Annotated in this window: 38 protein-coding genes; 15 read left to right on the top strand and 23 right to left on the bottom strand. The window is 40.8% G+C overall.

What is annotated here, in order from left to right:
- Positions 1-267: 267 nt before the first annotated feature.
- Genes hisIE through hisG form a run of 8 tightly spaced genes read right to left on the bottom strand, consistent with a single transcriptional unit; the run spans position 268 to position 7,332 of the window.
- Positions 268-882: a bifunctional phosphoribosyl-AMP cyclohydrolase/phosphoribosyl-ATP diphosphatase HisIE gene (gene hisIE / locus H5182_RS18010; RefSeq protein ID WP_182734175.1), complete on the bottom strand. Its 615-nt coding sequence runs from the start codon at positions 880-882 to the stop codon at positions 268-270.
- The gene (gene hisF, locus H5182_RS18005) at positions 873-1,652 is read right to left on the bottom strand and encodes an imidazole glycerol phosphate synthase subunit HisF (protein ID WP_182732287.1); all 780 of its coding nucleotides are present in this window, start codon (positions 1,650-1,652) and stop codon (positions 873-875) included. The genes hisIE and hisF overlap by 10 nt, the downstream gene beginning before the upstream one ends.
- On the bottom strand, positions 1,634-2,368 hold the full coding sequence (locus H5182_RS18000; RefSeq protein ID WP_182734177.1) for a 1-(5-phosphoribosyl)-5-[(5-phosphoribosylamino)methylideneamino] imidazole-4-carboxamide isomerase: 735 nt from the start codon (positions 2,366-2,368) through the stop codon (positions 1,634-1,636). Before H5182_RS18000 ends, hisF begins: the two co-directional genes overlap by 19 nt.
- A gap of 38 nt (positions 2,369-2,406) precedes the next feature.
- Positions 2,407-2,997, bottom strand: coding sequence for an imidazole glycerol phosphate synthase subunit HisH (gene hisH, locus H5182_RS17995; RefSeq protein ID WP_182760407.1), 591 nt, complete (start codon positions 2,995-2,997; stop codon positions 2,407-2,409).
- A complete protein-coding gene (gene hisB, locus H5182_RS17990) occupies positions 2,994-4,055 on the bottom strand; it encodes a bifunctional histidinol-phosphatase/imidazoleglycerol-phosphate dehydratase HisB (protein WP_145235732.1) in 1,062 nt (353 codons plus the stop codon). Before hisB ends, hisH begins: the two co-directional genes overlap by 4 nt.
- Positions 4,052-5,137, bottom strand: coding sequence for a histidinol-phosphate transaminase (hisC, locus tag H5182_RS17985; protein WP_182734178.1), 1,086 nt, complete (start codon positions 5,135-5,137; stop codon positions 4,052-4,054). The genes hisB and hisC overlap by 4 nt, the downstream gene beginning before the upstream one ends.
- Complete coding sequence (gene hisD, locus H5182_RS17980; RefSeq protein WP_145235726.1) at positions 5,127-6,428, bottom strand: histidinol dehydrogenase; 1,302 nt, start codon at positions 6,426-6,428, stop codon at positions 5,127-5,129. The genes hisC and hisD overlap by 11 nt, the downstream gene beginning before the upstream one ends.
- A 4-nt stretch (positions 6,429-6,432) precedes the next feature.
- The gene (hisG, locus tag H5182_RS17975) at positions 6,433-7,332 is read right to left on the bottom strand and encodes an ATP phosphoribosyltransferase (RefSeq protein ID WP_145235723.1); all 900 of its coding nucleotides are present in this window, start codon (positions 7,330-7,332) and stop codon (positions 6,433-6,435) included.
- A 361-nt stretch (positions 7,333-7,693) separates the two neighbouring features.
- Here hisG and H5182_RS17970 point away from each other — a divergent pair, with 361 nt between their 5' ends.
- Complete coding sequence (locus tag H5182_RS17970) at positions 7,694-7,927, top strand: hypothetical protein (protein ID WP_149980207.1); 234 nt, start codon at positions 7,694-7,696, stop codon at positions 7,925-7,927.
- Between the two features lie 87 nt (positions 7,928-8,014).
- Here the strand turns inward: H5182_RS17970 and H5182_RS17965 are convergent, their stop codons facing one another.
- On the bottom strand, positions 8,015-9,295 hold the full coding sequence (locus tag H5182_RS17965; protein WP_145235717.1) for a sodium:proton antiporter: 1,281 nt from the start codon (positions 9,293-9,295) through the stop codon (positions 8,015-8,017).
- Between the two features lie 585 nt (positions 9,296-9,880).
- Here H5182_RS17965 and H5182_RS17960 point away from each other — a divergent pair.
- The 5 genes from H5182_RS17960 to H5182_RS17940 all read left to right on the top strand — a co-directional run bounded on the left by H5182_RS17960 (position 9,881) and on the right by H5182_RS17940 (position 17,170).
- The gene (locus H5182_RS17960; RefSeq protein ID WP_182760406.1) at positions 9,881-12,067 is read left to right on the top strand and encodes a M4 family metallopeptidase; all 2,187 of its coding nucleotides are present in this window, start codon (positions 9,881-9,883) and stop codon (positions 12,065-12,067) included.
- A gap of 90 nt (positions 12,068-12,157) precedes the next feature.
- A complete protein-coding gene (locus H5182_RS17955) occupies positions 12,158-14,023 on the top strand; it encodes a M28 family metallopeptidase (RefSeq protein WP_182734182.1) in 1,866 nt (621 codons plus the stop codon).
- Between the two features lie 191 nt (positions 14,024-14,214).
- Positions 14,215-16,041 (top strand): ATP-dependent DNA helicase, encoded by a 1,827-nt coding sequence (locus tag H5182_RS17950; RefSeq protein ID WP_220491309.1) that lies wholly within the window; start codon positions 14,215-14,217, stop codon positions 16,039-16,041.
- A 13-nt stretch (positions 16,042-16,054) separates the two neighbouring features.
- The gene (gene tsaB, locus H5182_RS17945) at positions 16,055-16,765 is read left to right on the top strand and encodes a tRNA (adenosine(37)-N6)-threonylcarbamoyltransferase complex dimerization subunit type 1 TsaB (protein ID WP_182718779.1); all 711 of its coding nucleotides are present in this window, start codon (positions 16,055-16,057) and stop codon (positions 16,763-16,765) included.
- Between the two features lie 75 nt (positions 16,766-16,840).
- Complete coding sequence (locus H5182_RS17940) at positions 16,841-17,170, top strand: hypothetical protein (protein WP_149980212.1); 330 nt, start codon at positions 16,841-16,843, stop codon at positions 17,168-17,170.
- 168 nt (positions 17,171-17,338) lie between these two features.
- Here H5182_RS17940 and H5182_RS17935 read toward each other — a convergent pair whose 3' ends face one another.
- Complete coding sequence (locus H5182_RS17935) at positions 17,339-18,628, bottom strand: alkaline phosphatase (RefSeq protein WP_182734183.1); 1,290 nt, start codon at positions 18,626-18,628, stop codon at positions 17,339-17,341.
- Between the two features lie 100 nt (positions 18,629-18,728).
- Here H5182_RS17935 and H5182_RS17930 point away from each other — a divergent pair, with 100 nt between their 5' ends.
- The 3 genes from H5182_RS17930 (at position 18,729) to rnd (ending at position 22,533) form a co-directional block, all read left to right on the top strand.
- The gene (locus H5182_RS17930; protein ID WP_182732280.1) at positions 18,729-19,580 is read left to right on the top strand and encodes an alpha/beta fold hydrolase; all 852 of its coding nucleotides are present in this window, start codon (positions 18,729-18,731) and stop codon (positions 19,578-19,580) included.
- 120 nt (positions 19,581-19,700) lie between these two features.
- Positions 19,701-21,353 (top strand): long-chain-fatty-acid--CoA ligase FadD, encoded by a 1,653-nt coding sequence (fadD, locus tag H5182_RS17925; RefSeq protein ID WP_145235691.1) that lies wholly within the window; start codon positions 19,701-19,703, stop codon positions 21,351-21,353.
- 49 nt (positions 21,354-21,402) lie between these two features.
- The gene (gene rnd / locus H5182_RS17920; protein WP_182760405.1) at positions 21,403-22,533 is read left to right on the top strand and encodes a ribonuclease D; all 1,131 of its coding nucleotides are present in this window, start codon (positions 21,403-21,405) and stop codon (positions 22,531-22,533) included.
- A gap of 268 nt (positions 22,534-22,801) precedes the next feature.
- On the opposite strand, the gene H5182_RS17915 is transcribed toward rnd, so the two are convergent.
- The 7 genes from H5182_RS17915 to H5182_RS17885 all read right to left on the bottom strand — a co-directional run bounded on the left by H5182_RS17915 (position 22,802) and on the right by H5182_RS17885 (position 30,373).
- Positions 22,802-23,674, bottom strand: a complete 873-nt coding sequence (locus H5182_RS17915; protein WP_182760404.1) for a sugar phosphate isomerase/epimerase — start codon at positions 23,672-23,674, stop codon at positions 22,802-22,804.
- 74 nt (positions 23,675-23,748) lie between these two features.
- On the bottom strand, positions 23,749-24,510 hold the full coding sequence (locus H5182_RS17910; protein WP_145235681.1) for a gluconate 2-dehydrogenase subunit 3 family protein: 762 nt from the start codon (positions 24,508-24,510) through the stop codon (positions 23,749-23,751).
- 1 nt (position 24,511) lies between these two features.
- Complete coding sequence (locus tag H5182_RS17905) at positions 24,512-26,191, bottom strand: GMC family oxidoreductase (RefSeq protein WP_145235678.1); 1,680 nt, start codon at positions 26,189-26,191, stop codon at positions 24,512-24,514.
- 2 nt (positions 26,192-26,193) lie between these two features.
- A complete protein-coding gene (locus tag H5182_RS17900; protein ID WP_145235673.1) occupies positions 26,194-26,886 on the bottom strand; it encodes a DUF1080 domain-containing protein in 693 nt (230 codons plus the stop codon).
- A 37-nt stretch (positions 26,887-26,923) separates the two neighbouring features.
- Positions 26,924-28,138 carry a sugar MFS transporter gene (locus tag H5182_RS17895; protein WP_145235670.1) on the bottom strand — a complete coding sequence of 405 codons (1,215 nt, stop codon included), beginning with the start codon at positions 28,136-28,138 and terminating at the stop codon, positions 26,924-26,926.
- A gap of 18 nt (positions 28,139-28,156) precedes the next feature.
- Positions 28,157-29,209 carry a sugar phosphate isomerase/epimerase gene (locus H5182_RS17890; protein WP_182732278.1) on the bottom strand — a complete coding sequence of 351 codons (1,053 nt, stop codon included), beginning with the start codon at positions 29,207-29,209 and terminating at the stop codon, positions 28,157-28,159.
- Positions 29,210-29,212: 3 nt separating this feature from the next.
- Positions 29,213-30,373: a Gfo/Idh/MocA family protein gene (locus H5182_RS17885; RefSeq protein ID WP_182760403.1), complete on the bottom strand. Its 1,161-nt coding sequence runs from the start codon at positions 30,371-30,373 to the stop codon at positions 29,213-29,215.
- Positions 30,374-30,535: 162 nt separating this feature from the next.
- On the opposite strand from H5182_RS17885, the gene H5182_RS17880 reads away from it, so the two are divergent.
- Complete coding sequence (locus tag H5182_RS17880) at positions 30,536-31,261, top strand: AraC family transcriptional regulator (protein WP_145236298.1); 726 nt, start codon at positions 30,536-30,538, stop codon at positions 31,259-31,261.
- Here the strand turns inward: H5182_RS17880 and H5182_RS17875 are convergent.
- Both H5182_RS17875 and H5182_RS17870 read right to left on the bottom strand, forming a co-directional pair.
- A complete protein-coding gene (locus H5182_RS17875; protein WP_182734191.1) occupies positions 31,258-32,133 on the bottom strand; it encodes a BadF/BadG/BcrA/BcrD ATPase family protein in 876 nt (291 codons plus the stop codon). The genes H5182_RS17880 and H5182_RS17875 overlap by 4 nt on opposite strands.
- Complete coding sequence (locus H5182_RS17870) at positions 32,126-32,866, bottom strand: copper homeostasis protein CutC (protein ID WP_182760402.1); 741 nt, start codon at positions 32,864-32,866, stop codon at positions 32,126-32,128. Before H5182_RS17870 ends, H5182_RS17875 begins: the two co-directional genes overlap by 8 nt.
- A 399-nt stretch (positions 32,867-33,265) precedes the next feature.
- Here H5182_RS17870 and H5182_RS17865 point away from each other — a divergent pair, with 399 nt between their 5' ends.
- From H5182_RS17865 to H5182_RS17855, 3 genes are all read left to right on the top strand, one after another.
- Positions 33,266-36,250, top strand: a complete 2,985-nt coding sequence (locus tag H5182_RS17865) for a TonB-dependent receptor (protein WP_182758287.1) — start codon at positions 33,266-33,268, stop codon at positions 36,248-36,250.
- Between the two features lie 158 nt (positions 36,251-36,408).
- Positions 36,409-39,258 carry a discoidin domain-containing protein gene (locus tag H5182_RS17860; RefSeq protein WP_182760401.1) on the top strand — a complete coding sequence of 950 codons (2,850 nt, stop codon included), beginning with the start codon at positions 36,409-36,411 and terminating at the stop codon, positions 39,256-39,258.
- 116 nt (positions 39,259-39,374) lie between these two features.
- Positions 39,375-40,373 (top strand): isoaspartyl peptidase/L-asparaginase family protein, encoded by a 999-nt coding sequence (locus H5182_RS17855; protein ID WP_145235649.1) that lies wholly within the window; start codon positions 39,375-39,377, stop codon positions 40,371-40,373.
- Positions 40,374-40,595: 222 nt separating this feature from the next.
- Here H5182_RS17855 and minE read toward each other — a convergent pair whose 3' ends face one another.
- Genes minE through minC form a run of 3 tightly spaced genes read right to left on the bottom strand, consistent with a single transcriptional unit; the run spans position 40,596 to position 42,386 of the window.
- Positions 40,596-40,865 carry a cell division topological specificity factor MinE gene (gene minE, locus H5182_RS17850; protein ID WP_145235646.1) on the bottom strand — a complete coding sequence of 90 codons (270 nt, stop codon included), beginning with the start codon at positions 40,863-40,865 and terminating at the stop codon, positions 40,596-40,598.
- Between the two features lies 1 nt (position 40,866).
- A complete protein-coding gene (gene minD, locus H5182_RS17845; RefSeq protein WP_149980230.1) occupies positions 40,867-41,676 on the bottom strand; it encodes a septum site-determining protein MinD in 810 nt (269 codons plus the stop codon).
- Positions 41,677-41,681: 5 nt separating this feature from the next.
- Complete coding sequence (gene minC / locus H5182_RS17840) at positions 41,682-42,386, bottom strand: septum site-determining protein MinC (protein WP_145235640.1); 705 nt, start codon at positions 42,384-42,386, stop codon at positions 41,682-41,684.
- Between the two features lie 169 nt (positions 42,387-42,555).
- Here minC and H5182_RS17835 point away from each other — a divergent pair, with 169 nt between their 5' ends.
- Positions 42,556-42,837 (top strand): YcgL domain-containing protein, encoded by a 282-nt coding sequence (locus H5182_RS17835; RefSeq protein ID WP_145235637.1) that lies wholly within the window; start codon positions 42,556-42,558, stop codon positions 42,835-42,837.
- Between the two features lie 4 nt (positions 42,838-42,841).
- Entirely contained in the window at positions 42,842-43,858 is a 1,017-nt protein-coding gene (locus H5182_RS17830) for a lytic transglycosylase domain-containing protein (protein ID WP_149980391.1), read from the top strand.
- Between the two features lie 270 nt (positions 43,859-44,128).
- On the opposite strand, the gene H5182_RS17825 is transcribed toward H5182_RS17830, so the two are convergent.
- On the bottom strand, positions 44,129-44,590 hold the full coding sequence (locus H5182_RS17825; RefSeq protein ID WP_259398329.1) for a hypothetical protein: 462 nt from the start codon (positions 44,588-44,590) through the stop codon (positions 44,129-44,131).
- Positions 44,591-45,193: the final 603 nt, after the last annotated feature.

Below are 45,193 nucleotides of genomic sequence, written 5' to 3'. Positions count from 1 at the left end.
TAACTTATTAATAAAAATGTTAGCATTCATTTGAAGCTCTTTTCTTGATTCTGTGGTTTGTGTGGTAACAACCATTTGATCATGAATTGAGCTTCAACTCAATTTCTTAAGATCTTACCTATGACTTGAATGTAAGTAACGGGCGTGAGGCGGATGATCCTCTGCACTAAAACTGGACATGGCACTAAGCAATGTTTTTGAATTCATTCCTTAAGTATATTTAAAAAGCGCTAAGTATAACTCAGCGCTTAATTAGTATTTTAATAGTTACTTATGTCTTCCTTGCAAACACGCTACTACGTCTTGTAGCTCTAGACCTTGGCGCTGTAGCAATACGATTAAGTGATATATCAAATCAGCGGATTCATTGGTTAGCTCTTCGTTATCATGTTTCATTGCAGCTAAAGCGACCTCAACGCCTTCTTCACCCACTTTTTGACAACTGCGGCTTAAATCTTTAGCAAACAAAGAGGCGGTGTAGCTTTTTTCAGGGTCGTCGTTTTTACGCGATACAATCACTTGCTCAAGCTGCGCTAAGAAGCTTAGGCTTGGTTTTGCAGCATCACCAAAACAACTTTGTGTGCCTAAATGACAAGTTGGCCCAAGTGGGTTAGCCAGCACTAAAATAGAGTCATAGTCGCAATCAGTATGAACAGACACCACTTCTAAGTAATTCTCAGAGGTTTCGCCTTTGGTCCATAAACGGTTTTTTGAACGCGAGTAAAACGTCACTTTTTGCTTTTCAAAGGTGACTTCCAGCGATTCTTGATTCATAAAGCCTTGCATTAAAATAACCCCAGTACGGGCATCTTGCACGATGGCAGGGATCAATTCGCTTTTAGTAAAATCAACTTGGGTAAGGTTTTGTTTGGTTAGTTGCATAGTCGCGCCGCCACTTGGTTATCTATTAAATATTGTTTTAATTCGCCGATATTGATCACATTTTTGTGAAATACGCTGGCTGCCAGTGCGCCATCAACGTGGCTTTGTTTAAATACATCGACAAAATCTTGCATGGTGCCAGCACCGCCTGAGGCGATAAGTGGAATATCACACAAAGCACGCATTTTAGACAGCTGCTGGTTATCGTAGCCATTACGTACGCCATCTTGGTTCATGCAGTTGAGTACGATTTCGCCTGCGCCTAAGTCTTGCACGCGTTTTACCCACTCTTCGGTTTTATAACGGGTGCGACTTGACGCATTAGGATCGCCAGTAAGCTGATACACTAAATATTCGCCAGTTACTTCATCGTAAAAGCTATCAATGCCGACAACGACACATTGTTTGCCAAACTCATCATGTAGTTCTTTGATAAGCTCAGGACGGGCAATAGCAGGGCTGTTTATACTGATTTTATCAGCGCCGCGTTCTAATACGCGCGCTGCATCAGCCACTGATTTAATACCACCTGCAACACAAAATGGAATATCAATATGACGTGCTATGCTCTCTACCCAGTTTACATCGAGAAGGCGTTTTTCAACACTGGCGCTAATTTCATAAAATACCAGTTCGTCAGCACCGGCTTCGCTATACGCTTTAGCCATTGTTAATATGTCGCCAACCACTTCGTGGCCTTTAAATTTAACGCCTTTGACTACTTGGCCGTCTTTAACGTCTAAACACGGGATTATGCGCTTTGATAACATGCCAACGCCTCCTCTACATTAAATGCGCCATCAAGCAGTGACTTACCTAAAATAACACCGCCTACGCCAAGCTCTTTGAGCTTTTTAATGTCATCAAGCGAGCTTACACCCCCAGACGCTTGTACTTTAATATTGCTGTTGTGTTTTATTAAGTCTTCATACAATGCAAACGAAGGACCAGTCATGGTGCCGTCTTTACTGATGTCCGTGCATAGAAAGTCAATTACACCCAGTGCTACATAAAAATCTACTAATTCAAATAAGCCGAATTCTGATTCACTTAACCAACCGTGAGTGGCAGGGGCCCAGCCATTATCGGCTTTATTAACGTCGAGGGCGATAACAAAGTGCTTGGCACCGAATTTTTCAATCCAGTTTTTTACTTCATCGCGTTTTTCAACCGCCATAGAGCCAATTACTACTTGGTTAGCACCGGCTTTAAGCCAGTCGCTTACGTCTTGTTCTGTCCGAATACCGCCACCAACTTGATACGGTACGTTTAGTGCTTTGGTGGCTGCTTGAATGTGTTGCCATTGTTTTTTATTAGGATCGCGTGCGCCTTCTAAATCAACAAGGTGTAATTTACCTGCGCCGCTTTGTGCGTACTCTTGTAAGCGCGCACCAAGCTCAAACGGGTAAAACTGTGCGGTATCGTATTTACCTTGATATAAGCGCACAATTTGATTTTGTAATACATCTAATGCTGGAATAATCACTTGAATTCTCTTTATTAATTTGTGTTGATACGCTTTATTTATAGCTGCCAGTCTAAAAAGTTCTGCAATAACTGAGTGCCGACTTTAGCGCTACGTTCAGGGTGAAATTGCATACCCGCGTAGTTATCGTTGGCAACAATCGCTGAGAAGGTTTGCCCGTATTCGCCACTAACCAATGTTGCATCATTCACGGTATGAGCAAAACTATGCACAAAATATACTTGCTTGTTTGCATTAAGGCCTTTGGTTAAAGCATGTTCACGATTAACGGTGAGGTTATTCCAACCCATGTGCGGAGACGTTAAACTACCCACATCAAGTGCTTTAACGTGCCCAGGTATTTTGCCAAGGCATTGCACATTACCTTCTTCAGTGCTTTCGCACAGTAACTGCATGCCTAAACAAATTCCCATCAGAGGGCGTTGGTATTCATTGATTGCCTGTTGCCAACCGCCTTCTACCAAGCGCTTCATAGCAACAGATGCATGGCCAACACCTGGTAAAATGGCGCGTTCAAAGTTTTTAAGTTGCTCTGGCGAGGTGATCACTTCTGGCGTTTGCCCTAAGCGCTCAAAAGCAAAGCGTACAGAGTTTATGTTGGCACAACCGGTGTTAATTATGGCAATCATAAACACCCCTTAGAGCTTGCTGTTTGTTGGCTGGCGTCAGCGGCAATGGCCATACGTAAAGCGCGAGAAAACGCTTTAAATAAACCTTCAACTTGGTGATGACAGTTACCGTCGCTAACCGACAATATTAAGCTGATCGCTGCATTGTCGCTTAAGCTTTTGAAAAAGTGTTCAACCATTTGTACGTCTAAATCACCGGCTTTTTCACGGCTAAAGTTAGCGTTTAATACAAACGAAGCACGACCTGACAAGTCAATTTGTGCCTCTGCTTTGCATTCATCCATCGGTAGGGCAAAACCATAGCGAGCAATTTGTGATTTAGTACCAAGGGCTTGTTTAAGCGCTAAACCAAGGGCAATGCCGATATCTTCAACAAGGTGGTGCTCGTCAATGTGCAAGTCGCCGCTGGCTTGAATATCAAGGCCAATATTGGCATGGGTGCGAATTTGATCAAGCATGTGATCAAAAAAGCCTAGGCCAGTGCTGATCTCGCCATTTTTACTTTGATCTAAATTGAGTTTTACATCAATTTGCGTTTCTTTAGTGTTGCGAGTCACGCGGCCTTGTCGATCAGCGGTGGTAAGTTTAGTGACAATTGCATTCCAATCACCGTCATACAAAATACCTTCACAACACAAGTTTTGTGCAAGGCCAATATCTGTTTGGCGATCGCCAATCACAAATGAGCGTGCTAAATCGACTTTACCTGAGCGCATTAACTCGGTAAGCAACCCTGTTTTTGGCTTACGACAATCACAATTTTGCTCATTAAAGTGTGGGCAAATTAATACGTCGTCAAATTTAATGCCTTGGCTTGATAAAATAGCCATCATCTTATCTTGGGCAATATCAAAATCAGCCGTTGGAAAGCTGTCAGTGCCTAAGCCATCTTGGTTTGACACCATCACTAAACGATAGCCTGCGCCTTGTAATTGCAAAAGAGCAGGGATCACGTTTGGTAAAAACGCTAACTTTTCAAGACTGTCTACTTGCTTGTCGGTGATTGGCTCTTCAATAATAGTGCCATCACGGTCGATAAATAAATACGGGTTGCTCATGATACTTCCTGCTCTTTAAAAGTGGCTGATTGGCTTAGGCCATCTAACCATATTTTTACTTGTTCTAGTTCTTGCTCACTGCCGATTGAAATACGTAGCCAATCGTTTTCGCCGTATAAAGTAAAAGCACGCATAACTAAGCCTTGCTCAAGTGCGATATTAAAGCTGTTTTTATCGGCGAGCTTTAGAGTGACAAAGTTTCCTTCGCCACTGAGCACTTGTAATACGGCAGGGGAGGCTTCGAGCCACAGCTTTAGCTTTGCCCTTAGTGCATTTAAAATACTTACTTGGCGACGCATTGAAGTAATGGCATCTGGGCTGAGTGCATTTGCAGCAATGCTTGCCACTACCGTTGATACCGGATACGGTGCAATCACTTTACGGATTGGTGCTAGTACTGACGATTGGGCAAGAGTAAAGCCTGTACGCAGGCCTGCTAACGCAAATGCTTTAGAGAGCGTTCTCAGTACTACTATGTTGGCAAATTCGTTGATGAGTTTGCTTGCACTTTGCTCTGGGCAAAATTCAATATAAGCTTCATCCACAACGACCAGTGCTTTATCGGCAAGTGCTGTTGCAATAGCCTTTATTTTTTCAAGCGGTGTTAAGCTGCCTGTTGGGTTATTTGGATTACAAATAAACACTAATTTGCTATTACCAACAGCGTTGATTATTTGATCAACAGTACCATCGAATAATAATGCTTGGCTTAAGCCATTTATTGCTACGTTGTGAGTGTCGGCGGTGACTTTGTACATGCCGTACGTAGGTAAAAATAAAGCAACCGAATCTTGCTCTGGTTGGCAATAGGTGCGTACCAGTAGCTCAATACCTTCATCCGCACCACGGGTCATAAGTACTTGTTCAGCAGTGAGTCCTGCGTAATCAGCATAGCGGTTAATAACATTCATAGGCTGCGGATCAGGGTAGCGATTTAAATCATTAATGCTGATATCGATACTTTTAACATACGGGCTTTCATTTGCATTAAGCCACGTTGTGCCGGTTAGTTTCTCACTTTTTGCCGAGCTATATGCTGCTAATGCATCAATATTGGCCGGTAATAAAGGGTTATTGCTCATTGTTCATCGCCTCTAAACGCACCTTAACGGCATTTGCGTGGGCATCAAGTCCTTCTGCATCAGCCAATGGTAAAATTGCTTTTGATAAGTTTTTTAAACCATTTTGAGTAATGGTTTGTACGGTATAAGTGCGAAAAAAATCAAGTAAGTTTAAGCTTGAATAAGTGGCACTGTAGCCATAGGTTGGTAATACGTGATTAGTACCAGAGGCATAATCACCAGCAGATTCTGGCGTGTAGTCACCCACAAACACAGATCCTGCATTTTTAACTTTGTTTAAATATGGGTTGGCATCAGCCAGTTGCAGTATTAAGTGTTCAGGGCCGTATTGTGCTGATACAGCAAATGCTTGCTCGATTGAATCAACCAAAATAAGCGATGAATTAGCCAATGCTTTTGCGGCAATATCTTGACGCGATAGTTTGGCTAATTGGCGTTCAATAGCTTGCTCGGTGCGGGCAATCATACGTTCACTGTTACACAGTAAAATTACTTGCGAATCAGCGCCGTGCTCAGCTTGAGATAATAAATCAGCGGCAATAAATTCAGGGTTTGCGCGCTCATCGGCAATCACTAACACCTCAGACGGGCCCGCAGGCATATCGATCGCCATGCCTGGTATGGTCTGAGCTACTAGTTGTTTAGCCATAGTCACAAAGCTGTTACCCGGGCCAAAAATTTTATTCACCTTGGGCACTGAGTCTGTACCATAAGCCATTGCGGCGATTGCACCTGCGCCGCCACTTTCTACGATTGTTTTGATACCGCATAGTTTAGCCGCATATAAAATTGCTGGGTTTATCGGTAAATCACCTTGCACCGGTGTTGCTAACACTACGGTTGTCGCTCCACTTAGCTGCGCCAGTACACCTTGCATGATCACTGATGAAGGCAATGGCGCACTGCCACCTGGCACATATATTCCAACGGCTTCAATGGCTTGGTATTTTAGTTCACATAACACACCGGGCTGAGTCGACAATTTAATATCTTTGGGTAGCTGTGCTTGGTGAAAACGTTTTACATTAGCGTAGGCTGTGTCTATCGCGTATTTAAGCTCAGCGCTTAACTGCTGCTCAGCGACATTGATCTCACTTTGCGGCACTAATAAGCGCGGATTTTCGCGGTTATCATATTGCTTAGCCATGTCGAGTAAGGCTGTGTCGCCTTGCTCTTTTACGCTTGCCATAATAGCTTGGCAAATAGCTTCTACTTCCACACTTGCACTAACAGCAGGGCGCATTAGCGCCGCTGCTTGTGCATCTTTGGAAACCTCATTCCAGCGCAACATTGACTTACTCCATCATTTTTTCAATTGGCATAACGAGGATAGAGTTGGCGCCTAGCGCTTTTAATTGCTCCATTGTTTCCCAAAATAATGTTTCACTGCTCACCATGTGCAGGGCTACGTACTCATCAGAGCCAGCAAGAGCTAATACCGTTGGTTGGCCAGAGCCTGGTAAAATATCGCAAATTTCATCCAGTTTATCTTTTGGCGCGTGCAGCATGATGTATTTGCTTTCTTTGGCTTGTCTCACGCCGCGTAAGCGTGGCATAAGTTTGTTGATAAGTGCTAGTTTGTCAGCATCTTGTAAGTCTTTATTTTGGATAAGGCAGGCGTTTGATTCTAAAATAGTATCGCCTTGCATAAGGCCGTTGGCTTCAAGTGTGGCACCGGTAGATACTAAATCACAAATTGCATCAGCAAGTCCTGCACGTGGTGCGACTTCTACAGAGCCAGTCAGCATTACTGTGCTGGCGTTTATGCCTTCACGCTTTAAGTATTGAGTTAAGATTTCAGGGTAGGTGGTAGCAATGCGTTTGCCTTCAAACCAGCTTTTATCTTGCTTGCCAAGTTCTGACGGCCATGCAAGTGCAAGGCGACAGTAGCCAAAATCAAGTTTAGACAATTTAGTTACTTCACTTGGTACGCCTTGGCGCTGGCGCTCAGCTTGTACTTCAACGAGTACGTTTTCGCCTACTATGCCTAAATCACACACGCCGTCCATTACCAGACCGGGTATATCGTCATCGCGCACACGTAGTACGTCAATCGGCATATTGGTTGAGTGGGCAATCAAACGTTGCTCACGCAAGTTAAGTTTAACACCTAGCTGTTTTAGTAAGTCTTGGCAATCTTTAGAAAGGCGGCCACCTTTTTGGATGGCGATACGTAGACGGTTGCTATTACTCATTATTCATTTTTCCTTTAATTTAAAAACTAAAAACCCCGAGGGAACCTCAGGGCGAAAAATGAATCATTGTATGTTGACTCGCCAGAGGTTCCTTTTAGGAATAACCTCTCAGCGAAAGACCTGACAGGTTATTCCGGTGAATGGTGGTGATGATGTACTGTTGTCAGGTTTAAGCGCATTATAATATATCCTAAATAACTTTCGTTTTATCATTGCTTCATGTAAACAAAAGTGTTTAATCTGTTTAAGTAAATTTCACATATAGAAAAACACATTTGTGGGGAAGCTGGCAAGTTTTTTTTGCATAAATTAAAGAATAAGCTATAACGGCCGATGATAAGAGTAACCAAAGGAGGAACGTATGGATATTATGATCCCTTATTTAGGGCAGATCACTCGTTTGCAACTTGAGTCGAAAGGCGCTTTTCATATTGCGGGGCTAAAAGATTCGAACGCGCAGCGAATTGAACGTGAAAAGCGGCAAAAACGTCAGTTGGAGCGCAAAGAACTACTGCCTAAAGAAAAGCTTGAAACAGCTAAGAAAGAGCGCAAAACAGACGAGGAAGACGAAACCCATTTAGACACATGGGCGTAATATTTATAGGATCTTATGCATAGGAAATGCATAACTAATTCTAGCACCGTAAGCATTAGCTCGCGGCGCCAGAAGTAAGTTTAAATGTTAGTTTTGTTGTTTGGCACTAATGCTACTGTGAATTAACGGCGAAATAGTGAGCCCTTGCACAATAATCGAAAATATCACCACAACGTAGGTAACAATAACAAGCAGGTTATGTAAATCAGAGCCGCCCACAAATACTTGATCACGAGGAATTGCCGCAGCCATTGCTAAAGCAAGGCCACCGCGCAGGCCGCCCCAGGTTAAAATTTTAACTGAGTGTTTGTCGTATTTTCTAAATTTCTTAAATACCACAAACGGTGCGCCAACACTGATAAAGCGAGCAAGTAATACTACAGGCACCATTAGTAGTCCTAAACCAATTTCAGCTAGGCTGATGGGCATAGTGACAATTAGCATACCGATAATCAAAAACAACAACGCATTTAAAAAGCTATCGGTGGCGTGCCAAAAGTCTTTTACGTAGCGAGTGTCTTCAGGCCCGGTGCGCTCTGTCGCTTTAGTACGGGTTATATTACCTAACAATATACCGCTAGTTACCATCGCCAGTGCGCCAGATATTTCCCATATATTGGCAGCGGCGAATCCTGCTGTCGGTATAGTTAAGGTTAGTAACAAGCGAATATTTACATCACGACTGTTGATGATCAGATAATGACCCACTAACGCAATCACTAAACCAAATGCAATCCCTCCCAGTGCGTCGACAAAGAATAGCTCTGCAATGCCTGCTGCACTGGCTTCAGTGTCGAGAAAAGCCACGGCAAAAATAGTGGTAAAAATAACTAAACCAATACCGTCATTAAATAATGATTCACCTTCAACTTGCACAGAAATGCCTTCAGGGGCACGCATTTGTTTAATAATTGCAAGCACTGCAATTGGATCGGTTGGACTTATTAATGCACCAAACAATAAACAATAGATAAAAGGCACCGCAAAGCCTAACGCGGCAAATAAGTAAAAGCTTAAAAAGCCAATGATAAAGGTGGAGGCTAAGGTCGAAAATAACACCAGTACGGTAATTTCAAAACGTTGTTTTTTGAGTGCCGCAAGGTTAATTTCCAGTGCGCCTGCAAACAGTAAAAAGCCGAGCATGCCTTTGAGTAATAATTGATTAAAATCGATACTTGAGACTATTTGTGTAATCTCCAGTGCGGTTGAATCGCCCAATAATTTTACCGCGAGTATTAATAACAATGAAATCACTACTGAGCCAGTTGTTATGGCAATAGTGGTTTGCATTTTGAGGATATACTGGTTAGCAAATGCGATAAAAATCGCTAATGCAGATAAAAAACAAATGAGGTACCAAGCATTCATTGTTTGACCTTAAATAATATATTGGAATGAGCAAAAGGGAATGTACTTTCGCGCGGGTATGTTACTCCTGAGACTTTGAAATGTCACCGCGACAATGCTGATAATTACACTTTTAAGAGGCGTTTTTGCTACTCACGTAGCAACAACGAAATTAATTGATGGTTTTGTTTGAGACTTTATCGACATTACTGCTTTTAAACCGCAATAGCTTCTTTGCTAATCGTCAATATTTGCAGTTTGCTATCTACATATATAGCTCTGTTGTCAATCAACATAATCACTGCAGTTATAGGTCTGAGCAGAAATGACATTTAATACATTACCAATAATAAAGACAAATGAAATGCAAGTAAATGTTAATTTTATGTATCCATATATTTACATTTGCTGGGTTTCTTTTGTTTTTTAATTAACAATTTAAGGTTAAGTCATTGTTTTAGAGTGTTTCAGCTTTCGCATTTGTTAATTTTTTGTTTAATTTTCAATTTCAGTAAAAACAGTCTAGGCTGAATCTGAATCGGGAACGGGTAGTGCCGGTTTAATACAAAAATATTAAATAAATAACAATTTAAATGGAGCGTAAACGTGAATTTATCTAAAATCACATTAGCAACTCTTGCTGCTTTTGCGGTAACGCAAGTATCAAGTGCAGTAGCTGCAAATAAACAATATCTGAATGAGCAAGCAGCCCTAACTACAGCTTTGCAAAATAGTGCGTCATCGGTACTTATGGCAAGCCCAATCCAGTTAGTTGGTTTGGATGCAGGTAATGAGTTAGTCGTATTAAAAGAAGTAAAAAGTAATAATGGTGATACGACTCGGCGTTATCAACAACAGTATCAAGGATTACCAGTCATTGGTGATACTGTGAGTTTAACGTTTGATAATAATGGCCAATTAAAACGCGCTCATGGTGCTGCTGTATATGATATTAGTAGCGATATAAGCTCAGTGATGCCAAAACTCAGTAAAAAAATGGCTATTACACAGGGGTTAAAAAACTCCCCCGCAGCGGCTAAATCAGTAAGCCTTAAAAAACACAATGAACAATCGCGTTTAGCGATTTGGCTTGATGCGCAACATGTCGCACATTTAGTGTATGAAGTATCGTATGTTACTTATGGTGCTAATCCTTCTCGACCTTATCAGATCATTGATGCGAATTCTGGTGAGGTTTTGCATAGCTTTGATAACCTTCAACATGCCAATGCTACAGGCCCTGGTGGAAATTTAAAAACAGGAAAGTACATTTACGGAACTGATTTTAGTAGTTTAGATGTGTCGCAATCAGGCAACACTTGCACCATGAATAACGCAAATGTTAAAACCATTAATTTAAATGGTGGCACCAGTGGCTCTTCAGCGTATTCCTTTACTTGCCCCGAAAACACCTTTAAGGAAATAAATGGCGCTTATTCGCCATTAAATGACGCGCACTACTTTGGTAATGTCATTTTTAATATGTATAACGACTGGATTGGTTCTCCTCCGCTGTCTTTTCAATTGCAAATGCGTGTTCATTACGGCAGTAATTATGAAAATGCTTTTTGGGACGGATCAGCAATGACTTTTGGTGATGGTCAAAATACCTTTTATCCATTAGTTAGTTTAGATGTTTCTGCTCATGAAGTTAGCCATGGTTTTACTGAGCAAAATTCAGGGCTTGTATACAGTGGGAAATCGGGCGGCTTGAATGAAGCGTTTTCTGATATGGCTGGTGAAGCTGCCGAGTTTTATATGCTAGGCACTAATGATTGGTTAGTTGGCCAAGAAATTTTCAAAGGCAATGGTGCATTGCGTTACATGAATAACCCGACCCAAGATGGTAGTTCAATTGATAACCAATCGAGTTATTATTCTGGGATGGATGTACATTACAGCTCCGGTGTATTTAATAAAGCATTCTATAACTTAGCAACTAAAGCTGGTTGGGATACTAGAAAAGCTTTTGAGGTTATGGCGCGTGCAAACCAATTATATTGGACCGCTAGTACCAATTGGGACTTGGCAGGGAATGGCGTAATGGATGCGGCATGTGATTTAGATTACAGCCCAGGTGATGTACAAAGCGCACTTGCGGCAGTGGGTGTAACGTCAAATTTAAGCCCTGGCAGTAGTTGTGGAGGAGTAGAGCCACCAATTGACGAGCCACTTAGCAATGGCGTGCCACGCACTGGGATCAGTGGTACAGAAAAACAGCAACTGTTCTTTACCTTAGAAGTACCAGCTAATGCCACTAATTTGCAGTTTAATACGGTAGGTGGCAGTGGTGATGCGGACTTGTATGTAAAATTTGCGCAAAGACCAACACTAAATAGTTTTGACTGTAACAGCACGACTTCAACCAGCACTGAAAGCTGTGCTATCAGCAATGTTCAAGCAGGTACTTACTATGTAATGGTTGAAGCCTGGAACCAAATATCGGGCGTTTCACTCACGGGGAGTTTTGATGGCGGTGATACGGGTAGTACACCAATAAACCGTACTGAAACCAATGTAAGTGTTAGCTCAGGTGGTTGGACTCGTTTTAGTCAAGAACTAAGCGCAGGTTATTCAACATTGAATGTCGCTATAGCGGGTGGTTCTGGTGATGCAGACTTGTATGTTAATTTTGGTTCGCCATCATCAACATCGTCTTATCAATGTCGACCATATAAAAATGGTAACAACGAAAGTTGCGAAATTACTGCTCCACAAGCGGGCACTTGGTATATTGATTTACAAGGCTACAGCGCGGCAAGTGGCGTAACGTTAACAATAACGGCTAACTAATCCCTCACCTAAGGGAGCATTCGCTCCCTTTTTTCCCCTTATATTTTCAGAGTCTGAATTTGGGTAAACACAGAAAAAAAGGAAACTGTTATGAATATCTTTGCACCAAGCGTCCTGCTTGGCACTGTGTCATTATTGGTAAGTCAGCTGGTAATAGCACAAGAGCCTGACAGTATTTGGGTAAGTATTGACCCTGTAGCAGCTAAACATTACAAATTAAACCAAACAGCTCATAAACACAGTACAGAGCTCCTCGCTCCACAAGCATCCAGCTTATCTTCTGTTGATTTTATGCGTATTAAACAGGCTGAAGTGGCTAATTTAAGTGAATTTATGCACGACAATTACCATCGTTGCGGTGGCTTTGTAGCACATGAATCATTGCTTGAGGCGCAGCTTTATACTGAGCAATTAGCTAAAGTACAGAATCAGTCAATCAACAGTTTGGCTATTAACTACACAATAGATAATGCGCAAACGGTACAGACACTGATCAATAACATTAGTCCTAATGATCTAACCAATACCGTTAATTCGTTGAGTGCTTTTAATAATCGCTATTACTCAGTACAAAGTGGAGTTGATGCATCTCAATGGTTAAAAGATTATTGGCAACAGTTAGCGAGCAACCGCGCTGATATTAGTGTTGATTACTTTAGCCATAGTTGGTCGCAATCATCTGTAATTGTGACTATTCAAGGCAGCGAAAAAGCGGATGAAATAGTAATTGTTGGCGGTCATTTAGATTCAATTAATCAATCAAATCCTAGTAATGGTAGAGCGCCCGGTGCGGATGATAATGCCTCCGGTATTGCGGTCTTGTCAGAAGTGCTTCGGGCAATCGTAGATAATAACTATCAACCACAAAGAACAATCCAAATTATGGGTTTTGCAGCTGAAGAAGTAGGGCTGCGAGGTTCAAAAGCGATTGCAACGGCGTATAAATCACAGGGAAAAAATGTGGTAGGTATGGTGCAATTTGATATGACCGGTAATCATGGCAGTAGCGATGATATTGTGATGATGACAGATTATACTAACAGCGGCCAAAATCAGTTTTTGGGACAATTGATCGACACTTATTTACCCACCCTAAGTTATGGTTTTGATCAGTGTGGATATGGCTGTTCAGATCATGCTTCGTGGTATCAGCAGGGCTTTGCCGCCTCAATGCCATTTGAGTCGCGCATGGCTGATATTAACCCGCTAATCCATACTGCAAACGACAGTAATTTTGATGCTGATCATGCGAGTAAATTTGCCAAACTTGCGGTGAGCTACTTAGCTGAACTGGCTAAAAATGCCGGCTATGAAGTACCACCCACTGACAATGAACTGGAAAATGGTGTCACAGTGTCTGGAATTAATGCGCTTGCTAAAGAGCAAGTTTTTTATACCTTAGCAGTCCCTGCAGGAAGTAGTAATTTAAACTTTACTACAGCAGGTGGCAGTGGCGATGCTGATCTATACGTTAAGTTTGGCGCACCGCCTACTTTACAAGACTTTGACTGTAACAGCACTAATTCAAGCAGTAATGAAGCATGCGCTATTAGTAATATACAATCAGGTACATATCATGTCATGGTTGAAGCATGGAGCGCTATTACCGGTGTTTCCTTAACGGGTAGTTATGATGGTGACAATAATGTACCGACACCGATTAATCGTACCGAGACGAATGTCAGTGTGGCAACAGGAGGTTGGACTCGCTTTAGTCAAAATATCAGTGCGGGTTACGCGTCGTTAAATATTTCTATTTTAGGTGGTAGCGGGGATGCTGATCTGTATGTGAATTTCGGTTCGCCGTCATCAACGTCAACATATCAATGTCGACCTTATAAAAATGGTAATAATGAAAGCTGTACTATTAGCAATCCCCAAGCTGGTGCTTGGTATATTGATTTACAAGGTTATACTGCTGCAAGTGGTATTACTTTAACGATCAACGCACAATAATAACAATAGCAAAGGGGCATTGCTCCTTTGCTATTTGCTTTGCGTATTCACTTGCCCTTGGGGCTATGCTTACGTAAAATCCCGCTATTATTTTTAGCAAAGCGATCGTTATTATCAAACAGCTTTTTAGTGCAGCAGGTCCGTTAGCGCAATCTTTAGATGGTTATACGCCTCGCCAACCGCAGATCGATATGGCGGTTGCGGTGAGTGATGCATTAAAAAACCGCTCGCAATTAGTGGTTGAAGCGGGCACTGGTACAGGTAAAACCTACGCTTATTTAGCCCCCGCGCTAAAGTCTAAAGGTAAAACAATAATTTCAACCGGCACGAAAGCGCTGCAAGAACAATTATATCACCGTGATTTACCACAATTAGTCAAAGCGCTTAGTGCGAGTAAAAAAACCGCGCTGCTAAAAGGGCGCAGTAACTATCTATGTACTTATCGGCTTAATCAGCATGTTGCCCATGTACCGACCGATGATTCTGATGTGATGCATCAATTGGCCATGGTGGCTAAATTTGCCAGTGAAACGCACACCGGTGATCTGGCTGATTGTATTGGTATCGAAGAAGATGCCAAAGTATTACCTTATGTAAGCTCCACTGCGGATAACTGCTTAGGTAAAGAGTGTCCTGATTTTCAAGATTGCTATATTCGCAAAGCCCGCTTAAAAGCGATGGATGCCGATATAGTAGTGGTTAACCATCATTTGTTTTTTGCAGACATGGCGGTAAAAGATACCGGCTTTGCTGAACTCATTCCCACAGCTGATGCCTATATATTTGATGAAGCACACCAATTAAGTGAAATTGCCAGTGATTACTTTGGTGAGAGTATCAGCACTAAAAAGCTGGTGGACTTAATTAATGATTTACGAGCAATTTATCGCTCTGACATTCCGGATATGCTGCAACTTGGTAAAACCTTAAATAAGCTTGAAACCAGTGTTGCAGACTTGCGCTTACAATTTGGCTTAGATGGTAGCCGAGGTGATTGGCGACAAATGCTGGCAAGTAAAGAAATTTGCGCCGCGTTACATAGGGTGATCAGCGATTTAGACTTTTTGTATCAAGTACTCAAACATTGTTTAGACCGTAGCGATAAAATAGAACACCCATTTGAGCGTACCTTAGCTTTTAAAGGGCAATTAGAGCGGGTGTTTGATATAAGCCAAACAGGTAACAGTTATTGGTATGAAACAACACGCCGCTATTTAACCGTACATATAACTCCGCTTAACGTATCAGTTAAATTTGCGCAAATGATGGCAGACACGGGGGCTGGCTTTGTATTCACCTCAGCGACTCTATCTGTCGATAATGCACTTGATCATTTTAACGCAAGCCTAGGCCTTAAGCCTGCCAAAAGTATGATGGTTGATAGTCCGTTTGATTATTATCAGCAAGCCTTATTATGTTTACCGCGTTATTTGCCTGAAACACATGCAGCGAATATGCCTCATGCGATTGTTAAGCTTACCCTCGATTTAATTAAAGCAGCAAAAGGGCGCTGCTTTGTATTGTTTACCAGCTATCGGATGATGCATTTAGTCGCCGAAGGGCTAAGTACGCAGATTGATTATCCTATTTATATGCAAGGGCAAATGTCTAAACGTATTATTTTAGAAAAATTTACCCGCCATGGTAATGCCGTATTATTAGGTACTGCGTCGTTTTGGGAAGGAGTTGATGTCAGAGGTAGCACACTCAGTTGTGTTATTATTGATAAGTTACCCTTTGCAGCACCCGATGATCCACTGCTCCAAGCTAAAATGCAAGATGCGCAATTACAAGGACATGATCCCTTTGCTTATATTCAACTGCCACAAGCGGTGATTGCACTAAAACAAGGCGTTGGACGACTGATCCGCGATAGTAAGGATAAAGGGGTGTTGGTGATTTGCGATAACCGTTTAGTGACACGCCAATACGGCCAAGTCTTTTTAAAAAGCTTGCCGCCGATGCGCCGCACACGTAGCCTTCAAGTGGCCAGTGAATTTTTAGAACACATTAACTAGAGAAATAATTACCATGAATAACGCAATCAGTACTAGTGATATTAATCTATTAGCATTTGACGCTTCTACCGAAGCATTGTCTTTAGTGCTCAATTATAATGGTCAGTTATTTCACCATTTTGAAGTATGCCCGCAACAGCATAGTCAAAAAATCTTACCGTTGGTTGATCAGTTGTTAGCTAAGGCAAATTGCCGTTTAACTGATTTAGATGTTATTGGTTTTGGCCAAGGCCCAGGTAGTTTCACTGGCGTGCGTATTAGTGTCGCCATTGCGCAAGGCTTAGCTTATGCATGTAAACTGCCACTAGTTGGTGTGTCAACGCTGCAAATGATGGCGCAGCAAGCTTATCAACAAACCGGTGAAAAAAGCGTATTTAGTGCTATTGATGCGCGTATGGGAGAAATATATTTTGCCCATTACAGACTCAGTGATAATGGTGTGATGACCTTACAAGGTGACGAACAAGTATTAAAACCCGCATTATTATCTCTTGCAGACGAACCAGGGATTGCAGTGGGCACTGGCTGGCAAACATACCCTGAGGCACTGGCAGATAACCCACAAATTGCTATCAATAACGACATCATATTACCTGATGCCGGTTTTATGTTGGCTACAATTAGCGATGATTTCAGTGCGCAACGTACGGTCAGTGCTGCGCAAGCTCAACCTAAATATGTACGTGATACAGTAACCTGGAAAAAATTACCTGGACGCGAATAAACTGATTAATAAAGCAACTTGCAAGGTTATTAAATTTGGCACATAATTTAATAACCTAAGTAACGAGACGCAACTTTGAATCTACCTATTGGCTCAGGGTTTTACTCGGGAGACATACCCGGTAAAATTACCTCAAGACAGATCAACACTAATAAACCTCAGGGGTTATTGGAGCAATCTGCTGCTGATAATAAACAGTCTGCGGAGTTTGTTAAATCAAGCCAAGCAGGTATTGCGCTGGCTGATAAGTTACAAAGTGACACTGCCCAACCTAGTTACCGACAAACGATTTATGACCAGCCGACAGCCAAAGTAAGTCGTGCTATTTCAACCTACACCGAGTTTGCTAATTTAGAACGCCGAGCTGAAGTACAAAACTTAATTGGTGTGGACATCTACGCTTAACAATTAGACAGTAATTTAACTCTGTGTTGATGTGCCAGTATTTGGCAAAAGTTTACCTCCAGCTGTGATTAAAAAAGCCCAGATACATTATGACTGGGCTTTTTATAATTAACCTTTAATGTTGCAGTTAGCCTCTACCCTAAGGAAAAGCAACATGCCAGTTAAACGTTACTGCTGTTCAATAAAGCCGATCAGTTTATCTGCAATATCAGTATTGTTTTGTGAGCCGATAAATTTATCAGCACCTTTACCATAGGCAAATACTTGTACATCAATAGCAGTGTGACCGCCGGTAGTCCAACCGGTGAAGCTGGCTCTACTGATAATATCTTTAATGGCAAGATTAAGTGGTTTATCGCCTAGTTTTTTTGCTTGTTCAAGCTTGATCTGGTTTTCGGGAGTGTATTCTATATTCGTGTTAGCAGTCCAAATGGCTTTTAAATCATTAGACTCAGACATTAATTTAGTTAATTTAACGGCTGTGGCTTTCACGCCTTTTACTACCTCGGTTTCCCATTTATATTGCCCATGCGCACCTAATGTTAAACCACCTGTTGAGTGATCTGCGGTGATCACCAATAAGGTATCCGGGTTTTTATCAACGTACGCTTTTGCTTGCTCGATTGATTTAGCAAAATCATCCATTTCCGCCATTGCACAGGCAATATCATTGGCATGGCCACACCAATCAATTTGGCTACCTTCGATCATCACAAAAAAGCCATTTTTGTTATTTTCATCAAGTAACTCAAGCGCTTTATTGGTCATTTGTGCTAAGCGTGTTGGGTTATTATCTAACGCAAAGTCAAGCCCAACTGGAGCAAATAATCCCAGCGCAGGAATTTGCTTAATATCTTTTAACGCACTAAAGTCATCACTGTATTGATAGCCCGCTTGCTTAAATTCTGCAACTAAATTACGGTCTTCGCGGATGTAATATTTAGTACCGCCACCGAGCATTAAATCAACGGGAAGTTTTCCGGCAATTTTATTATCAATATAATCATTGGCAATTTCATCGTAATTACGACGAGATTCATTATGTGCAGCGAAGCTTGCAGGCGTGGCATGATTGATTTGTGAGGTTGCAACTAATGCGGTGATCATGCCTTTTTGTTTGGCAATTTCGAGCATTGTTTTTACCGGTTTTTTATCGGTATCAACTGCAATTGCACCATTATAGCTTTTATGGCCTGAGCTCAAAGCAGTTGCGCCAGCAGCACTGTCAGTTACATAAGTATGGTCGTCAGGGTAAGTATGTGCCATGCCTTTAAGGATTGTATCAAACACCGTGCCTTCTATTTCTTTGGTAGACGGATCATCTTTAAAGTAGCGATATGCTGTAGTATAAGCGGGGCCCATGCCATCACCAATCATATAAATTATGTTTTTTGGTGCTTGCTCTGCGTATGCACTTGCTGAGCATAATAATGCCAAGAGGCTTATTTGTTTCTTCATCTTTGTACCCTGTTTATTATGTAGTGCCATTGTATACGCAATGTAGTATAAATAAATGTCTTTTACGTTAAACAAACTAAAAACAAAGGGGAATTACGCAGTGCATCCATTTTCAGTTCAAAGTGGCGCATTAACACTTCATGGCCTAACATTTGGGCAAGGAAAAGAGGTTGTCATTGCATTACATGGTTGGCTTGATAATTGTCATAGTTTTTTACCCATGTTAGAACATAACACCTTAACTGCAACTTGGTATTGTGTGGACTTTCCTGGACATGGTTTATCAGATTGGCGTGGAAGCGATGCACACTATTATTTCATTGATTACATTGATGATATTTATAACTTAATCGAGCAACTTGGGGTTAATAAAGTACACTTGGTTGGTCATTCTATGGGCGCAATGGCCGCTGGTCTTTTTGCCAGCTGTTTTCCTGATAAAGTAAATACGGTCACTATGATAGAAGGACTGGGAGTTGTCACAACACCCAGTAAAAAAGTGGTCGAGCAGCTTAGAAATGCAATTTTGAATCGACGTCGTGTAAATAAAAAAGCACCCCGACAGTACGAGTCAAAACAAATAATACACCAAGCACGGGCGGTACAAAGTGACTTACCTTTGGATTTAATAGCACTTTTGATGGACAGAAATATACGAGAAACTGAACAAGGATGGCTGCTAAGAACTGATCCAAAGCTTAAAAATCATTCAGGTTTTAGATTTGATGAGCAACAATGCATAGCGGTAATAAGCGAAATAAATGTGCCGTGCCAATTAATTCTAGGCAGTGAAGGGTATCAATTTATTAGTGATAATTTAGATAAATATGCTAATTATTACAAAAGCTTAATAGTAAATGAAGTTGAAGGTGGCCACCACTGTCATATGCAAAGCCCTGAGCAGTGTTTACAGCAGATTCATGCCTTTATGCTGCAAACTGGTGCATGTTAATTGTATATTTGCACAAAATGTGGGAATATTTGCGAATTAGAGTGATTGCTCAATTGTGAAATTGCCTTACTTAGTTTAAGGTTTAATAAAAATAAATTATAAATAGAACAGGAGCTAAGAGTGGACAAAATTTGGCTGAAGCGCTACCCAGAGGGTATGCCTGAAACAATCGATCCTGAGCACTACAACTCGTTGTTAGAAGTGTTTGAAAAAAGCTTCACTGACTACAAAGACTTGCCTGCTTTTACCAATATGGGTAAAACATTGAGCTATGATGAAATAGACCAAGCAACAAAACGTGTTGCTGTGTATATTCAAAAAGAGCTGGGATTGAAAAAAGGCGATAAAGTGGCTGTAATGATGCCAAATTTATTACAAACACCTGTTTCAATACTCGGTATTTTACGTGCCGGTTGTGTCGTAGTTAACGTTAATCCGCTTTACACTGTGCGTGAGCTTGAACATCAATTAAATGATTCAGAAACATCAGCGATTTTTATACTGGCTAACTTTGCAGACACGCTTGAAAAAGCATTGCCGCACACTAAAGTAAAACACATCGTAGTTACCCAAGTGGGTGATATGGTGGGTGGCTTTAAAAAGCACTTGGTTAACTTTGTTGTTAAGCATATTAAAAAAATGGTGCCAAGCTATTCATTGCCTAACCCCATTAAGTTTGAAGCCTTACTTGCAGCGAACGAAAAAGATTACATTAAACCTGAAGTGTGTTTATCTGATATTGCTTTTTTACAATATACCGGTGGCACAACGGGTGTCTCTAAAGGTGCAATGCTGACCCATGGCAATATGGTAGGTAACTTAGAGCAGGTTTCTGGTTGCTTAGATCAAGTGTTAGAACGTGGCAAAGAAGTTGTTGTCACTGCTTTACCGCTTTATCATATCTTTGCACTAACAGCGAACTGCTTAACGTTTATGAAGTATGGCGGATTAAATTTATTGATCACTAATCCGCGTGATATGAAAGGCTTTGTGAAAGAATTAGGCCAACATAAATTCACCGCGATCACGGGTGTAAATACATTATTTAATGGTTTGTTGAACACACCGGGTTTTGCCGAGCTTGATTTTTCAAGTTTGAAAATGTCCCTTGGTGGTGGTATGGCTGTACAGCGACCTGTTGCTGAAAAATGGCAAAAGATCACCAGTAGCAAATTAATGGAAGGGTATGGTTTAACTGAGTGTTCGCCATTAGTTACTGTCAGTCCTTATGATCTAGATTCATACAATGGTTCGATTGGTTTACCTGCACCTAATACTGAGATCAAGTTGATGTTAGATAATGGTGAAGAAGCAGCCAAAGGTGAGCCGGGCGAATTATGGGTTAAAGGTCCACAAGTGATGGTTGGTTATTATAATCGTCCTGATGCAACGGCTGAGTGTTTGCAAGATGGTTGGTTTGCCACAGGGGATATAGCCACTTATGACGATGAAGGATTCTTTTATATTGTTGACCGTAAAAAAGATATGATCATCGTATCTGGCTTTAATGTGTTCCCAAATGAGATCGAAGAAGTGATTGCAATGCATGAAGGTGTTTTAGAAGCAGCAGCAATTGGTATCCCTCATGATGTTAGCGGCGAACAAGTTAAAGTTTTTATTGTTAAAAAAGACCCATCTTTGACTGAAAAAGATATAATAAAACACTGTCGTGATAATTTAACTAATTACAAGGTCCCAAAACTGGTTGAGTTTAGGGATGAATTGCCAAAAACAAACGTTGGCAAAATACTCAGACGAGCCTTGAAAGATTAGCAAGCTAAAAAAGCCGACATATGTCGGCTTTTTTATTGTAGGAGATTAAGTGCAATATCAATTGATCCAAACCCAAAATCAATTAAATGAGTTTGTAGAGCAGATCCGTAACAAACCCATCTTAGCAATTGATACAGAATTTATGCGTCGTCGTACTTTGTATCCTGAAGTTGCCCTTATTCAAGTTTATGACGGCGAACATTTAGCATTAATCGATCCGCTAGCCGAGCTATCATTGTTTGATTTTTGGCAGATTTTACGTGATCCTGCGGTGTTAAAAGTCTTGCATTCACCGTCGGAAGATATTGAAGTATTTCAAAAATACGCAGGCTTCGTACCAGCTCCCTTATTTGATAGCCAGTTTGCCTTGCAATTATTAGGCAATGGCAACTGCATGGGCTTTGCTCATATGGTAAAAAATTTACTCGATATTGAAATCGACAAAAGCGAATCACGGACCAATTGGTTACAGCGTCCGCTAACAATTAAACAACTCGATTACGCTGCTGCTGATGTATTTCATTTATTACCGTGCTTTAAAATTATTATTGAACAAATCAACGACGCTGGTTTCTTTGATATTGTAATCAATGAAAGTGAGTTGATTGCACAAAAACGGGCTTATCAAACACCGGATGAACATCTGTATCGAGACATTAAAAATGCTTGGCAATTAAAACCTGCGGATCTTGCTGTATTAAGAGAGCTTGCGGCTTGGCGTCGTAACAAAGCGATACGCAAAAATTTAGCGCTTAACTTTGTATTAAAAGAGCATTGCTTGGTTGAATTGGCAAAACGCAAACCAATGAGTTTAACTGCAATGCGTAATGTGCCAGAAGTCGATAGCATCGAAGTTAACCGCTCGGGCGTTGAAATCTTAAAGTGTATTGAAAAAGCTAAAGTGATCCCTGTTGCAGATTTTCCTGAGCCACTAAGACGACTTATTGACTTTCCAAGTTATAAAAAAGTAGCCAAAGAAATTAAACAAAAAATCACTGCAGTTGCTAAAAAACAGGCCATTCCAGAAGATGTGTTTGCATCTAAAAAGCAAATTAACCAGTTGATCAGTTGGAATTGGAAGTTAACCAGCGCTGAGCGTGAACAGACTCCAAAGCCCGATTTACTTAACTCATGGCGTTATGAATACTTAAAAGACACACTGAAAGAGTGGGATGTATAATTATTAAGAGTTCATAGGGACTAAGATAGCTAATGTACTATTGTTAGTCCCTACTGTTTGTGTCAGAGGGTGTAATACTAATCGACTTAAATATTTAACCATTCTAGCGAGCTAAATAAAGCGCTAACTGCGTTATAATTTTTCAATTAGAACAATTACATGTCAAAATTTATGCCTTGTTATCACTGTATTTATCTGTCGCTATAAATGGTCAGTAACTTAACACGATTGGTATAATAAGTTATTTTATCAATGATGTAGGTTTACTTTATTCGCCCATTTTAGCGAGGATCTTATCTAAATTAACTTTAGATTTAGCCACGCTTTGCATTGGTGTTAACCCATTCGGGTATTCTTCTTGCTCTACGACTAGCCATTGAGTGGCGCCATCAACAATCAATGTTTCTATTATTTTTTGCCATGGATAATCATTTTCACCTAATATAGGACTTAAGCCATCGTTAGGATGGGTGCGAACTTTTAAGTGGGTTGCCAGGGTTCGTCCTGGGTATTTTTTAATGAAATATTCAGGATCTTTTCCTGCATAATGTACCCAACCTATATCAAGCTGCAGTGGCAGGGTATATGGCGTATTACTGGCAATAGCGTCCCAGTATGTCGCGTTTTGGAATTGATTAAACTCCTTATTATGGTTGTGAAAACCGATGTGCATAGCATAGCGCTGAGCGATTTCATTAACCTGAGTGAGTTGTTCGGTCAGAGAAATGATTCCTTGTGGCTGCCAAGCTCTTTCATCCCAAGGTACAAATAAAATCGAAACACCAAGGGTTTTATAAAACAATAATGTGTCTGCTAAGGTGTCATCCGTTAAGGAATCAAAGCCGATATGTGCGCTACTAGCGACTAAATTTAGCTTCGCGAGTTTGTCCTTCAGTGCACTTGGATTGTTCTTATAAGGCCCAAAGTCACCTGCAAATTCCACACCTTGAAAGCCCATATCAGCAATAGATGAAAGGGTGCCATCAAAATCCGCTTTTAAGGCATCTTTAACAGACCAAAGCTGAACACTAACGGGGAGTAGTTGTTTGCTTGTTTTTGCATAGATAGACAGCGAGTTTAAAACACAAAAAATAAACAGAATTGAAATAACATAATTAAATAATGATTTGATTTTGAACATAAAAAACACCTAGGAGGAAAAGCAGGGAATTGCTCCCTGCTTAGGGCTGGGCTAGCTAAAAAAATAACTTAGCGTTAACTGGCAACTGAATCTTGATAAGCATACTCGGTCAAACCCAGTTCAGCTAAAACGCTATCTAAATGGGCTTTTGCTTCGTCAGTAGGTCCTGGGTAATCGCCTGCAATAGGCACATTGCCTAAATAGCCAATATCTTTACAACCTTGCGGTGTACAAAAGTAGGCACCAAGTACAAGGTTTTTAAAGCGTAAAAAAGCATTACCAATGCGTTGAAACTGCGCAGGGGTTTCATCATCAAAATAAGCAATATCATTTAAGATGGCTGTTTGTTGCTCTTTTTTCAATGCGACAAATGGTGCTTTATAACGCAGCACAGCCTCATCATCGATCCATGCTAATCCGTGTAAAATAGTAACGCGGTCTTTTTGTTGACCGTTATAAGGTGAGCTTACCCACTCATCAATCACACTCGGTACATTTACCTCAGTTGCACTTGGGTTGTTACCTTCGCTAGGCACGATATAATCGGCTAACACCGCAACTAAATTTAATTGTGCTTGAGTTAATGTCAATGGCCAAGGTGATTGTGGTGGCATAACCATATTGGGATCAGTGCCATAACCTTTAGCTGTTATAGGTTGTAAATCTAAGTCAGGCCAATGTCCTTTATCACTAATTTTCTCTTCTAACGCTTTACTACACCCTGCTGAAAGTGATACGGCGGAACCTGCGGCTAATAAACCAAGCCACTTTAACGATTCACGACGTGTCATGCCGGAAATATATTTGTATGAGTCAACACGATCTTCATTATGCATGTTACAGCGCTCCTTGTTCTATTTGTTTGGCTATCCAGGTTGAATTACGCATTGCCAATGTCATGATGGTTAATGTGCAATTTTTATGTGGATTAGAGGCAAATACCCCTGCATCCATCACAAATAAGTTGTCGCAATCCCATGTTTGGCCCCATTGATTGGTCACTGAATCCTTTGCTGAGCTACCCATGCGAGTGGTGCCTACTTCATGAATGATCTCGCCACCTTTTGAAATTGCTTTTTCAGCAGCAGGTAATTTGCCCACAGTAGCTCCTAGATTTTCAAGGATCTGTTTCGCTGTTTTTAAGCCGTGCTCAATTTGTTTTAGCTCACGATCTGACCATTTGAAATGAAATTTCGAAACCGGAATGCCCCATTTATCTTTAACATTTTCATCAATTTCCATGTAGGTATCATCGTTGGGGAGCATTTCTCCGCGCAGCGCAAAGCCAACATAAGATCCATAGGCATCACGAACTTGTTGTTTTAGTTCAATACCATAACCACGTTTATCGCCAGAGACTCCAGAGCCAGGTTGATTAAAACCGCTACTGATCTCAAAGTGATAACCACGAGGAAAATCAAGCTCACCTTTGGCATGTGCTTTGTGTCCCCACCAAGGAATAAATAAATGGTTCCCAGTGTGGCCATCTTCGTTATAACGTGGGCGACCTTTTAATGCTGGAACTTGCGCACCAAGCCAAGCACCGGTTGAATCCATTAAGTTACGACCTACTTGGCCACTTGAGTTAGCTAAACCTTTGGGATGCTTGGCGTGTTTTGAATTTAGCAAAATACGTGCGGATTCGCAGGCACTAGCGGCAAGGATCACGATATCTGCTGTTAGTGTTTTTTCAGCTACGGTTTGCTTATCTATATAAGTAACACCCGTTACTTTACCGTCATCATTAACAGCCACTGATTTAACCATTGCATCAGTAATTATTTCTAAATTCCCAGTTGCTTTTGCCATAGGTAATAATGAGGTTGTAGTTTGAAACGCCGCGCCGATTGAGCAACCATGGCCACAAGGTGTTGCATAAAAGCATGCCATACGATCATCTTTTGGCCGAGTTAATACTGCTCTGTGCATAGGCACGGCTGCGATACCCAGTTTTTTCGCACTGGCAGCAATAAGTAACTCAGGAATTCGCGGCGTTGGTGGTGGCTGTAATACCCCAGGTGCAGATGGCGGCATATCATCAAGGCCGGTATTGGTGCCGCAAATACCCACTAGTTCTTCCGTGATGTCGTACCATGGTGCGATATCATCATAAGTGAAAGGCCAATCTGCGCCGTTGCCATCTTGGCTCTTACCTTTAAAATCATGTTCACTAAAGCGTAATGAGTAACGTCCCCAGTGATTAGTTCTTCCACCTAGCATGCGCGCACGCCACCAGTAAAAATCAGTGCCTTTGGCGTTACTGTAAGGCTCATCAGGAACTTGCCAGCCACCATCGACGGTTGCATCGTAAAAGCCAAAGTTTTTGTCTTTATTTCCTGCGCCCATTAAAGGAGCTTCACTGTTACGGCGAAACATTGGGCTTTCTTTTTTTGGATCGTAATCACGCCCCGCTTCAAGTAATAATACTTTATGGCCTAGTTTAGTTAAGGTATAAGCGGCCATTGCGCCACCTGCGCCGGAGCCAACAACCAGTACTTTATGATCAAATGTAGACATGCTTATAGTTCCTTAATTTTTATATTTTTAAACCACACTTTGTCACCATGGTCTTGAAGACCTATATGTCCTTGCTCTGCCGCAGCAAAGTTACTCCAAGTAGCAAATTTGCTATTTGCGACAAGGGTATTCCATGTTGTGCTGCCGATTACTATGCTTAATGTACTTATGCCATTTTGCCAAACCTGCAAGTGTTTATCTTGCATACGAATACGAACACTATTCCAATTATTGGCTGGTTTATGCGCTGTTGTCGGGGCTGCAAACAGATCGTAAAGAGAGCCAGCCAAGTGTGAGTCTATTTTGTTATCTGGGTGCTCTTCGTTATCAATTATTTGAATTTCAGGGGCGTGAGAATAAATCATACTGCCAGTTTCATCTGCCAGCACAAAAATACCGCTATTCCCTTTAGTTGAAATTTTCCAATCTATTTGTAAATCAAAATTGCGATAGACTTTTTTCGTGAGTATGTCGCCGCCGCCTTTAGTGAGTAACATTGCGCCATTGTCTATGGTCCATTTTGGGCTGAGTGTCTCACTTTTAAAATTGCGCCAGTGCGACATATCTTTGCCATCGAACAGTAATTGCCAGCCAGCTGATTGTTCTTCTTTAGAAAGTTGGTTATCGGGTGTCTTAGCAAAAGCACTGCTACTAAAAGCCAGTGCAATTGACAACATCGAGATTGATTTAAGCATATAATACCCCTTATTTTTTGTGTGTTACTTGTTATGACTAAACGTATTTCTCAACGTTTTTATTTTTTGTTATAAACAGATGAAGACCAATAAATACAATGATCAGTACAATCGGAAAAACCAGTAGATTTTGTAATACAGCTTGTCCTGCGAGCACTTCAACTTGTTCTACACTGACACTAGTTGTTTGTGCTTGTGTTCGCGCATTATCAATCCAATGGCCTATGACGGGGTTCCAGATACTCATTGCAAACATGCCAGCTCCACCAATTAACGACATGCCAAGTGCACCTGTTTTTGGGGCATACTCAGCGACACAACCGATCATGGTTGGCCAAAAATAAGTAACGCCAACGGCAAATAGTGCTGCGGCAAGGTAGATGGTATTACCTTGCGCTTGGCTCATTAAAAATATCCCTAGTGTTGAAAAAATGGCTGAGCCCAGTAGGACACCCGATGGACTAAAGCGGTGCACAATCGGGCCCGCAAAAAACCGACCTAATGCCATCAATCCGGTGATCAAAGCTAAAATAACCATAGGCGAAGCGCCTGACGAGCCAAGGATTTGCTCAATCCATTGCTGTGTGCCAAATTCGGTGACTGCTGTCAGTGTCATGCAAATAATGAGAAACAAATACAGCGGCGAGAGTAAGTGTTTTAAGTTGCTGGTGGTTGAATTTTGCTGTGTATCAAACTGTGGAAATTTCGCTTTAAGCATCATCACACCATAAATAATGGTGGGCACAAGGATCAGCGAAACTTGCCATTGCCAGCTGAAGCCAGCGGATGTCATTGCATTTGAAGCTAATGCACCAATTACGATCCCGCCAGGAAACCAAACATGAAAGCGGTTTAACATAGTGGTGGTGTTTTTAGGATACATTTGGGCGATCAGTGGATTACAACCGGCTTCAACCGATCCATTGGCAAAGCCAATTAAAAAGGTAGAGATCAATAATCCCCAAAAACCATCTGCAGTGATAGTTAAAATAAGTCCGCCTAGGTGGCAAATAAACGCTAATGCAACCAACTTTTTAGCACCAATCGCGTTATAAATGATGCCCCCGAGCATGGTTGCAACCGGAAACCCTAAAAATGCCATGGCATTTACCCAGCCTAGCTGTGTACCAGTGAGGCCGAACTGCTCGCCTAGTTGTCCTAAAACGCCAGCCCTTATTGCGAAAGTCATTGATGTGACAATTAATGCAATGCAGCAAAGCCGAAAAATAATACGATTATTGTTGTTATTCATTGTGTGTGACCCTGTTTATTAAATACCTAATATCCGCTTATTTCGCTGATCATTTGTGTCCATTGCGCTAAAGTCATCAAATGCTTTAGCCGTAGGGCGGATCAAATGCTCTTTTATAAATTGTGCGCCTTCTTTCGCCCCATCTTCAGGATGTTTAATGCAACACTCCCACTCTAGAACTGCCCAGCCATCAAAACCATATTGCGTTAATTTGCTGAAGATACTTTTGAAATCAATTTGGCCATCACCTAAGGAGCGAAACCGACCAGGGCGGTCTTGCCAATCTTGATAGCCACCATAAATACCGCTGCGACCATTTGGATTAAACTCTGCATCTTTGACGTGAAATGCTTTAATACGATGGTGATAAATATCAATAAATGATAAGTAATCAAGTTGTTGTAAGATGAAATGGCTGGGATCATAAAGAATATTTACCCGAGGATGATTATTTGTCGCAGCTAAAAAGCGCTCAAACGTTACGCCATCATGTAAATCTTCCCCTGGGTGAAGTTCATAGCAAACATCCACATCCATTTCATCAAAGTAGTTGAGGATTGGTAGCCAGCGTTTCGCAAGTTCTTGGAATCCTTGCTCTACCAGTCCTTTTGGACGCTGCGGCCAAGGATAAAAAGTATGCCAAAGTAGTGCTCCTGAAAAAGTCACATGGCTTTTCAAGCCCAAATTTTTACTGGCTTTAGCGGCCATCATTAACTGATTGATGGCCCATTTCGTTCTGGCTATAGGGTCACCGCGTAGTGCTTGAGGGGCAAAATTGTCAAACATTTCATCATAAGCCGGATGAACGGCTACGAGCTGCCCTTGTAAATGAGTTGATAACTCTGAAATTGTAAGCCCTGCCTGTGCAGCAATACTAGTCACTTCATCGCAATAATCTTGGCTTTGGGCTGCTTTTTCTAAATCGAAAATACGAGAATTTGCAGTCGGTAGCTGAATTGCTTTGTAGCCTAAATTTGCTGCCCACTGACAAATAGTGGCAAAGCTGTTGAAAGGAGCTTCATCGCTGATGAATTGTGCTAAGAAGATCGCTGGACCTTTAATTTGTTTCATTTTTTATCCAATTTTAAATGGTTGCCACTTAGTGTCTTTGCTCGACGCTGCTACAGCATTTTCTATAAATGCCATTCCGCGAATTGCTTCTTTAATACCAGGCACGTCGAAGTCACTGTTAGATGCTGTGTATCCGGCTTTTTTTGCGTGAATTTGTTTTGCAAAATTGACATAGATATTGGCAAATGCTTCAAGGTATCCTTCTGGATGGCCTGCAGGTGTTCTCAGTGAATTTTGTGCCGCAGTACTTTTTAGGCCAACACCTGCACGTAATAGGGTGGTTGGCGCGTTATGACTTTTGAGCCACAAACTATTTGGTTCCATTTGTGACCACTCAAGACTTGCTTGATCGCCATAAATACGCAAATTAAGATTGTTTTCTTCTCCTAATGCAACTTGGCTAGCAAGAAGAACTCCCTTAGAGTCGTTGTTAAAGCGCAGTAAAACGGTGCCATCATCATCGAGTGTTCTGCCTGCAACAACATGATTTAAGTCAGCGCATAGTGCGGTGATTTCTAGGCCGCTCACGTATTCAGCTAGATTTGCAGCATGCACTCCTATATCAGCTATACAACAACTAATACCGGCCTTATCAGCATCTAAACGCCATTTGGCTTGTTTGGCATTTTCATCTTCGCTGGTGGCAAGCCAACCTTGGCTGTACTCAACAATAATTTTACGAATAGCGCCCAGCTCGCCATCAGTAATACGTTGGCGCGCTTCTTTAATCATCGGGTAACCAGTGTAGGTATGAGTTAATCCATATAAACAATCACTGGCTTGCAGAGTTTTTTCTAATAACAGCGCTTGTTCTAAATTTAGGGTGGCTGGCTTATCTGATAAAACGTGAAAACCTGCTTCAATTGCACACTTTGCAATTGGGAAATGCAAATGATTTGGCGTCACTATTGCCACAAAATCAATTCGTTGATCGGCAGGTAACTTAGCTTCTTCGCTAAACATTTGTTGGTAGCTGTCATAGCAACGATCTGGATTTATTCCTAGCATTGCAGCTGTAGCTTGGCTGCGTGATGGATCTGAACTAAAGGAGCCTGCGACTAACTCAATTAAGCCATCTAAGCGTGCAGCAATGCGATGGATTGCACCGATAAATGCACCTTGTGCACCACCGACCATCCCCATGCGGATTTTGGCATTATTCATGAAAAAGCTCCATGTCAGTAATCGTCTACTGAGTTTAGTTAATATCATGTTATTGATAATAAGGAATGAACAGCGTAAGGGATAATAAAAATTCGGTTGACAATGCAACAAAATCGGCGTTTTATATATTATTGCGAATTGATATTTATAGAATATATTATTATGGAAGTACAAGGGATTATAAATAAAGCGGGCGTAAATCAACTGATCGCGGCATTTGATTTATTACCTGATATTTTGTTTTGGGTTAAGGATTCTGATAGCCGAATTTTATACGCAAATCAACACTTTATTGAGCATCAAGGGTATAAGTCATTAGAGCAGATTTTACTTAAAACTGATTTTGACTTTTCATCCAAGCACTTAGCATTTCAATATGTCAATGACGATAAACGCGTAATGAATGGCTATGTGGTTATTGATCGTTTGGAGCTAAACCAAACCTCAAATGGTGAATTGGCCTGGTTTTCAACGTCCAAAAAAGCGATTTTAACTGACGATGGTCAGATACTGGGCACCTATGGCGTTACACGGCATTTACAAAAAACATCAAAGGCTTTGTCGCATGTAAGAGCGATTGAAGGGCCAGTAAATTATATACGTGAACACTATCATCGTAATATCTGTATTGAAGAACTTGCCGAGCTTGCTCATTTATCGGTAAGTGCGTTAGAGCGGCGTTTTAAAAAACATTTAGCAAAAACACCTAATCAATTTATTAATGAAATACGTTTAGAAAACGCACGTAAGCTACTTGTTGAAACTCGTTTACCTATTTCACAAATAGCCTATCAATGCGGTTTTTCTGAGCCTAGCTATTTCAGTAAACAATTCAGACGCTTATTTGGTGAGATCCCTTCGCAAATGCGCGACCAAATTGAGCCCTAAGCCAGCCGTTTAGCTAATTGAATAGCGCCTTGCTCGGGCAGGTAATGCGCATCACATAGATAACCTTGTGCTTTGGTAGATAACCAAGGAGTAATTTTCTCGGCTGTGCCTCCCATTAATGTAATGTTGTAATAGCCATGGCTAACTAAATGATCGATATAACGGGTAATATAGCGCGCTGCTTGCTCTAAAATAATAATGGCCCAAGGATCATCTTGCATTGCGAAAACTAAAGGCGCAAAACCGGCAAAAAAAGCGGGTTTGGCATTGAGTGCTAATTCTGTCAGCTGGTTACTTGTATCACAACTAAGCTGTGCCAATAAGGTATTTATTAATGGGCTTGAGGGGGATAAGCCATCTAAAACCTCTAATGCATAACGAAATAAAGTTAAACCAATCCAGCCTCCGCTTGCGCCATCACTTAATAATAATCCATGGCCTCCTAATTCAATAACGTTACCGTTTTTTATTGCTCCAGCACAAAAGCCAGTGCCTAAAATAATAATCGCACCACTGTTATCACCATGGGCACCTTGACAGGCTATGTGTAAGTCAGTTGAAAAGTTAAATTGTGCAAATGGATGCTGCCACTGTGCCATCTTTTTATTTGCACCGGCAATGCCAGCGCCAGCGAGTCCTGCATAGGCATAAATTGCCCCAAGTGTTGATAGCCCTAAACCAGCCTGTTGTAATGCGTGTTTTGTTGCATCAATAATGGATTGCTGCGCCACTTCAACGGAGGTTGCAATATTTGCTGCACCGCTTACTGCCTCAGCAAGTAGGGTGCCTTGTGCGTTTTCAAGCCTGACTCGGCATTTTGTACCGCCGCCATCAATACCTAAATACAGGGGAGGTTGAGAGTGGTTAGTCATTTTTAGCCTGCTCGTTAGTTCGTTGATTTAAAATTGCGTTAATTAATAACGGATCCACCCAGCCATCCTTGTTGTGTACACCAGAGTAGGCATGTAGTGACACTAAATTATTGTTGGCAAGTTGCCAAAGTGTACTTGCATTATCAGTGGTTACGCCACCACCAATAACAATTTCTATATGATCATTGGCGTGGCTAATGATTGTTTGTATATGATTAAGACCTTGCATAACACCTTTATCATCAGTCCATTTAGTGCCATTTGTGAGGATACGATCAATGCCCAGTTCAGTTAATAGGTCAATTGCCTTTTCGCTGTCTTCTATACAATCAAAAGCGCGATGAAATGTCGTTGCTAAATTATATTTATGTGCGCAGGCAATAAGCGCTGTGGTAGCTGCGATATCAACGTCATTGGCGTTTAGCGCACCAAAAACAACACCGGTAGCACCTGCGTGCGCCGCGTGTGCTATTTGTGTAAGCATTAGCTTCAGTATTGTTGCATCAACAATAAATTGATTCGCAACAGGTCGTATCATGATAAGCAACTCGCCTTCTGAGGGCATTGCATGAGCTGCAATAGTCATTGCTGTTTCACTAGGAGTGAGACCTTCAAGTTGCATTGTGCTGCAAAGTTCAATTCTAGAGGCGCCAGCTGTAAATGCGGTTTTTACATTATCAGCTAACTGAATATGACTATCTGCGTTTAAACAGACTTCTAAATTTTTACGCATTGTTTCGTTCCAAAATACCAGCGATGTTGTTAACAATAAAATATTTAATTATATTAGATTATAATAGAATAAATAAAATTCATTTGTAAATCATGTTCTTATTTTTGTTTTTTTACTTTTCATGAATATGGGAAGTGTTTTTATATGCCATTAATTTAAGTTGACGACTATAAACTAGCTCAGCACTAATTGGATCTTTTTTTAACCTTAACGCCGATTTTGTTCTAGAGGCAACCGAATTTCTATTATCACTTTCTTCGACAGAACCCTATTCTTGAAAAGCAGTTTAACAAGCTATTAACTCAGATATGAAACGCCTTAAAGTTTATTGGCACGGATTATCGTGGGTTTTAAGTTACTAAATACAATCAATAGCACACAATAATACTGGAGATAAACATGACCAATAATAATAACAGTCGTGAATCGGCGGGTCTTGCTCGGCGATTTAAGAAATCTGCATTGCTTCTAGCGGTGATGGCAAGCTGTAATGGCGCATACGCACAAGATCAACAAAATGAACAAGAAAGCGATCTAGAAGTAATAGAAGTCAGGGGGATTCGCGCCTCGATGGCAGAAAATTTAGCGATTAAGCGACTGTCCAATTCGATTGTTGATGCAATCACCGCAGAAGATATAGGTAAATTTCCAGATAAGAATGTGGCCGATTCTTTACAACGAGTACCTGGTGTTGTGATATCTCGCAGTGGTGGTGAAGGCGAGAATGTTAGTATTCGTGGGTTGTCATCTGATTTAACCCTCACTCAACTTAACGGTAATTTTATTGCTTCATCACCGGGTTCTCCATCTCGTTCTTTTAGCTATTCTTTACTGCCTTCGACTATGGTGCAATCGGTTGAAGTTTTTAAATCATCAGAAGCTCGCTTAGATGAAGGCGGTGTAGGTGGTACGGTTATTCTAAATAGTCGTACGCCATTGGATATGGATGCAAACTCTGGTGCATTTAATGTTGAATACACTTATGCTGATGTAACAAAAGAGTATGAGCCTAATTTTAGCGGTGTGTATTCTTGGAAAAATGAAGATGAAAACGTTGGCTTTTTACTCGGTTATACTAAGCAAGATCGTACTAACCGCTCTCTGACTGGAGATATGTCAGGCGGAGGTGGTTGGCGATGGGCAACGGGGAGCGAGCAGCCAGCAACTGATGTAAATGGCAATGAAATTACTGACAGTACTCGGCGTTTTGGGGCGTTAGAAGATGCGTATGGTAATTCCTATGATGGTGTATGGGCACCGCAAGTTGCCGGTGTGGGCATTACTGAGGAAAAGCGCGAACGTGTTGGTGTGCAAGCGACAATGCAATGGCGACCAACAGATAATTTAGAGCTGACATTTAATCACTTTCACTTTGAATTAGGTCAAGATAGAACTACTTCACAACTGATGATCCCTGAATGGAAATATAACCCTGACTATTTAACCGGTGTAATACTTGATGAAACGGGCTCTATTGTTACTGGAATGGATTTCACCAGTGGTGCAGGCGGTAGTGAAGGCAATTTAGAGTTTCCTTGGATCATAGGTAGTTATACAAAAGAAAAAGATACTTCAGATACGTATGACTTTGCATTTGAATATGCAGGTGATGTCTTTGACCTTAAAGGCAAATTTGGTCGTACGAAGGCAAGCGGTGGGCCATCGGAGTCATTTAATGCAGCGTATAAAAGCGGTCAGCCTGGCAGTCGTAGTGATTCAGGAAAAAATGAAAATGCGGCATCGTTTGCAGGTTGGCGCTTAGGTGAACGTGTTTCTTTATATGCAGATCCAGCATTACTTGCGAATTTACAAGCAGGTATTGCAGGTGATCCTGATCCAGGTTCAACAGGCTCAAGTTTCATTGTCAGTGACTTAAAAGAAGACTATGGTCAACTTGATTTAGATTACCATGTTGCTTATGGCATAGTTGATACATTGCGTGTGGGAGTTAAGCATCGAAAAGCAAGTCTGCATCGGGAAACCAATAATACATTTTTTATTACTCAAGATGGTGCCGATCGCATTGCTAGTGGGGAACTTGATCCATTCAGTCAAGGTGCAATAGATGAAGTTGCCTATCAGTGGATTGGTGGCATGCCAAACCTTGAGGATGTATTAAATAAAGAATCGGAACAAAATATTGCGGGTGGGTTTGAAGTTAATACTATGCCGAGTATTAATTGGCAGCAATATCGGGATATTGTTACTAATGAATATGTTAAATATACACGCCGTGAACCCGATTTTGTTTTTGATATTGAAGAAAAAATAACAGCTGCTTATCTTCAAGCTGATTTTTCGTTTGGTGATTTTCGCGGCAATGTCGGCGTTCGTTATGTAGAAACGCAAACACAAATTATGTCTTCAGACAAAATAAACTACTTTTTAGATGATATAAATGATGCGACCGGTGAAGATATTCTTGGTGATGAGCGTTTGGTTGATGTTGAAACTACCACATTACGCACTGTCAAAGATGACAGATTCCTACCTAGCTTAAATTTAGTCTGGGAAGCGAGTGATTCTCTGGTTATCAGAGCCGCAGCTGCCAAAACTATGTCACGCGCACCTTTTAATGATTTAGGTGCACCGGAACAATTAACCTTCATATCACAAGAGTGGGCTGACGACCGACTCGAATTTAGAGGTAACCCAGTTGATCAAGGTTGGAGTGGATCGGGTGGTAATAAAGCATTACAGCCATTTGAATCTGTGCAACTCGATTTATCAGCTGAATATTATTATGGAAATGGTTCAGCGGTTGGCATCGCATTATTTAATAAGGACGTTGATAATTTCATAGTGCCTTTGATCATTACTTCAGAACGTCCATTCGATGGTTTTACAAATCCTTTTACTGGCGTTGAAATTGTTCCAGCTGGAGACATCACAGTAACACCATTTACCACCACTGCAAATGGTACTAATGCCACTTCTCGCGGAATCGAATTATTTGCTCAACATGCTTTTGATAATGGTTTTGGTATCAATGCTAACTATACCCTCAATGATACTAATCAAGCTGATGTCAGTGTTGATGGTGAAAAAGTAGGTGAATCAGCCTTAGTGGGCAGTGCCGATGATCAATTCAACTTTTCAGCTTACTTTGAAGACGATAACTACAGTGTTCGGGCATCTTATAACCGCCGTGGGAAAATGGCCTTAGGATTAGCTGATGGCTTAACTGTATCCCAAGAACCTTATCAACAAGTTGATTTAAATGCGTCATACAGCGTGATGGAAAATTTAGTGCTCTCGGCATCGGTTATTAATTTAACAAAAGAAGAGTCACGAACATTCTATGGTGATGATAGTAAAGCGCGACTTCGCAGTAGCAGCTATAGCGGTCGCCGGTATTATGCTGGACTAACCTATCGGTTTTAATTGTTAAGGTTTGGCTAAAACGTTTTATCAACAGGCTAACTAAGCACTTGTTAAAAAGAGTTTTTACGTACTCAGTGACAAGTTATAACCGTTTAATAAAACAAAATGAATACGGTTAGTTAGCGTGTTATCAACAGCTGATTTTAAAAGGCAAAATTATGAATACACTAAATATATTTAAACTTGTAGGGACCTCACTTTTAACTGCAAGTTTACTTAGCGCATGTGGTGGATCAAGTAATGACCCAAAAGTAGATAATGTACCAGTAACACCTGATGTTACACATGCTGAAATTGCAGGGACAATAATCAAAGGTGTTTTATCAAATGCAGATATCGCCGTTACTGCGCTCAATGGTAGTAATTTAACAATAAACAGTGCCAGCAATACCGATCAAGAGGGCCGCTTTTTTATTGAATTAAGCAGTGAGGCAGGTTTTGGGATCAATTCCACCGTAAAACTTAATATTTCAACCACGGATAGTTCTACAATGCAATGTGATGCGCTGCGCTGTGGTGATGCTGAATTTACACAATTAACCAGTGGTGCAGCAATTGCTGGGAGTGTATTTTCAACGTTAGGGCAATTAACGGTACCTTATGGCAATGATGCCGATGGTGTTGCAGACACAACTTTGCAAGCCAACGCATTAACAACTTTGGCGACTCAACTTGTAGAGCAACAAATTGCTGATGGTCGAAATGTATCAACTGCAGAGTTAATGGCATTAGCACAGGCGCAAATGTCTGCGTTGTTGTTGCGTACTATGGGTTGGCAAACGGGCAATACTAATGTTTTTAACATGGCAGTGATAAGTGCTGACAAGCTCGACAACTTCATACTAGGTGAAAGTTGTGAAGAAAATGATAGCGCAGAACAAGTATGCTCAACGCAATATGCAGATGAGGCAATAATTAAACTATCGTTGTTAAATGCTTCTTTTGCACAGTTTAGTGAATCTGATAATTTAAAATCAGTGATGGATAATGCGCAGCAGAATATTAGGGCTGCACTAAACGATGACGCAGATGCGCTAGCTGCCTTTCGTCAGCGTATTTATGATGCCATTAGCAGTCATCCTCTAACCACTGAACTAGGCTTAACTGCAGATTCGATAGTTGATCTGTCATTACCGCTTTTTGATGAAGCATTATCAACAGGCCCACTTCAAGAAATCACCACACAAGAGAACTTAACTGGTGCAGTATTTACAGCTAGAAACGCAATTAGTGATGCTGAAAGTGCAGCTAAAGCCTTTGATAATAACCTAGATACTAAATGGCTTGATCATAATGATTGGTTGGGGGCACCAAGTGAAGCATCACCTTCATGGATACAAGTTGATTTTGCAAAGCCACAGGCTGTAAATAGTGTATTCATTACCAGTGCTAACGATGCGCCAGAGCGAGACCCAGAGAATTTTACCATATTGGGGTCTAATGATGGTGGAAAAAGTTGGTTTGAGCTTGCAAATATTATTGGTGCATCATTCGAGGATCGGCTTTCTCGCCAAGAATTTAGCTTCGTTAATGGACAAAAGTACCTTAGTTATCGAGTTAATATTACAAAAAATAAAAACAATGATGGGTTAGTGCAAGTTTCGGACATTCAGATGGTAGGCCCTGTTTTTACAAGTGTTGATCATACTGATATTACCAGCGGTACTACCAGTGCTAGTAATAGTATTGGGGATGCAGAAAATGCAGATAAAGCATTTGATAATGACCCTACAACAAAGTGGTTAGATCACAATGATTGGCAGGGGGCTCCAACTGAAGACAAGCCATCATGGATACAGATGGACTTTGTAAGTCCTGTAGCCGTGGATCAGTTAGTAATTGTCAGTGCTAATGATGCGCCTGAACGTGACCCAGAAAACTTTGCTTTACTAGCTTCTAACGATGATGGCACCACGTGGCAAAAACTTGCAACTTGGGTAGGAGAATCATTCGACTCTAGAGCACAGCGCAGAGCGTTTTCTTTTTCTAATCAACTAGCATTTAGTAGTTATCGTTTAGAAGTGACCAAAAATAAGAATAATGATGGTTTATTACAAATAGCTGATATCGATTTAATTGGCCCTGAATTGCCAGGAGAAGATCATAGTAAAGTTGCAGGAGCAAGCTACAGCGCACGTAATAGTATCAGTGATAGTGAAGGTGCAGCGCAAGCATTTGATAATAATGTAAATACCAAATGGCTTGATCATAACGATTGGCAGGGACCACCAACTAATGCTGATCCAGCTTGGTTGCAAGTTATTTTACCGCAAGCAAAAGCAGTTAATACACTGACACTCACAAGTGCAAGCGATGCCCCTGAGCGCGATCCTGAATCATTTACTTTAATGGCATCGATGGATGGTGAAAACTGGTTGGATATCGGTGCATGGGTCGGCGAAAGTTTTGATCAGCGCCTAGAAAAAAGAACGTTTCCTGTGGCAAATACACTCGCGTATAGCCACTACCGATTTGCTGTAACTAAAAATGCCAATAATGATGGTTTAGTTCAAATTGCCGAAGTTGGTTTAATTGGTCCTGACTATGCTTTTAAAGATCTAACTTCACTTACCGGTAGTGTATTTAGTGCCCGCTTTAGTATTGGTGATGCAGAAAGTGCAGATAAAGCATTTGATGGTGATATACAGACCAAATGGTTGGATCATAATGATTGGCAAGGAGCGCCAACAGAAGAAAATCCAGCATGGATCCAAGTTGATTTTAGTGATCCGCAAACGGTCAGCGGTCTTGCAATAACCAGCGCCAATGATGCACCTGAACGAGACCCTGAGAACTTTAGTTTATTAGGTTCAAATGATGGAGGCCAAACCTGGACTGTTGTTTCATCATGGTTAGGCGAAAGCTGGGATGAGCGTTTACAACGTCGTTCATTTGAATTCAATAATGGTTTTGCTTTTTTAAGCTATCGTCTTAGCATTAGCAAAAATGCAAATAATGACGGATTACTACAAATTGCCGAAATCGAGTTACTCGGATTAGAAAAATAATTTTAATTACTTACAGGTCAGAGGGCTATCCCTCTGGCCTTATTTTTAATGATTCTGAGTGGGACTTTAAATAAAGCTGCAACGATATTACTAAAATGAATAACTAGGATTTAGTCATGAATAGTAAAAGACAATTTTTAAGACAATCGATAACCGCTGTACTAGCCGTAGGAGCGAGTACACTGACGGCAAAAGTATTGGCTCAAAAACAGGTCGTTAATAAATCAATTAAAAGCTTAAATTCGCAACTTAAACCCATAGTGGTCTCAACGTGGCAACATGGTATAGCGGCTAATAAAGCCGCGTGGCAGGTACTTGCTGAGCATGGTAAAGCCATTGATGCTGTGGAAGCCGGTGTGCGAATTCCTGAAGCAGACCCAAATGTGATGACAGTAGGATATGGTGGTTACCCTGACAGAGAAGGCAACGTTACTCTCGATGCCTGCATTATGGATGAAAATCAAAACTGTGGCGCAGTTGCATTTTTACAACACATTAAGCATCCCATCTCGGTTGCCCGGTTAGTGATGGATAACACCCCGCATGTGATGTTAGTAGGTGAGGGGGCGCTGCAATTTGCTAAATCACAAGGGTTTATAGAAGAAAACTTATTAACTCCGCAAGCCAAAAAGGCCTGGCAAGATTGGCTGGTGGAATCAAAATATGCGCCCGTGATCAATATTGAAAACCACGACACAATCGGCATGTTAGCGCTTGATAGTAATGGCGATTTATCTGGGGCGTGTACCACTAGTGGCGCGGCCTTTAAAATGTCAGGCAGAGTAGGTGATTCGCCCATTATAGGTGCCGGTTTGTACGTTGATAATGAAGTCGGTGCTGCAACGGCAACGGGCATGGGCGAGTTAATGATAAAAACGGTAGGCTGCCATTTAGTAGTTGAAATGATGCGCCAAGGTATGACACCTACTCAAGCGTGTAAGGCCGCAGTTGAGCGAATTGCCCATAAGCTGGGTGATTATAAACAGTTTCAAGTCGGTTTTTTAGCCTTGAGTAAATCTGGTGAATATGGCTCTTATTGTATTCAACCTGGTTTTAATTATGCAGTTACCTCAAAGGCAGGAAGTAAATTACTTGATTCGGCGAGTATTCTTTAAGTGCCGAATTAAAGAGTTTAAATAATGCGTGGTATTTTTTTAAATATGTGCAGCAAACTATAGAACTTTATTTATCATAATGTCCTTTGATTGATACCTATAGCTAGACTAACAATCAACGACTGAGCTTTTTGTAACAGGCAATGATGTTGAACAGGAGTAATTTGAACATTAAATAAAGTAATAAAATGTGAAAAGGGCGCTGTAATAGCGCCCTTTTAGTTATTTCTTTTCTTTCTCTTCGTCAGGTAAAGTGACGTTGAGCTCTAATACCGCTAAGTCATCTTCGTTTTGATCGAATTGGACTTGAACCGCGTCATTACTGATGTTGACGTATTTACGGATAACATCAAGAATATCCTGTTTTAATTGTGGTAAGTAATCAGGTGTACCACGCTGTGAGCGCTCATGCGCAACAATGATCTGCAATCGCTCTTTTGCTAGTGACGCTGTATTTTTCTTTTCTGAGCGGAAGTAGTCAAGTAGTGACACGTTAACCTCCAAATATCCGTTTGAACAAACCTTTCTTTTCTACATCTAAGAAGCGAAATTCGACTGTTTCACCTAATAAGCGATTAATTGCATCGGCATAAGCTTGTCCAGCATCAGACTCTGTATCTAATATAACTGGCTGGCCTGAGTTTGATGCACTTAATACCGCTTGTGATTCAGGTATTACACCTAACAATTCGATAGAAAGAATATCTTGCACATCTTCAACTGACAGCATTTCACCTCTGGCTACTCGCTCTGGGTTATAGCGAGTCAGTAATAAATGTTCTTTTATGTTTTCAAGTCCTTCTTCAGCACGTTTAGATTTGCTATGCAAAATACCTAAAATACGGTCTGAATCGCGAACTGATGATACTTCAGGGTTCGTTGTTACAATTGCTTCATCAGCAAAGTACATCGCCATCATAGCGCCGGCTTCAATCCCTGCTGGCGAATCACAGACGATATAATCAAAGTCTTTTTTCAGCTCGTTTAATACGCGTTCAACACCTTCGCGAGTTAAAGCATCTTTATCGCGAGTTTGTGAAGCAGGTAATAAAAATAATTTATCTACCCGTTTATCTTTGATAAGTGCTTGATTTAAATTTGCTTCACCGTTTATAACGTTAACAAAATCATAGACAACGCGACGTTCACAGCCCATGATCAAATCAAGGTTACGTAAACCGATATCAAAATCTATAATGACTGTTTTATAGCCCTTAAGTGCTAAACCTGTGCCAATTGCAGCACTTGATGTAGTTTTACCTACACCACCTTTACCTGACGTAACGACAATGACTTTTGCCATAAGATTTATCCTTTAACCAAAGCTGAAATTTCTAATGATTCATTTTTTTGTTGGATTTGTGCAGCGTTGCCCCAGAACTCACCTTGCAGAGAATCGCTGATCCAGTAGTTGCCATTGATAGAAACAAGTTCTGCTTCTAATTTTTGGCAAAAAATACGTGCTTCGTTGTAACCTTGTGCGCCTGCTATTGCGCGACCACGTAACGTGCCATAAATATGTACATTGCCATCAGCAATCACTTCTGCACCATGGCTTACCGCACCAATGACGATTAAGTCACGGTCTTTAGCATACACTTGTTGACCAGAGCGCACTGTGCCATTGATAACTTGGGCAGGTAAGTAAACTGTTTTCTCAACAATTGAAGTATTACTCTGCTTTGTAACAGGTTCACTCTTAACGTCTTGTGAATAATTTAAAACTGAGAGCCCAGCGGCTTTGGCTTGCGTATGTTGCTCATCAGAGCCATTACAGACTCCAACAGCATTAAAGTTCATTCGTTCTAATAAAGACTTTAGATGAACAAAATCAACAAGATTATTTTTTATCTCAATTAAATTAACAACAATAGGAGCACCCTCAAAAAAACGAGGGGCTTGGGCAATTTTTATATACAGTTGCTCAGCTAACAGGTTTATATCAGTACTATAAAGATGTAAAACTGATAACGTAAAAAGATTCCCTTTTAGCTCAAAAGTTTGGTCCGACATACACGCTCAATTGAATAGTGTGATCAGAAATCAATTTTAGATAAACGCAGGCTGAATAAGGCCTATGTTTATATGGATAAGGTGAAATTTCTAATCTAATTTTTCTAACTTATTATGACTCTCATGTTATAGTGTGCAGCACTGTTAAGCAAGATTTTATAGGGTCATAATGCTGACTGCGGTATATAAAAGTAAGAAAAAAGCGGATACCTTCCTTTTCGTAGAAAAAAGAGATGATTTTAGCAAGGTACCGGAACCTTTAATGGCTATGTTCGGTCAACCTCATTACGTAATGTTAATTAATTTAGCAAAACGAACGCATTTAGGCGGGGCTGATTTAAGTTTGGTTGAGAAATCATTAACTGATGTCGGGTTTTATCTCCAGTTACCGCCACCTGAAGCTAACTTACTAGCTGAGCATAGAAAACAAAATGGAGTTGATAGTGACTAAACATATAATGACTAAATTGGCTGCAATTTTATGTAGTGCCTGTATCAGTACATCGGCACTGGCCAAGACCCAAGCACAATTTGATGAATATGTTGCAGGTTTAAAACAAGAAGCAGCACAAAAAGGCTACGATAGTCAATTAATTGAAGATGCCTTCGCTACAGCACACTTTAAAGAAAAGGTAATTTCTGCTGATAAAAATCAGCCTGAAGTTAAAGAAACCTTAGAGACTTACTTACCAAAGCGTGTGCCACAATGGAAAATTGACCGCGCACGTAAACTATACGCTGAAAATAAAGATATTTTAGAACAAATTGCAGCCGAGTACGGCGTGCAAGCACGCTTTATTGTTGCGTTATGGGGCCTTGAAAGTAATTTTGGTAAAATCCAAGGCGGTCACAACGTTATTTCATCGGTAGTCACGCTGGCTTTTGATGGCCGTCGCGAAACTATGTATAAAAACCAACTATGGGCCGCGCTTGATATTTTAAAGGAAGGGCACATTACTTTAGATAAATTCAATGGTTCATGGGCAGGTGCAATGGGGCAAACGCAATTTATGCCAACCTCATTTAATGCCTACGCGGTAGATTATGATAAAGATGGTCGAAAAGATATTTGGACCACCCAAGTTGATGCCTTTGCATCAATAGCTAACTATTTAAAGCAAGCTGGCTGGAATAGTGATCTTACTTGGGGTCGTCAAATTAAGTTACCACAGAGCTTCGAACCTAGCTATGTATTGCAACGTGGAACTAAAACACGTACTCAATGGTTAGAGTTTTGGGCTGATTCAGAGCGTTCACTAGCTGATTGGCAAGCTTTAGGTGTACGTAAAATGGATGGTACTGATTTACCAGCCGTAGATGTAACGGCGGCATTGGTTATGCCTGATGATATGAATGGCCGTATGTATTTAGCTTATGATAATTACAAAGCGTTAATGCATTGGAATCGCTCATATTACTTTGCCACCAGTGTTGGTTACTTGTCTGATCGCATTGGTTACCCAGCGATTTAATAAGTAATTAGGTGCTAGGCTCTAGGTAATTAGGTACTAGGGCGTTTACAGAAAGCGCGAGTTTATCTCGCGCTTTGCTTTGTAAAAAATGTATAAACTTGCAAGGGTCGGTAGGCTTTAAGTTGTATGTCCGGAGTTAAACTTGACTGCGTAGGTTGGGTAGAGTGCAGCGAAACCCAACGAAAAATCCTCTGTAAACCTGAACTAAAAAACTGCATTAATTAATAAGCGTTATATTTATTCTGTGTTGTGTTTAAAAGCTTGTTATAACTACTTTTTCACCAGTTTCAAATTATAAAAATTATCTCTGATAAACTTATAAAGCCTTAAATTTGGCCCATGTTCTATTAAATCTTTAATAGGTAAAGTCCATTCATCAAAACCTTTCATTTTAATAACCAATATGTGCATCTCAGCTTCCTCTGCATTACTACCTGCGACAGCACGCTTATGGCCAATTTCATAACGCATGGATTCTAGTCGGTCTTTATAAATAACATCAGTACCGAACACACCATCTCGAATATGTAGTTTCCCTTTGCTAATCCACGCAGCTGGTTTAGTTCCGTTCTTAAACCAAAATATGAATGAAGCTAAGTAGCAAAGAGTAATAATTGATAATGAATACACCCATTCCAACCCAAGCTCTGCAAGTAAAAGTACCACGAAAATCATTGGTGATAGAGAGGCTAAAAATATCTGAAAATAATCTCGATTTCGAGGTAACACCATAATTGAATTTAACACCATTCCTTAGATAGCATAGCGACTCAGCCTTCCTATTTGAGTAATTGATAATACACTAAAACGGCAATTATTATAAATCGTGATAATTCCAGTAATAACTGCTTTTGTAAACAGTTAATTAAACTAACTGGAATTATGGCTTGTAATTTTGCAACAAAACAACGGTGAATAAAGCTATCGGAAAAATCGAAATCTGTATTTACTTGTTACCTAACAGGTACAAGTTATCTTTTTTATTTACCACAAAGGCGCTTAGCGCTGCACCGAGTAAAAATTTTTGGACTTTTATTTACTTCTCGGTGAACTCGGTGAACTCGGTGTGCTCTGTGGTTAATTTCTTTAGTAACTAGCAACCTAACAAACCGCGTTTCAATAATGTAGTCAGGATTGTCAAAATGATGCCAACATGAGATTAAATTAGGTATTTGTCTGGCTCTAACTAGCACAACTTATCTTTTTATTCACCACAGAGAACACAGAGGCGCTTTGCGCTGCACAGAGTAAAAATTTTTGTACTCTTATTCACTTCTCGGTGAACTCTGTGGTTAAACTTTTTTAGAACCTAGAACCTAGAACCTAGAACCTAGA

The sequence above is a fragment of the Pseudoalteromonas sp. SG44-17 genome, assembly GCF_014164235.1.
In the GTDB taxonomy this organism is placed as follows: Bacteria; Pseudomonadota; Gammaproteobacteria; order Enterobacterales; family Alteromonadaceae; genus Pseudoalteromonas; species Pseudoalteromonas rhizosphaerae.
Note: the sequence above shows the minus strand (reverse complement) of the source record. Positions and strands in the feature narration are given on the sequence as shown.

Excerpts from the sequence above, each read along its gene's own strand:
- hisF (WP_182732287.1), bottom strand. The coding sequence starts at position 1,652 with ATGTTATCAAAGCGCATAATCCCGTGTTTAGACGTTAAAGACGGCCAA.
- hisG (WP_145235723.1), bottom strand. The coding sequence starts at position 7,332 with ATGAGTAATAGCAACCGTCTACGTATCGCCATCCAAAAAGGTGGCCGC.
- H5182_RS17875 (WP_182734191.1), bottom strand. The coding sequence starts at position 32,133 with ATGACTAACCACTCTCAACCTCCCCTGTATTTAGGTATTGATGGCGGC.
- H5182_RS17915 (WP_182760404.1), bottom strand. The coding sequence starts at position 23,674 with ATGTTCAAAATCAAATCATTATTTAATTATGTTATTTCAATTCTGTTT.
- H5182_RS17890 (WP_182732278.1), bottom strand. The coding sequence starts at position 29,209 with ATGAAACAAATTAAAGGTCCAGCGATCTTCTTAGCACAATTCATCAGC.
- hisD (WP_145235726.1), bottom strand. The coding sequence starts at position 6,428 with ATGTTGCGCTGGAATGAGGTTTCCAAAGATGCACAAGCAGCGGCGCTA.
- H5182_RS17935 (WP_182734183.1), bottom strand. The coding sequence starts at position 18,628 with ATGAAGAAACAAATAAGCCTCTTGGCATTATTATGCTCAGCAAGTGCA.
- H5182_RS17905 (WP_145235678.1), bottom strand. The coding sequence starts at position 26,191 with ATGTCTACATTTGATCATAAAGTACTGGTTGTTGGCTCCGGCGCAGGT.
- H5182_RS17965 (WP_145235717.1), bottom strand. The coding sequence starts at position 9,295 with ATGAATGCTTGGTACCTCATTTGTTTTTTATCTGCATTAGCGATTTTT.
- H5182_RS17910 (WP_145235681.1), bottom strand. The coding sequence starts at position 24,510 with ATGCATAATGAAGATCGTGTTGACTCATACAAATATATTTCCGGCATG.
- hisC (WP_182734178.1), bottom strand. The coding sequence starts at position 5,137 with ATGAGCAATAACCCTTTATTACCGGCCAATATTGATGCATTAGCAGCA.
- H5182_RS17870 (WP_182760402.1), bottom strand. The coding sequence starts at position 32,866 with ATGCGTAAAAATTTAGAAGTCTGTTTAAACGCAGATAGTCATATTCAG.
- H5182_RS17860 (WP_182760401.1), top strand. The coding sequence starts at position 36,409 with ATGAATACACTAAATATATTTAAACTTGTAGGGACCTCACTTTTAACT.
- H5182_RS17885 (WP_182760403.1), bottom strand. The coding sequence starts at position 30,373 with ATGAATAATGCCAAAATCCGCATGGGGATGGTCGGTGGTGCACAAGGT.
- tsaB (WP_182718779.1), top strand. The coding sequence starts at position 16,055 with ATGAATAACGCAATCAGTACTAGTGATATTAATCTATTAGCATTTGAC.
- H5182_RS17825 (WP_259398329.1), bottom strand. The coding sequence starts at position 44,590 with ATGGTGTTACCTCGAAATCGAGATTATTTTCAGATATTTTTAGCCTCT.
- hisIE (WP_182734175.1), bottom strand. The coding sequence starts at position 882 with ATGCAACTAACCAAACAAAACCTTACCCAAGTTGATTTTACTAAAAGC.
- H5182_RS17955 (WP_182734182.1), top strand. The coding sequence starts at position 12,158 with ATGAATATCTTTGCACCAAGCGTCCTGCTTGGCACTGTGTCATTATTG.
- minD (WP_149980230.1), bottom strand. The coding sequence starts at position 41,676 with ATGGCAAAAGTCATTGTCGTTACGTCAGGTAAAGGTGGTGTAGGTAAA.
- H5182_RS17880 (WP_145236298.1), top strand. The coding sequence starts at position 30,536 with ATGGAAGTACAAGGGATTATAAATAAAGCGGGCGTAAATCAACTGATC.
- hisB (WP_145235732.1), bottom strand. The coding sequence starts at position 4,055 with ATGAGCAACCCGTATTTATTTATCGACCGTGATGGCACTATTATTGAA.
- H5182_RS17950 (WP_220491309.1), top strand. The coding sequence starts at position 14,215 with ATGGCGGTTGCGGTGAGTGATGCATTAAAAAACCGCTCGCAATTAGTG.
- minC (WP_145235640.1), bottom strand. The coding sequence starts at position 42,386 with ATGTCGGACCAAACTTTTGAGCTAAAAGGGAATCTTTTTACGTTATCA.
- H5182_RS17835 (WP_145235637.1), top strand. The coding sequence starts at position 42,556 with ATGCTGACTGCGGTATATAAAAGTAAGAAAAAAGCGGATACCTTCCTT.
- H5182_RS17970 (WP_149980207.1), top strand. The coding sequence starts at position 7,694 with ATGGATATTATGATCCCTTATTTAGGGCAGATCACTCGTTTGCAACTT.
- H5182_RS17865 (WP_182758287.1), top strand. The coding sequence starts at position 33,266 with ATGACCAATAATAATAACAGTCGTGAATCGGCGGGTCTTGCTCGGCGA.
- H5182_RS17855 (WP_145235649.1), top strand. The coding sequence starts at position 39,375 with ATGAATAGTAAAAGACAATTTTTAAGACAATCGATAACCGCTGTACTA.
- H5182_RS17895 (WP_145235670.1), bottom strand. The coding sequence starts at position 28,138 with ATGAATAACAACAATAATCGTATTATTTTTCGGCTTTGCTGCATTGCA.
- hisH (WP_182760407.1), bottom strand. The coding sequence starts at position 2,997 with ATGATTGCCATAATTAACACCGGTTGTGCCAACATAAACTCTGTACGC.
- H5182_RS17900 (WP_145235673.1), bottom strand. The coding sequence starts at position 26,886 with ATGCTTAAATCAATCTCGATGTTGTCAATTGCACTGGCTTTTAGTAGC.